The sequence below is a fragment of the Verrucomicrobium sp. BvORR034 genome, assembly GCF_000739635.1.
GTDB lineage: Bacteria > Verrucomicrobiota > Verrucomicrobiia > Verrucomicrobiales > Verrucomicrobiaceae > Verrucomicrobium.
Genome location: NZ_BATQ01000136.1, coordinates 57,672 through 115,342, shown reverse-complemented (window position 1 = coordinate 115,342; position 57,671 = coordinate 57,672). Strand labels below are relative to the sequence as shown.

Annotated in this window: 42 protein-coding genes (2 of these 42 cut by a window edge); 14 read left to right on the top strand and 28 right to left on the bottom strand. The window is 60.2% G+C overall.

Translation table 11 applies throughout. The features are described from left to right. The 3 genes from BV034_RS23345 to BV034_RS23335 all read right to left on the bottom strand — a co-directional run. Positions 1–1,499 carry the 5' portion of a type II CAAX endopeptidase family protein gene (locus BV034_RS23345; RefSeq protein WP_081888055.1) on the bottom strand. The gene continues 82 nt to the left of window position 1, outside the view, so the window shows 1,499 of its 1,581 coding nt (coding positions 1–1,499); its start codon is at positions 1,497–1,499; its stop codon lies off the left edge, out of view. Between the two features lie 135 nt (positions 1,500–1,634). Then, positions 1,635–2,102 (bottom strand): hypothetical protein, encoded by a 468-nt coding sequence (locus BV034_RS23340; protein WP_050029376.1) that lies wholly within the window; start codon positions 2,100–2,102, stop codon positions 1,635–1,637. Positions 2,103–2,511: 409 nt separating this feature from the next. Further along, positions 2,512–2,988, bottom strand: coding sequence for a DNA starvation/stationary phase protection protein (locus BV034_RS23335; RefSeq protein WP_050029375.1), 477 nt, complete (start codon positions 2,986–2,988; stop codon positions 2,512–2,514). 100 nt (positions 2,989–3,088) lie between these two features. Here BV034_RS23335 and BV034_RS23330 point away from each other — a divergent pair, with 100 nt between their 5' ends. The 8 genes from BV034_RS23330 to BV034_RS23295 all read left to right on the top strand — a co-directional run bounded on the left by BV034_RS23330 (position 3,089) and on the right by BV034_RS23295 (position 12,577). Beyond that, the gene (locus BV034_RS23330) at positions 3,089–3,295 is read left to right on the top strand and encodes a hypothetical protein (RefSeq protein ID WP_050029374.1); all 207 of its coding nucleotides are present in this window, start codon (positions 3,089–3,091) and stop codon (positions 3,293–3,295) included. A gap of 90 nt (positions 3,296–3,385) precedes the next feature. Continuing rightward, on the top strand, positions 3,386–4,486 hold the full coding sequence (locus BV034_RS23325; protein WP_050029373.1) for a tRNA-dihydrouridine synthase family protein: 1,101 nt from the start codon (positions 3,386–3,388) through the stop codon (positions 4,484–4,486). A 70-nt stretch (positions 4,487–4,556) separates the two neighbouring features. Next, the gene (locus tag BV034_RS23320) at positions 4,557–7,169 is read left to right on the top strand and encodes a right-handed parallel beta-helix repeat-containing protein (RefSeq protein WP_050029372.1); all 2,613 of its coding nucleotides are present in this window, start codon (positions 4,557–4,559) and stop codon (positions 7,167–7,169) included. A 464-nt stretch (positions 7,170–7,633) separates the two neighbouring features. After that, positions 7,634–8,176, top strand: coding sequence for a DUF2059 domain-containing protein (locus BV034_RS23315; RefSeq protein WP_050029371.1), 543 nt, complete (start codon positions 7,634–7,636; stop codon positions 8,174–8,176). A gap of 142 nt (positions 8,177–8,318) precedes the next feature. After that, positions 8,319–8,810, top strand: a complete 492-nt coding sequence (locus BV034_RS23310; protein WP_050029370.1) for a DUF2059 domain-containing protein — start codon at positions 8,319–8,321, stop codon at positions 8,808–8,810. A 91-nt stretch (positions 8,811–8,901) separates the two neighbouring features. Next, positions 8,902–10,107 carry an MFS transporter gene (locus BV034_RS23305; RefSeq protein WP_050029369.1) on the top strand — a complete coding sequence of 402 codons (1,206 nt, stop codon included), beginning with the start codon at positions 8,902–8,904 and terminating at the stop codon, positions 10,105–10,107. A gap of 225 nt (positions 10,108–10,332) precedes the next feature. Further along, complete coding sequence (locus BV034_RS36365) at positions 10,333–11,805, top strand: hypothetical protein (RefSeq protein WP_050029368.1); 1,473 nt, start codon at positions 10,333–10,335, stop codon at positions 11,803–11,805. Beyond that, positions 11,747–12,577 (top strand): sugar phosphate isomerase/epimerase family protein, encoded by an 831-nt coding sequence (locus BV034_RS23295; protein WP_050029367.1) that lies wholly within the window; start codon positions 11,747–11,749, stop codon positions 12,575–12,577. The genes BV034_RS36365 and BV034_RS23295 overlap by 59 nt, the downstream gene beginning before the upstream one ends. 67 nt (positions 12,578–12,644) lie before the next feature. On the opposite strand, the gene BV034_RS23290 is transcribed toward BV034_RS23295, so the two are convergent. Next, positions 12,645–13,580: a LysR substrate-binding domain-containing protein gene (locus BV034_RS23290; RefSeq protein ID WP_050029366.1), complete on the bottom strand. Its 936-nt coding sequence runs from the start codon at positions 13,578–13,580 to the stop codon at positions 12,645–12,647. Positions 13,581–13,682: 102 nt separating this feature from the next. Between BV034_RS23290 and BV034_RS23285 the strand changes: the two genes are divergently transcribed. Beyond that, complete coding sequence (locus BV034_RS23285; protein WP_265593373.1) at positions 13,683–14,894, top strand: MFS transporter; 1,212 nt, start codon at positions 13,683–13,685, stop codon at positions 14,892–14,894. A 120-nt stretch (positions 14,895–15,014) separates the two neighbouring features. Here the strand turns inward: BV034_RS23285 and BV034_RS23280 are convergent, their stop codons facing one another. The 8 genes from BV034_RS23280 to BV034_RS23245 all read right to left on the bottom strand — a co-directional run bounded on the left by BV034_RS23280 (position 15,015) and on the right by BV034_RS23245 (position 29,182). Next, complete coding sequence (locus tag BV034_RS23280; RefSeq protein WP_050029365.1) at positions 15,015–16,376, bottom strand: DUF1552 domain-containing protein; 1,362 nt, start codon at positions 16,374–16,376, stop codon at positions 15,015–15,017. A 91-nt stretch (positions 16,377–16,467) separates the two neighbouring features. Next, positions 16,468–19,572 (bottom strand): DUF1592 domain-containing protein, encoded by a 3,105-nt coding sequence (locus BV034_RS23275; protein ID WP_050029364.1) that lies wholly within the window; start codon positions 19,570–19,572, stop codon positions 16,468–16,470. Between the two features lie 727 nt (positions 19,573–20,299). After that, positions 20,300–22,240, bottom strand: a complete 1,941-nt coding sequence (locus BV034_RS23270; protein ID WP_050029363.1) for an acetylxylan esterase — start codon at positions 22,238–22,240, stop codon at positions 20,300–20,302. 723 nt (positions 22,241–22,963) lie between these two features. Beyond that, complete coding sequence (locus BV034_RS23265; RefSeq protein WP_063768878.1) at positions 22,964–23,929, bottom strand: DUF4886 domain-containing protein; 966 nt, start codon at positions 23,927–23,929, stop codon at positions 22,964–22,966. Positions 23,930–23,982: 53 nt separating this feature from the next. After that, on the bottom strand, positions 23,983–24,849 hold the full coding sequence (locus BV034_RS23260) for an alpha/beta hydrolase (RefSeq protein ID WP_050029362.1): 867 nt from the start codon (positions 24,847–24,849) through the stop codon (positions 23,983–23,985). Between the two features lie 113 nt (positions 24,850–24,962). After that, positions 24,963–26,189, bottom strand: coding sequence for a hypothetical protein (locus tag BV034_RS23255; RefSeq protein WP_265593372.1), 1,227 nt, complete (start codon positions 26,187–26,189; stop codon positions 24,963–24,965). Between the two features lie 71 nt (positions 26,190–26,260). After that, positions 26,261–27,979: an endonuclease/exonuclease/phosphatase family protein gene (locus BV034_RS23250; RefSeq protein WP_265593371.1), complete on the bottom strand. Its 1,719-nt coding sequence runs from the start codon at positions 27,977–27,979 to the stop codon at positions 26,261–26,263. Positions 27,980–28,213: 234 nt separating this feature from the next. Next, a complete protein-coding gene (locus BV034_RS23245) occupies positions 28,214–29,182 on the bottom strand; it encodes a ThuA domain-containing protein (protein WP_050029360.1) in 969 nt (322 codons plus the stop codon). Between the two features lie 88 nt (positions 29,183–29,270). On the opposite strand from BV034_RS23245, the gene BV034_RS23240 reads away from it, so the two are divergent. Further along, positions 29,271–30,701 carry a sulfatase-like hydrolase/transferase gene (locus tag BV034_RS23240; RefSeq protein WP_081888053.1) on the top strand — a complete coding sequence of 477 codons (1,431 nt, stop codon included), beginning with the start codon at positions 29,271–29,273 and terminating at the stop codon, positions 30,699–30,701. Positions 30,702–30,880: 179 nt separating this feature from the next. Here the strand turns inward: BV034_RS23240 and BV034_RS23235 are convergent, their stop codons facing one another. The 9 genes from BV034_RS23235 to BV034_RS23200 form a co-directional block, all read right to left on the bottom strand. Next, the gene (locus BV034_RS23235; RefSeq protein WP_050029358.1) at positions 30,881–31,333 is read right to left on the bottom strand and encodes a cupin domain-containing protein; all 453 of its coding nucleotides are present in this window, start codon (positions 31,331–31,333) and stop codon (positions 30,881–30,883) included. A gap of 384 nt (positions 31,334–31,717) precedes the next feature. Continuing rightward, positions 31,718–33,538, bottom strand: a complete 1,821-nt coding sequence (locus BV034_RS23230; protein WP_050029357.1) for a hypothetical protein — start codon at positions 33,536–33,538, stop codon at positions 31,718–31,720. 212 nt (positions 33,539–33,750) lie between these two features. After that, positions 33,751–34,956 (bottom strand): FAD-dependent oxidoreductase, encoded by a 1,206-nt coding sequence (locus BV034_RS23225; protein WP_050029356.1) that lies wholly within the window; start codon positions 34,954–34,956, stop codon positions 33,751–33,753. A 177-nt stretch (positions 34,957–35,133) separates the two neighbouring features. Next, positions 35,134–36,339: a cardiolipin synthase B gene (locus BV034_RS23220; protein WP_050029355.1), complete on the bottom strand. Its 1,206-nt coding sequence runs from the start codon at positions 36,337–36,339 to the stop codon at positions 35,134–35,136. A 149-nt stretch (positions 36,340–36,488) separates the two neighbouring features. Further along, complete coding sequence (locus BV034_RS23215; RefSeq protein WP_050029354.1) at positions 36,489–38,408, bottom strand: AI-2E family transporter; 1,920 nt, start codon at positions 38,406–38,408, stop codon at positions 36,489–36,491. A gap of 53 nt (positions 38,409–38,461) precedes the next feature. Next, entirely contained in the window at positions 38,462–40,264 is a 1,803-nt protein-coding gene (locus BV034_RS23210) for an SLC13 family permease (protein WP_050029353.1), read from the bottom strand. Between the two features lie 255 nt (positions 40,265–40,519). Then, on the bottom strand, positions 40,520–40,831 hold the full coding sequence (locus BV034_RS23205; protein ID WP_050029352.1) for a hypothetical protein: 312 nt from the start codon (positions 40,829–40,831) through the stop codon (positions 40,520–40,522). Between the two features lie 113 nt (positions 40,832–40,944). After that, positions 40,945–41,094 (bottom strand): lmo0937 family membrane protein, encoded by a 150-nt coding sequence (locus BV034_RS36360; protein ID WP_265593370.1) that lies wholly within the window; start codon positions 41,092–41,094, stop codon positions 40,945–40,947. A gap of 402 nt (positions 41,095–41,496) precedes the next feature. Next, the gene (locus tag BV034_RS23200; RefSeq protein ID WP_050029351.1) at positions 41,497–41,805 is read right to left on the bottom strand and encodes a Dabb family protein; all 309 of its coding nucleotides are present in this window, start codon (positions 41,803–41,805) and stop codon (positions 41,497–41,499) included. A gap of 144 nt (positions 41,806–41,949) precedes the next feature. Between BV034_RS23200 and BV034_RS23195 the strand changes: the two genes are divergently transcribed. Continuing rightward, positions 41,950–43,191 carry a sialidase family protein gene (locus tag BV034_RS23195; protein ID WP_050029384.1) on the top strand — a complete coding sequence of 414 codons (1,242 nt, stop codon included), beginning with the start codon at positions 41,950–41,952 and terminating at the stop codon, positions 43,189–43,191. On the opposite strand, the gene BV034_RS23190 is transcribed toward BV034_RS23195, so the two are convergent. Next, complete coding sequence (locus BV034_RS23190) at positions 43,163–43,738, bottom strand: tyrosine-protein phosphatase (protein WP_050029350.1); 576 nt, start codon at positions 43,736–43,738, stop codon at positions 43,163–43,165. The genes BV034_RS23195 and BV034_RS23190 overlap by 29 nt on opposite strands. A 241-nt stretch (positions 43,739–43,979) precedes the next feature. On the opposite strand from BV034_RS23190, the gene BV034_RS23185 reads away from it, so the two are divergent. Then, the gene (locus tag BV034_RS23185) at positions 43,980–46,061 is read left to right on the top strand and encodes an FAD-dependent oxidoreductase (protein WP_081888052.1); all 2,082 of its coding nucleotides are present in this window, start codon (positions 43,980–43,982) and stop codon (positions 46,059–46,061) included. Between the two features lie 106 nt (positions 46,062–46,167). Here the strand turns inward: BV034_RS23185 and hemW are convergent, their stop codons facing one another. Beyond that, positions 46,168–47,283, bottom strand: a complete 1,116-nt coding sequence (gene hemW, locus BV034_RS23180) for a radical SAM family heme chaperone HemW (protein WP_063768877.1) — start codon at positions 47,281–47,283, stop codon at positions 46,168–46,170. 54 nt (positions 47,284–47,337) lie between these two features. Between hemW and BV034_RS23175 the strand changes: the two genes are divergently transcribed. After that, complete coding sequence (locus BV034_RS23175; RefSeq protein WP_050029347.1) at positions 47,338–48,363, top strand: squalene/phytoene synthase family protein; 1,026 nt, start codon at positions 47,338–47,340, stop codon at positions 48,361–48,363. Positions 48,364–48,476: 113 nt separating this feature from the next. Here BV034_RS23175 and BV034_RS23170 read toward each other — a convergent pair whose 3' ends face one another. Continuing rightward, positions 48,477–49,382, bottom strand: a complete 906-nt coding sequence (locus tag BV034_RS23170; protein ID WP_050029346.1) for a PhzF family phenazine biosynthesis protein — start codon at positions 49,380–49,382, stop codon at positions 48,477–48,479. A gap of 57 nt (positions 49,383–49,439) precedes the next feature. On the opposite strand from BV034_RS23170, the gene BV034_RS23165 reads away from it, so the two are divergent. After that, positions 49,440–50,345: a DMT family transporter gene (locus BV034_RS23165; RefSeq protein WP_050029345.1), complete on the top strand. Its 906-nt coding sequence runs from the start codon at positions 49,440–49,442 to the stop codon at positions 50,343–50,345. 328 nt (positions 50,346–50,673) lie between these two features. On the opposite strand, the gene BV034_RS23160 is transcribed toward BV034_RS23165, so the two are convergent. From BV034_RS23160 to BV034_RS23145, 4 genes are all read right to left on the bottom strand, one after another. Further along, positions 50,674–52,245: an NAD(P)/FAD-dependent oxidoreductase gene (locus tag BV034_RS23160; protein WP_050029344.1), complete on the bottom strand. Its 1,572-nt coding sequence runs from the start codon at positions 52,243–52,245 to the stop codon at positions 50,674–50,676. A gap of 21 nt (positions 52,246–52,266) precedes the next feature. Next, positions 52,267–53,745 carry a cation:proton antiporter gene (locus tag BV034_RS23155; RefSeq protein ID WP_050029343.1) on the bottom strand — a complete coding sequence of 493 codons (1,479 nt, stop codon included), beginning with the start codon at positions 53,743–53,745 and terminating at the stop codon, positions 52,267–52,269. 106 nt (positions 53,746–53,851) lie between these two features. After that, the gene (locus BV034_RS23150) at positions 53,852–55,132 is read right to left on the bottom strand and encodes an NAD(P)/FAD-dependent oxidoreductase (protein ID WP_050029383.1); all 1,281 of its coding nucleotides are present in this window, start codon (positions 55,130–55,132) and stop codon (positions 53,852–53,854) included. Positions 55,133–55,299: 167 nt separating this feature from the next. Then, on the bottom strand, positions 55,300–57,671 hold the 3' portion of the coding sequence (locus BV034_RS23145) for an SbcC/MukB-like Walker B domain-containing protein (protein WP_050029342.1). The gene runs 1,087 nt beyond the window's last position; the window shows 2,372 of its 3,459 coding nt (coding positions 1,088–3,459); its start codon lies beyond the right edge, outside the window; its stop codon occupies positions 55,300–55,302.

Below are 57,671 nucleotides of genomic sequence, written 5' to 3'. Positions count from 1 at the left end.
GTCCGCTGGTACACCCAGCAGAAAAGCAGGCCGTAGAGGAAGACGTGAATGGTGCCGTTGACGCTGTAAAAATGAGACCCTGCGAAGACGAAACTGGAGATCAGCATGCCAACCAGAGTGCCCCACCGGGCCTGCACAGACCTGAAGATGAAGCCGCGGAAGATGATCTCCTCGACAAAAGGTGCCATGATCACACTCCAAAAGATGCCCAGGGGGAGGGCAAGTTCACCTTGATCGGAGAAGGATCGGCTAAGGCCATCCAGAACGCTGGAGGTGGAGCCCAGAGACGCGAGGCCCGCATCGACGAAGTGGAAAAGCCACGGGAGCAGTCCCATGCTGGTGACCCCCAAACCGAAGAAGCTGAGGGAGGCGAAATCGCGATTCCGAAATCCAAAGACTTCGGCCAGTCTCGAGAATCCGGGGGCGTAAGTGCGGCAGAGAGGGAGCAAGGGCAGCGCAGCCATCGCAGTGGCCCAGCCCAGCCAGATCCACGTGTTGGTCTGCCAGGCGGAGTATTCGTCCACCATGGCCCCAATCATGGCCGCCACCCAGGGGTACAGTAAGGCGAAGACTTGGTGATTCAGCCAAAGGGCAGCCAGTGCCGCCAGGGCGAAGGTGCTGACCACCCGTGGGCCGGGCCAGAGACGATAGAGACGTCGATGGGACGCCGGTTGTTTCAGGCGGGGCCGAGACAGGGCCATCCAGGCCGCCGGGATAGCCAGCAGCCCCAGCAAGGTGAGGTCCACCAAGATGACGGCGGCGAACACAATATCGCCCATTGCGCCTTGTTGGGCCCTCTGGAGAGCTTCTTGATCGACTAGGTCTGGTAGCTGGTGTTGGGCTGCGAGGAACCCTTTCCACCAATCCACGGGTTGCTCGCGCAGGTACTGCTCGAATTCGTTGCGTTCGCCTTCCGTCAGCGGGGTGCCGTCCACAGCGCCTTTCACATAGTGGTAGGTGGGCTCCTTCCGTCCTTTCTCGCTGACGGATTCCAATGCCTCCAGCGCAATTTCCTTCCATTCCCCAGTATCATCCTTCTTGTCCTGACTGAAGCGAAGACTGACCAGGGCCAGGTCCAATTGCAACGAGTCCGACGAATATCCTTCCTCTTCCACGGCCATGAAGGCGTCGTGGACATCGCCTGGGATGGCTTCCAACTCGAGCATCCACTTCATGAAGCCTGGCCCGTCGTACCCCTTCTGGGTGTACTCGTCATGAACCAGCATGGAGTTGGCGACATAATTGCGGAAAGCTTCCGAGGTGCTCGCTGCGGCACCGGATCCGCCGTTCCACGACCATTCAGTCGCCCACCAGACGGAAAGGATGACGGCGGTGAATGCCCAGACCTGCATTTCGTGCACCAGCCCCATTCCGCCGGGAAGACGGCGTTTGGAGGGGCGCTGCGTGACGTTCAGGTCGCCGTATGCAGCGGGATTTGGAGGAGGGGAAGACGTGAGCCTGGGTTCTGTGCCAGATTCGTCACCAGAGGGTGGGGGCATCCCGTCGTCCTACTGGAAGTTTCGCGACTGGACAAGTGAAAGCGACCTGACAGAGGACCGCAGGGTTGCGGCGCAGGTAAATCAAACTTTCGAGAGTCAAATTGAGGCAGAGCCCCAGTTTGTCAGCTATCTGACTTAGATCGAAGCAGGCTCGGCGTAGGGCGAAAGCCGCCACACAATGCGCACGCTCACTTCTTCAGGGCTGTTGAGCCGGAGGTCGGATTCAAACGCCTCCTGCTGGGCACGCCGAGTCAGGTGACGCAGGTCACGGCAGTGGAAATTCACCGACTCCTGGCGGGCCGGGAAATCTTGGGCGGTGGTTTCGAGACCAAAGGAGGGCTCCAGCACACGACGAAGGCGGAAGAAAAGCAGATAGTGCTCGCTTTCAAGGCGATTGCGCGCGGCAAAGAAGACGGAAAGTACCGACTGGGCGGAGGCCTGGCTGTCGAGCAGCATCATGCGGAGATCGAGGACTTCATCCGCAGCCGAGGGGGAAACTTCACAAAGCAGCTGAGCGGCCAGACGGGCAGCATCAGCACGCCATCTTGCCAAATGCCGCCGGGAATCGGTGGCCGGGGAAGAAACGCCAGTGTGAACTTGCATGCGAAAAGAAGGATCAGAATCGTGACAATGCAAATGAAATCGTGAGAATGGGTCTCAGTAGCCTGTGCTCAGTGACGAAACGGTCAAATATTGTCCCATCTTGCGAAGAAAGTGAACGGGAGGAGTGATGGAGTATAGGAGCGTGCTTGGATGGAGGATGCATCGCCGCTTCTGGGACGGGTTGTTGAACTCCCGTGGAGTACCCGGGGTGGCGACTTCGCGGTCTGACTCTGCGAATGTGGGACTGCTATGTATCTATCACGCCGTTGGTGCGGGCTTCTAAACTCACAAGCAACTCCGCTCTGGCTTCGGGCTTCGCCATGAACAACCAGCCAACAAAAAAGACCAGCTCCGGAGAGCTGGTCTTTGATAAGGGATTGGTCAAAACCTGAACCGCTGTGAGAAGCGCTTACAGATTCTTGAGGTAGCTCTTCAGCATCCAGAGAGTCTTGTCGTGGTACTGGATGCGCTTGATGGCGAGGTCTTGCGTTTCGAGGTCGTGGGCCTGCTCAGCGGTGTCGCGAAGTTTCTTCGCGGACTCGTTGGCGGTTTCGTTGCCTTCGATGATCGCGGCGACGAAATCTTTGGCCGGAGCGGCACCCACAGGAACGCCGGGGATGGAGCTGGCTTTCGCAAAGACAGCAAGGCCGCCGGGGGAGTAGTCACCCAAGGCGCGAATGCGCTCGGCAACTTCGTCTACAGCTTCGAAAAGCTCCTCATACTGTTTCTGAAACGCGCCGTGAAGTTCGAAGAAAGCAGGGCCTTCCACATTCCAGTGAGCGAGGTGGGTTTCCGCCATGAGGCTGTAGGAATCAGCAAGCAGGCTGGAGAGGGCCGCTGTCACAGCGCTCTGGGTTTTACCGGGAGAAGTTTTCGTGGTGCTCATATAGCTAAATACGTTATTGAGAAAGTAGGCGGTTGTTGAGAATGCTGCAACCAATCATTTCGCTGTAACTTGCTGAAATGTGAATTAGGATTGAGAATCTATGTCAAGAACACTGTGCGACTGGAGCAAGAAGGACATTCAACGGCATGCCGATGAGCTGCTGGAGATTGTCTCGCCCCAGCTTTACATCTGTGAGAAGTGCGCCCGCACGGCGTGCGATGACCGGTACTTGTGCCGGGGGGTGGAGATTGCCAAGCTGCGTCGCCGCCATGAGCGTGAACTGGCCCACCATGGGCATGATGATTGATGGAATGATGGTGTTGAGGTGAGATGGATCAACAGATTGATTGATTGACGACCTGGAAGAGTGATTTCCCAACGCAGCAGTGATCCGGTAATGTTGTTTCCTGAAGATGAACTGGTTGTGGCGCAGCCTGCTGCAACGCAGCTCCCGGTGAGGGAGTTCGAGGATCTTATGGCCCGCCCAGGCCCCGTGCTTGCGCTGGCCCCCATGCAGGACGTGACGGATCTGCCCTTCTGGCGGCTCATGGCGGATTATGATGGAGCGGATCTCTACTATACCGAGTACTTCCGAGTCCATGCGGACTCCAACCTCGAGAAGCCCATTCTGCGCTCGGTGACGGAGAATCCCACAGGACGCCCTGTGGCGGCGCAGATGATCGGGAACGACATTGCCTCACTCGTGCGCACCGCGCGGGAGCTGCAGGAGCATCCGATTGCCGCCGTGGACCTGAATCTGGGCTGCCCGGCCCCGGTGGTGTACAAGAAGTGTGCTGGGGGCGGCCTGCTACGGGATCCCCGCCATGTGGATGCCATTCTAGGGGCGCTCAGGGACACGGTGGTGAAATGCAAGTTCACGGTGAAGACGCGCATTGGCTTCGATGACGCCGGCGTGTTCGAGCAATTCCTGCCCATCTTTGCGAAGCACAACATTGATCTTCTCACCGTGCACGGTCGCACGGTGGCAGAGATGTACCGGAGCGAGGTGCACTACGACTTCATCGCCCGCGCTGTGGAGGCGATGAAGTGTCCTGTGCTGGCCAACGGCAACGTTTCGTCAGCTGCGAAGGCGGAGGAGATTCTCCAGCTGACGGGAGCCCGTGGCCTGATGATCGGACGTGGGGCGATCCGCAATCCGTGGATGTTCCGGCAGATCCGCCAGCATTTGGCGGGGAAGCCGGTCATCGTGCCGAGGGGGCGGGAGGTGCTGGACTACATCCACCGTCTTTATGAGGCGGTGACCAGCCCGGAGGTACCGGAGACGTTGCAGGTGCAGAAGATGAAAAAGTACCTGAACTTCCTCGGTCTGGGGGTCGAACCAACTGGGGCGTTTCTGCACGCCATGCGGCGTACCAAGACCAAGGCAGAGCTCTTCGCCGTGTGTGCGAGCCACCTGGAGCACGACGAACCGATGGCGCTGGAACCCTTCAGTCTGGAACTCAAGGCCACGGACGTGATGGCCGGGGCGCATTTATAGGAGATCTCAGTAGCGCTTGGCGGGGAGGAGGCTCTTTGACAAGGCGGCCTTGCTTCACAGAGTGGGAGGCATGCATCGTCTGTTTCGCTTCCTGGTTCTCCCGGTTCTCCTGGGCACCTCGCCGATTGTGGCCGGGGCCGAGTTTCACGTTTCATTCTCGGGCCTGGACTCGGCAGCGGGCACGGCGGACGCCCCCTTTGCGACCCTGACCCGGGCGCGCGATGCTATTCGGGAGCTGCGCAAAAAGGCCGCGCTCAAAGAGCCGGGCCGGGTGGTGGTGCATGATGGGATCTACGAAATGCAGCAGCCGCTGGAGCTGGATGTGGTGGACGGCCGGTCTGACGGCCAACCGGTGACCTGGGAGGCTGCGCCGGGGGCGACGCCCAAGTTCATCGGCGCGCGCAAGGTGTCGGGCTGGACCGCGCATGAGGGCAACATCCTCAAGGCGGACGTTGCCAGTCTGAACTTGAGCAAGCTCCAGATCCGGCAACTCCTGCTGGATGGCGAGCGGCAGCCGCTGGCGCGCTACCCCAACTTTGACCCTGCCAATCCGCTCTACGGTGGATGGGCGTTTCTCACTGAACTGCCGGAGGGGGCCAATGAGGGGCACGTGTGGAAGCGGGAAGGCTATGTGAAGGAGGCGGACGTGCGCAAGTGGTCCCGGCCGGAGGAGGTGGAGCTGTTCATCTTCGCCCAGTACGGATGGTGGAATTTCATTGAACCGGTGAAGTCGCTGGATCAGGTGACCCGCAAGCTGACGCTCGCCAAGGACTGCGGGTACGATCTGCATCCGCACAACCGCTACTTCTTCCAGAACGCGCTGGAGGAGCTGGATGCCCCCGGCGAGTGGTATCTGGACCAAAAGAGCGCCACGCTGTACTTCTGGCCGCCCAAGGCGCTGGACAAGGCGGAAGTGCGGATTCCGGTGGTGGAGAGCTTCATACGCATGCGTGCTGGCGTGAAGGGCATCACGGTGCGGGGTCTGTCCTTCCTGGGCTGCAATGGCACGGCAGTCACCATGGAAGGTACGGAAGACTGCCTGGTGACAAAGTGCGTCATTGAGCACTGCGGCACCATGCGCGGCTCCGGCGTGAGCCTGCAGGGCGGTAAGAACAACCGGGTGGAGCGCAATGAGATCTCCTACATTGGCAACACCGGTGTGGGAGTGGGCGGTGGCGATCGCAAGACGCTGGTGCCAGCCAACAACGTGGTGACCAACAACCACATCCACCACGTAGGCGTCATCAACAAGAATGCTGCAGGAGTGGGCCTGGGCGGGGTGGGGAACGTGGTGACGCACAATCTGATCCATGACGGTCCGCGCATGGGCGTGCAGTTCAGCGGAAACAACTTGGTCATCGAGTACAACCACATTCACCACGTGATGCTGGAGACCCAGGATGGCGGCGGCGTTTACACCGGTGGCCGGGACTGGATCAGCTCCCGTGGCACGAGCCTGAAGTACAACTTCATCCATGACATCGTGGGGGTGGGGCAGGAGTCTGCCGGCCTCAAGGTGCCGTTCTTCGCCTGGGGCATCTATATGGACGACAACGCTGGCGGGCTGGACATTGTGGGCAACATCGTGGCCCGCTGCTCCCGTGCGGCCATTCACCTGCACAACGGGCGGGATCACCACATCCTGAACAACATCTTTGTGGACGGGGGCGAGCGGCAGATCGAGTTCAACGGCTGGCGGCCTGAGCACAGTTATGTCAAAAACCACATGACCACGATGGTCGAGGGCTGGGCCAGTGTGAAAGACCTGCCCGCGTGGAAGGGCATGCGTGGCATGGACATCGATCCGCGGAACGCCTTCTTCCCTGACCAGACGATGATGAGCGGCAATGTGACGGAGCGGAATATCGTGCTCTGGAGCAAGCCGGAACTGCGCTACGTGGATGCCCGCAACTGCATGCCGGAGCACAATACCTGCGACTACAATCTGGCATGGAATGGTGGCCAACCGATCCGCACGGCGGTATCCAAGGTGGGACCCGATGAGGGTGATGACCTACTGGCTGGAGCTGGCAGCTTCCAAGGCGTGACTGACGGTACCGCACCCAAGGGCTGGGGATGGAACCACAAGCCGCTCAAAGAGTTGAAGTCCGTGGTGCAGGGTGGGGTGCTGGTGACGGATGGTGCTGTCAGCAAGGATCCCAAGAACCCTCACAGTGTGATTCACAGTCCCTTCGTCCCCTTTAAGGCGGGGGCATCCTTCCGTGCCCGGTTGAAGGTGCGCTCCAACAAGCCGGAGGCCAAGGTTTCCGCAGCGTTCATGATGTTCGTGGGCGGCAAGGGGTATTGGGAAGGGCCTCGCAAAGAGATCCATCTCACCCCCGAGTGGCAGGAGGTGGAAGTGACCGGCTCCATGCCCCGTGAGACCGATGCGAAGTGGAAAGACTGGATGCGCCAGTTCTGCGTGAGGTTCGACTTCCCCGTGGACCAGGCTGTACTGGAGCTCAAAGACCTCAGCATTCGTGAGGCGGGTCCCATGGACGAATGGAGTGCCTGGCAGAGCGAAGGTTGGGACAAGCACTCGGTGGTGGCAGATCCGCTTTTTGAGGATGCCTCCAAAGATGACTACCGCCTCAAGCCGAAGTCTCCGGCCTTCAAACTCGGCTTCAAGGCGCTGCCGATCGAGAAGATCGGGGTGGTGGCGGAGGGAGAGGGGAAAAACTAGGGGATTGGGAATGGCAGATGGAAGGCGGTCGGCTTCGGACATACGTGCCCGTGGCGACTGAGCCGGCAGAGACTGTCGGACTACCCCTGTGGCGATGCTTCAGCGTACTCCGACGGTCCCCGTCGGGTGTGTGAACGGAGGAGTGCTGCCGAGGAACCACAGCAGACGAAGCGTCTACACAACGCTTTCAGCGTTGGGAATACCTCGGACTCTCCCCAACGTTGACTCGCTTGAGGCTCGGCCAACATTGGGCTGTGCTACACATCCCATTCTGGGATGAGAATTTCGGACCGAGGCTGGCACGCACGCGCCGGACCTCTGACCTACCTAACCCTTTGGTGGTATGCCCTTTTTCTCGAAACGCTAAACATTGCTTGCTGGATAGCTGCGATATGCAAATTATGGATAGTCCAATTTCTTATGCGAGCCCTGCCCGCACTCGTCTCTAGCTCTTTGTCCAGATCATGAGAAAGCTTCTGTTCGTCATCGCTGCGTTGGTAGGATTTGCAGGAGTAGGCATGGCGCAGGTGCCTGCCGCGCAAGAGGTCAATCCTCCAGCGGGAAGCCTCAAGGCGGCCGACCGGCTGGCGGAGGTGATGAATCTGAAGGGGCAGATGGGAGGCGGCTTTGAGGCTCTCATGCCCATGATCAAAGGTATGGCGGACAGCATGATGCTTGCTCCGGACGAGCGCACCGCTCTGGAGAGCACCTTCCGCCAGTGGTATCTGGAGGACTTCGACCACGCCAAGATTCTGGCAGAGACCGTGAAGCTCTACGCGAGCACCTTCACGGAGGAAGAACTGATCGTTTTGGCCGAGTTCTACACCACACCGGCGGGGCGTAAGGCCCTCACCGTCATGCCGGAGCTCATGAAACGAAGTGTGGTCATGGCAGCAGCAGAGAGCCGGGCCAAACAGGAGCAGCTGAAAGTGCGGCTGGATCGCCTCTTCACCGAGAAAGTGAGTCTGGCCTTGGAGCCCAAGGCTGGCCAGCGTGGGAAGAACTGAGAAGGGACAGGCTGATTCTCGGCAAACAATGCTTGTCAGGCTAGGGCTGGCAACCGCAAGATGAGCGCGGAATTTTTTCCGCCCATTCGCGTTTCACCCTCATCCTTCCCGCCCCGGTGCCAACTGGGGCGCTCTCATGCTTATGAAAATGCTGCTTCCGCTCGTTGCCGTTGTGCTCGCATTCACCTCTGTAAAGGGACAAGAGCCCACGCCGGGTGCTCTGAAGGCTGCGGAGAAGCTGGCGGACGTCATTGATCTGAAGGCTCAGATGTCGAGCGGCTTCGAGGCGATGATGCCGATGATCAACAACATGTCGGAAAAGATGAAGCTCAATCCGACGGACTCCAAGGAACTGGAAGGCATCTTCCGCGCATGGTTCATGGAGGACTTCGACCACGCCAAGATCTTCACCGAGACCATCAAGCTCTATGCGGAGAACTTTACTGAGGAGGAGCTCACTGGACTGACCGCCTTCTACGAAAGCCCCTTGGGCCGCAAGTCCCTCACGGCGCTCCCCCAGTTGATGAAGAAAGGTGCCCAAATGGGTATGGCTGAGGGCCAGGCCAAGCAGGACAAGCTGCGGGCCCGCCTGGAGCCCTTCTTTAAAAAACACACTCCGTCGGGAAATCCCTGAGCGTGAGGCCACCGGGTAACAAAAAAGCCCGGTACCCAGAAGCGGGGGGAGGCGTACATCCTACACGCATTCCTCTCGCAAACTTCTCAGTATGCCCAAACCCCCGCTTCCGGAGCGCCCCCTGCTGCTCCTCCTCGCTGCCGTCCAGTTCACCCACATCCTGGACTTCATGGTCATGATGCCGCTGGGGCCGCAGTTGATGAGACTGTTCCAGATCCAGCCTCACCAGTTCAGCAACTTGGTGGCTTCCTACACTTTCAGTGCGGCGGTGGCCGGTCTGCTGGGGGCATTTCTAGTGGATCGTTTTGACCGGAAGGCAGCCCTGCTGTTTTGCTATGCCGGTTTCCTGCTGGGGACGTTGGCTTGTGCCTTATCGCCCACCTACGAGACACTCCTCATGGCCCGCATCGTGAGCGGAGCCTTCGGCGGCGTGTCCGGGGCGATGGTCTTGACGGTCGTGGGCGACATCGTGCCACTGGAACGTCGGGCTTCGGCCATGGGCATCATCATGTCCTCCTTTGCGCTCGCCTCCATCCTGGGGGTGCCGGTCGGGCTCTGGTTGGCGGCGACCTGGAGCTGGCATGCTCCGTTCCTTATTGTGGTGGCCTTGGGATCGGTGGTGTGGCTGGTGACGCTGTTGCGTTTTCCCAGTCTACGGGGGCACTTGGCTGCCGCAGGCCAGCACACGAAGCAGGCCATTGCGGGCCTGTTTGAGCTTCTGACGAATCGCAACACCCTCACGGCGCTGGGTTTCATGATGGTGATGATTTTCGGGCACTTCATCATCATTCCCTTCCTGAGTCCCAGCATGGTGGCCAATGCGGGTCTGGCAGAGAAGGACCTGTCTTACTTCTACCTGGCGGGCGGTATCGCAAGTTTCGTGACCTCCCCGGTGGTTGGGCGTATGGCGGATCGGCATGGCCGGCTGAAAATGTTTGCCATCATGATCTTGGGAGCTCTTGTGCCGGTGTATCTCATCGCCAATCAGGGGCCGTCTCATCTGGCGGTCATCATGTTGGTGGCGGCGCTCTTTTTCGTGTTTGGTGGCGGGCGTTTCATCCCTGGCCAGGCCATCGTGACCTCGGCGGTGCCGGCGCGTCTGCGGGGCAGCTTTATGAGCTTGAACAGCAGCGTACGGGACCTCTCGGCCGGGGCAGCTTCCATGCTAGGCGGCCACATCGTGGTAAAGGACGCCCTGACTGGCAAGCTTCTCCACTTTCCCACGCTGGGATGGATCGCGATCGCGGCCAGTCTGGCGAGTGTGGTGCTCGCCTCCCGGGTGAAGGCGGTGGCGTAGCGGGGGCCTCGGGGAAGACAAAGCACTTCTGTTCGCAGCGTCTGAGAATGACGCGGGAGTGACCGCATCCTCTGGGGGCCCGGTCGCAAAGGGTGCGCGCAAGTTCGCAAGGCCGAATCCAGCTGGATGAACGATCTTTGTGGCAGAGGGTGAGCCCGTTGTGGTGCCTCACCCTGTGGAGAAGATTGCATTCGTTCAGTGGATTGATCGCCCTTTGTCCTGGCCATGGAACTCAACGTTCAACAGCGTCGCGGCTTTTACGCAGGGGACGCCATTCAACGCCGGATCGGGGAGTTTCTCGGCGGGCGGTTCCCTGATGGGGGCACAGCCGTGTACTTTGCCCCGGGTACGGAGTCGGAGTCGATGTACCGTCGACGCTATCCGCTCAAGGAATTGCCGCGCTGGCTGGACGACGGATCAGAGATCAATCGTTCACTCTGGGATCACGAATACCTCATTGCCCATCTGGATATTGAGTACGTGAACTTCGACCGGCCCGGGGAGATTTACCTCGATCCCGACCGCGGCTTCTCCCTGCAACAGCCCGTGCAGCGTGCGGTGAAGGACATCCTCTTCTCCTACGGCATCCGTCCGCTGCATTTGCTGACCGGGCGGGGTCACCATTTCGTGTGGCAGGTGCACCGGGACAGCGAGGTGTTTCAGAAGCTGGTCGGCTTTGGCCGGCTCTCCAACACGCTCGAACGGCTCTATGAAACATCTCCGGCACCCACTGGTGAACTCGTGGAACCGGAACTAGGGCGGGCCTTTGCCGGTCTGGGGCTGGTGATTGAGTATCTGGCCCACCAGGTGAAGACCGTGGCGGCGGGGGAGAGCGAGATCCCGGTGGAGATGGCCGCGATAGAAGTGGGCGCGGATGATCACGGTCGTGAGATGGTGTCGGTGGACATCACGGAGTATGCGGATCCGCTCATTGCAAGGGCAGTCCGGGTGCCGTTCAGTGTTTACCTAAAACCACGTCAGCAGACGTGGAAGCTGGGCACGGAGGCGGTGGACCGCATGCCACCCATCTTCAGCATTCCCATGCCGGCCGGGGTGCGGCTGGGGCGGGCTCTGCAGATGATGCGGGAGGTGGACAAGGTGAACCGGCTGGCGGAGCGCTCTTCCACCCGTATTCCGGATGCCTCGGAAGCGATGGATCGTCTGGTGACGGACTATGCGGCCTCGCGGTTGAGGAAATTTCACGACTGGTTCTATGAGGGCGAGCATGATCCGGCAGACAGATGGCCGGAGACGTATGACCGCACAGATCTCTCTGAGGTGCCGCCATGTGTGCGCCTCATCCTGGAGAAGCCCAACGACCTGTTGCTGCGGCCGGCTTGTGCAGAAAGGGTGGTGAGGGTGATGCTGGCCCTGGGCTGGCATCCAAGGCATATCGGAGGACTCATCCGCTCCAAGTATGAGCGTGAACACCATGAGTGGGGAGAGCAGTGGTACCTGTGCGACCCCGCCACACGCGCCGACTTTTATGCCCGGCTCTTCAGCGGGCTCTTTGCCACCGGGGTGGATGACCTGGTGGACTTCAACTGCCGCTCTGCCCAGGAGGAGAATCTCTGCCTGGTGGCAGATTGCGGCCATGATATCCGGCGGTTCCGAGAATCACTTTTACATAGGAGGCAACATGAGAGACTGGGCCATCGGCCTTTCCACGGGCTGTTTCTACCAGAGGAGCATCTTTGACTGTCTGGAAACGATCGGATCCGGAGGGTTCAACCTCGTGGAGATCTGCTCGTTTCCTGCGCACTTGAACTATCACGACACCGGCGCAGTGCACCGGGCTGCGGAGAGGATGGCGAGTATCGGGATTGAGGCGTATTCGTTCCACGCCCCCTTCGCCGATCACATCGACATCACCTCCCTCGACGCACAACGACGTGAGCAAGGGGTGAAGGAAGTGCTGGTGGCCGCGGAAGCCGCCGCCGTGCTACGCGCACGGCATTTTGTGATCCATCCCGGACCTGAGCACGCGCTGTATCCCACGGGGGATGAGCGGTGGTGGCGGCTTGAGCACGTGGCCCGCTCCCTCAGTACCATCGCCACCCGTTGCCAGGAGTTGGGCGTGCTGTGTGTGCTGGAGAACAAACTATCCCATCTCCTCTTCGGCAACATTCCAGACATGATGTGGATCCTGGGGGCCATGACGACCACGCATGTGGGGGTGTGTCTGGACACCGGTCACGCTTATCTGGCACGCAACCTGGACAGCGCCATGCACAAGCTGGCAGGCTATCTGAAGATGATGCACGCCAGTGACAATGCCGGGCATCATGATGACCACCTGCCGCCTGGAGAGGGTCATATCGACTGGGTGAACGTCCTGAGGAAACTTGACGACAGCGGCTTTCAGGGCTCCATCATGCTGGAGATTGCGGGCAGGGGAGAGCCGCATGAGGTGATGGCCGCGGCGCGAAAGGCCCGGAGGTATTTGCGGGACCAGGAGAGGAAGCTGTAGACAGGATTAACAAGATTTCTGACAGATTTACAAGATCGGGGATCGAGGTTGATACCTCCATTTCCATTTACCGACTGCCACTCACCAACCCTCCCCGTACTTCTTCGGCGAAGGCTCGGGCGGCGGCGGTGCGGTGCCCGCCGCTGACCCAGATGAGGCCGACGCGGCGGTAGGAGAGGGCTTCGGGTTTGTCGGCGAGGCGACGGACCCGGAGATCGGGGTGTTTGTCCCACTGTACGGCAGATTCTGGGAGCAGGGTGACCATGTCTGTCTGACGGATCGTGGAAAGAACTCCTTCGATGGAGTTCATCTCCACTGCTGGGTGGAGACGGTGGTCAAGCTGCTGGAGTGCCACACTTTCCACCACGAGCTCACGGGTGCAAAAACCATGGCTGAGCAGCACGAGGGGCTGGGCCAGCATCTCGGAGAGAAGAATCTTGCGCTGCCGGTCCAGCGGATGATTGCCGGGCAGTACGGCGACGAGTTGTTCGACGAAGAGTGGTTCGGTATCGAGATGGGGGTGGTTCTTGGCGGAGATGAAGCTGATGCCCAGGTCAAGCTTCCCTGCGAGGACTTCTGCTTCCAGACTCTCCATGGGCATTTCGCGAACGGAAACGGTCACCTTGGGGTGACGATTGCGGAATGCGCTTACGGCTTCAGGTACGACCGCGACGTTGACGGTGGAGACGATGCCTACCCGGAGTTGCCCGCTTTCCATCGTCTGTAGCTCGGCGATTTCCCGTCGCGCATCGTCCAGCTCGCGCATGATGGTGATGGCACGGGTTTGCAGGATTTCCCCTGCGGCCGTGAGTCGCACCGTCCGGCTGAGACGATCGAAGAGCGGGGTGCCCATCTGTCCCTCCAGCTGCTTGATCTGGTGGGACAAGGTGGGTTGGGAGACGTGGAGTCGTTCCGCTGCCCGGTGATAGTTCCCGGCTGCCGCCACGGCCAGAAAGTAGCGCAGGTGCCGGAGTTCGGTGGGGCTGTCTTTGATCGATGTCATCTATCGAAACGATTGGATCAAGAGAATGGATGAATCAATCAAGCAGCCGAGGATGGAACTATGCAAGTCCCAACTTCGACCTCATTGAACCCTTCCGACCCAGTGACTACGCGTGCCAGAGCAGGCCTGCCGCCCGCACTTTATGCACTCACGGTGGGGGCCTTTGGCATTGGCACCACCGAGTTTGTCATCATGGGATTGCTCCTGCAGGTGGCGACGGATCTTCAGGTCTCGATTGCGGCTGCCGGTCTGCTCATCAGCGGGTACGCCCTAGGGGTGTTTGTCGGGGCTCCGGTCCTGACCATTCTGACCAGCCGGCTGCCGCGCAAGGCGGTGCTCATGGGGCTGATGTTGCTATTCATTGTGGGCAACGTGGTCTGCGCTCTGGCGCCAAACTACACGGTGCTGATGGTGGCGCGGGTGATCACGGCGCTCATGCACGGCACCTTCTTTGGCGTGGGCGCGGTGGTCGCCACCGGATTGGTGTCGGAGGATCGCAAGGCGTCCGCCATCTCGGTCATGTTCACAGGACTGACCGTGGCCACCCTGTTGGGTGTGCCCGCTGGAGCCTGGCTGGGGCATGAATTTGGCTGGCGATCCACCTTCTGGGCGGTGAGCGTGATTGGTGTGGTGGGCTTTGCCGTGATCGCGCTCCTGGTGCCCCGGCAGCAGCAGACGGGTGAGCGGGCGGGAATGATGAAAGAGGAGCTGGCCGCCGTGCTGCGCCCGCAAGTGCTGCTGGGCCTCCTCATCACCGTGCTGGGCTGGGCGGGGGTGTTTGCGGTGTTTACTTACATCGAACCCATCCTCACCAGGGTGACGGGGTTCGCTCAAGAGCTGGTGTCACCCATTCTTTTCGCCTTTGGCGGAGGGATGGTCTTGGGAAACTACGTGGGTGGCAAGCTGGCGGACCGCAAGCTCATGGCCACCATGGTGGGCACGCTCGTCTTTCTGGCCCTGGTCCTGGCAGGGATGACCGTGGCGATGCACAGCAAGGTGGGGGTGGTGATCTTCGTGGGGCTGCTGGGGGTGGGGGCGTTTGCCACGGTGGCTCCGTTGCAACTACGGGTATTGCAGAAAGCGGGTGGCGGTCAGACCCTGGCCTCCAGCCTGAACATTGGCGCTTTCAATCTCGGTAATGCCATCGGCGCCTGGATGGGCGGCGTGATCATTGAACGCGGGGCTGGCGTGGCGCTGAGCGGGTATCAGGCGGTGCCGGTGGCGGCGGCCATTGTGGCTGCCGGGGGCGTGGGGTTGGCGCTATGGAGCTGGAAGATGGATGGGCGGCAGCGGACGCCTTTGAGACAGGATTAACAAGATTTCTGAAGGACTAACAGGATTGGGAATAGAGGAGGGGGCAGATGGGCGGGGCGCCTGGGGGACTCACAGCCGGGACGGCTGTGTCACATGCCTGCCGCCTCCTGCCCACTGGCTCTACGCCAGCTCTGGCAAAGCAGAGTCGGCGTCGCCAAACTTGTGCATCTTCATGCCCATGCGTTCCATGACGGAGAGGTGCAGACGGCAGAGCTTGCGGTTCTCGTTCTGGCTGTAGTCGAGCATGCGACCGCCGCGGATGGTGCCGCCACCGCCGCCGGCGAGGAGCACGGGGAGCTGGCGGGAGTCGTGGGCGTTGCCGTCCCAGAGGCTGGAGCAGAAGAGGATCATGCTGTTGTCCAGCAGGGAGCGTTCGCCTTCGTTGGTGGCATCCATCTTCTGGAGGGTCTCGCACATGAGCTGCATGTGGTACTCGTTCACCTTCTGGTACATGGCCAGGCGTTCCGGATCGTTGGCGTGGTGGGAGAGTTCATGCTGGCCTCCCTTGATGCCGCCCAGGAAACCGAAGTTCATCTGGGAAAGGTCGTTGTTGAGCATCATGGTGGCGATGCGGGTGCGGTCCATCTGCAGGGCCAGCACCATGATATCCAGCTGGAGCCGCAGGTGATCGCGCACGTCAGAAGGGATGCCTGCGGCGGGGCGGGCAAAGGTGGGGGCCTTGATGGCAGGGGACCAGCCGTTGCCGTCGGTTTCCTTCTTGCTGAAGGCGTCGGCCTTCTCGATCCGCTGTTCCAATTCGCGAACGGAGGTGAAGTATTCGTCAAGCTTCAGGGCATCGCGACGGCTTACTTTGTTGCGCAGGCTGTTGGCGTCGCCCAGCACGAGGTCGAGGACGCTCTTGTCGCGCTTGCGCTTGGAGCCGTCGTCAAAGAGCTGGTCGAAGGCCTGTTGGGGATAGATTTCCTTGGGCGCGGGTGCCGTGGGACTGCTCCAGGAGATGTAGGCGGAGTAGATGGAGGTGTAGCCGCTGTCCGTGCTGTACTTGGGGCCTTCTGTGCCCAGAACGATGCTGGAGACGGGGGTGTTTCTGCCCAACTCTTGGGCCATGAGCTGGTCCATGGTCGTGCCGACCTGCACATCCGTGGTGGTTTGTTTCACGGTCAGACCGGAAAGTACGTTCATCTTCGGGTAGTGGCCGCCGGGGCCAGCTACCGTAGTGGGGTTCCAAAGGCCTTTGAAGACAAGGAGCTTGTCCTTCACCGGCTCCAGCGGGCTGAGAGTCTTCATCAACTCCATGCCGCCGGGGCCATTTGTAGCGCCCCAGTGGTGAGGGTTCACGCCGTTGCCCATGAACATGGCGGCAAACCGGCGCGGGGCTCCCTTGGCTGAAGGGGTGGCGCTGCCCCAGGCGTTCATGGATTCCAGCCAGGGAAGGCCAAGGGCGACGCCTGCTCCACGCAGGAAGTGGCGGCGGGACAATCCGGAGGAACGGCTGACGGGGCGGGTGTTGAAGGAGCTCATGGAGACAGGTTCGTGTGCAGGGATGGGCTTTTTTAGCGGGGGAAAAGGACGGCGATGCGGTTATAGACTATTACGCAACACAAGAGGGCGGTTATTCATTCCGGCGGTGCTGGAACTGGCGACTCTGCACCAGGGTGAGGACCGCAGCAGAGAACCGGCCACCGGACTTCTTCATTTCCTCCTGCATGGATGCGAGGAGAGGCTTGTCTGAGGGCAGGACATTGCGCCCCAGGGCATAGCCCACGAGCTTGCGGCAGAACACAGCGTTGAATTCGTCTTCGCGGGAGCTGAGATATTCCCTCAAACCCGTCAGGCCCTTGAATGCGGCACCGCCCTTGACCTGGGCGGAGTCATCAATGGGCTGGCCTCCATCGTCCTGAGTGCGCAGACGGCCGATGGCGTCATAGCCCTCCAGCGCGAAGCCCAGGGGGTCGATCTTGTCATGGCAGGAAGCACAGGCCTTGTCAGCGCGGTGCGCCTCCAATCTCTGGCGGAGCGTGGTGGCCTTGGCAGCACTGTCGTCAAGCTGCGGTACATCCGGCGGAGGAGGCGGAGTGGGGGCGCCCAGCACCGCGTGCAGCAGCCAGTCTCCGCGCAGCACCGGGCTGGTGCGCTGGGGATAGGAGGTCTTCGTGAGAATGCTGCCCATGCCGAGGATGCCGCCCCGCTGGTAGGGGCCGACGGCCACCTTTTTGAACTCACTCCCGGTGACATTCGGGACGCCGTAGTGCTTGGCGAGGCGTTCGTTAAGGAAGGTGTAGTCCGCGAGGATAATTTCCTTTACCGGACGATCTTCACGAATGAGGTAGGCGAAGAACTCCGACGTCTCGCGGTAGAGGTCGGCCCGCAGTTCAGGGGTGAACTCGGGAAACTTCCCGCCGTCCACGGTGCTGTGCTTGGAGAAGCCGTTGAAGGACAGCCACTGGCCGGCGAACTCGTCTGCCAGGGCGCGGGCTCGCGGATCACGCAGCAGGCGCTGTACTTCCGCGGCAAGGGTTTCCTTCTTGAGCAGGCTGCCATCCGCGGAGGTCTGAGTGAGTCGCGCGTCTGGGACGGAAGACCACAGAAAATAACTCAACCGGGTGGCCAGCTCCCACGGCTTCACCGGGTGCTCGCCCGGCTCATTGGCCTCCTCCAGCTTGAACACGAAATCCGGGGAGATGAAGATGCGCACCAGGACCTCGCGAGCAGCAGACTCGCGATCCAGGTCGCGGGCCCGGGCATCACCATAGAGCTGCGTGATCTGTTGCTTGTCACCATCCGTGAGCGGGCGACGCCAGGCTTTCTTGGCAAAGTGCAGCAGGTGGCCCTTGAGATTCTCGTCCCATTCATTCAGGTCTTTGGGATTGGGCTTGAGAGAGCGCACCAACCTCCAGTCGGTGAGCATGCGGGTCATGCGGTCCTTCTCCTGGGGAGAGATGAGGGAGGCGAGCTGCACATCACTCAGGTAGTACACGCCCGGGCCTTTGCCGCCGCGTTGGAAGTTGCGCGAGACTTCTTCCATCCGGCGCAGGTATTCGTCGGGGAAGGCGGTCTTCATCCGGCTGAAGTCCACCATGGTGTTGCGGGCGGCTTCCGTCTGGCGTTTCCAGAGGGTGAGCACGCCTGGGAGAATCTCCTGCGGGTCGGGGGCATTGCCGACTACGGCCGTCCATTGCATGGTGGCGAAGTCGCTGTCTGGGCCCTCAAGCACCAGTCTGCCCTTGCCGCGGAAAAGGGTGGCATCCTCCGGCAGGGGGAGGGGAATCACCTGGGGGGCCTGCACGACGAGCGTGTCGGCATTGACGGCAGGACCCAAAGGGTTCTTGCCAAACTGGGCCAGCACCTTCTCACCCGTGGCGATACGTTGGTTCAGTGCGGCGGCATCGGCTCCCGGATTCTGGAGGGCCTTACGGTCCACATCCATCTGGCGGCGCAGCCACACGAGGTAGGGTTCTGTCTTCTTGCCACGGGTCACCATCAGCTCCGTGAAATGGACCCAGTCCCCGCGATTGCCGTCGCCGAGATCTCCGGCGACGAGCTTCACTTCCCTGTGCCCGGTTACATCACGAACGAAGCCATAGGGGCGCAATCCGTCGGCATCCTGCTGCATGCGTTGCACGCCCGTGCCGGGGCGCTTGGGGTCCCACCACGAGCGACGCTCTGCCTGAATGGCGAGGATCTTCTCGCGGACCCCTGAGGGCACTTCCTGGGGCTTGGCCGCATCTGGGCCAGGCAAGTCCTTCCAGGCATTGCGCGTGATGTCCAGGAACCGAGAGTTGCTCTTGTCGTTGTTGAGCATCGTCCACCAGTTCTCCAGAAAGGCGGGGAAGAGACCGGCCTCTTTGGCCAGTGCCTCCAGGGTGGTAGCTCCGGTCTGCTCGCGATGTTTGAACCTCCAGCAGGCAAGCATGTAGTCGCCTTCGCGCATGTCGTCCCCATCCTTGGGCAGGTAGGGGGCCGCCATCTTCTGGTACCAGACGTAGAGCGACTGCTCCGCCTGATCCCGGATCTGCTCCGGTCCGCGCAGGCCGACGCGTTGACTCTGGAAGCTGATGCCCCGCCCGGGCAGGATGCTGGCATGATCTGCCAGATGTCGGGCTGCCGCGAGGTACTTGTCGAGCTGCTGCGGGCTGACAAAGAGCACGTCGCCCACATTTGAGAAGCCTTCGCCGCCCCCGCCGTCGGGCAGGAATTCCTTGGCAAGCTTGTAGTCCTGGCCAGTGAGGTCGCGAATCGTATTGTCGTATTCGGCATTGGTGAGCCGACGGATCGTCACCACGCCGGGATCGCCTGCATTGGCCAGCGCCGCAGCCTCAAGCGAGTGGTTCAGCCACGCCATGAGACGGGCCTTTTCCTCGGGTTTCGGTTGGGGATCATCCTCCGGCGGCATCTCTGCGCCATGCATGGAGTCCTTAACCTTCTTCCAGAGTTCGAACTCGGTGCCCACCTTGGGATCTGCGTCCAAGGTCTTGAGATTCACGCCGCCCTTCGTCTTCTTGCCGCCGTGGCAGTCATAGCAATACTGGGTGAAGAGGGGGCGAATGTCCTTTTCCCAATTGGCTGTGGCGGACGGTTCAGCGGCTCCTGCCAGACCGATGGGACTGGCGCTGGCACCCAGCACTGCCAGCGCCATCGAGAGGCGGGGGCGGAGCAGGGAGGAGAATTTGGAGCGGGGTGCGGTGGGGCGGAGCGGATTCCAGGACGGAGCAATCATTGGGGGCGAGTCATCTGAACGTCCTGCCGCATTTGGGGGAACACGGGAAGACGAGGAAGGCAGTCAGGCCAGGGCGGGTTCAGTGAGGAAGCGCTGGTGAATGCGGTGGAAGAATACGTCTTGAGGTAGGGGGTGTTTCAGAGGTGATGTTTCGATTTGCAAGCAATTAAGCGGCGAGTGGAGCGGTCCCATAGAAAAGGACAAATCCGGCCGATTTTGGACGGGAATTGTGGAGGGACGAGGCGTTGGCGCTCAGTGCGACCTCCTGCCTGAGAACATCTGGACCGGCAGTATGGGCGTGCATCCGTGCGGCGCTTGACCCGGTTGGGACAACCGGACTACTCCCGACGCTGGCTCAGTCCGACGGTCCCCGTCGGTATGGGAGCGAAGTGGGCGGTGGTCGCCTGTCACATTCTCGTGACATCGAAGGCAGGCTTCTGGTGCCCTTTACCTCCTGAGCAACTCCACCTGGATGCGAAGCATCTTTGGGACTGCGGCGAGAATCGCCGCTTTCGGGAGTCCTGTGTGAACCAAAGTGACAATGGGGGCGATCGAAGGCGTTGGGTTCCGGTGAGGGCAGCTACGGCGGTGGGCCGTCGCAAGTCGTAGCCAAAGCGGTGATTCTCACCGCAGTCCCAAAGCGGCTGCGCCGCCAGACGGAGAAGATGATGAGTGACTTGGCGATGGAATCTGCCTCCTCCATCGGAGGCAGATCGCTGAGGCGGTCCTAAGCTCCCATCCCGTCCATGGCACCCCAAGGCTCGAGGTTCTCCAGTTTCTTACCTTGAAGGGCTGCGTAGACGTCGGGCAGGTCGAATTGCTTCAACACTCCGGGAAGCAGCGCCGCGTAGGGCCACTTGTAGTCCTCTGTGGTGGCGACGCCTTCGAATGATTCCAAAGCATTTTTCAAGGTGACCTGAGTCACCGCAGGGGAGAGAAGAGCGGCGAAAGCAGCTGCAAGTGCCCCCCAGCCGCGTCCGGCGAGGTGGATGTCTTGATGCCCCTGGGCCTTGAGCCAGGCAATGACCCGGAGGAGGTCGCCGACCTTCTGGCCGAGGTAGGGGCGGTCCAGCATGATCGAGTGGGCGGCGAGGAAATAATCGCTGCCGTAGGGTTTCAGGAACTGATCTGCGCCGCAGGTGTCAGGCAGAGATTCGCCAACGCCGCGCACGTCGCAGGCATAGACCGCAATGTCTGCGGCGCTGGTCACAAGTTCTGCCACGAGAGGTTCTGAGCGGAGCTCGGCGTCGGCGGAGCGGTGGGCGACGTAGAGGACGGCCTTGCTGCCGCCTTGTGGAGGGCGGGAGACAAGCGAGGCGTCATAAAGCCGGGTGACGAGCGCCTGGATGCCGGGCACGGTTTCCACCGCATAGGTGCTGCTGCCCTTGGCGGGATATTTGCGTCCGCTGGATGGGCGGAGAATGCGGTAGTCAGGCACGGTGGTGCCGAGTGCCTCTGCAGTGAGTTTGAGCGTGCTCTTGACGGCCTCCACGAGTTTGGCTCCAGTCAGGCGGGGGCGGGTGGTGGCGAGTTGTTTTGCGGTTTCGGCAGTGAGCGAAGCGACGGTTCGAGGCTTTAACTCGCTGATCTGCCCGCTTGTGGTGCACCAGAGCGTCTCGTCCTTTTCGATGACGAGGTCGGGCTCGCTCGTGACGGCAGACGCGCCCGTCACCTTGTTGAAGAAGCGGTACATGGCTTCGCGGTTCTCCCGGGAATAGCCGTGGTAGTCTGATCCGATGTGGAGCTGAATGTTTTCCGGCTTGCCCAGCAGAGCGTAGAGGTGCTTGAGGCGTTCATAGGCCTCCATGCTGCCTCGTACGTCGAAAAAGTCCTTCTCCTGCGCCACGATGACGACGGGCTTGGGGGCCATGGCAGCGAGGAAATCACTGTGGTCCAGGCCGAGAGCCAGGGCGGCTGGCGGGCATTGCTCCGTGTCGGCGGGCAGCTCGTTCTCCGCGTTGCGGCGGAAGGTGGTGACGAAGCAGGCTGGTGCGGCCATGGTGAAGCGTGGGTCCAGTCCGCAGATCCACGTCGTCTGGGTGCCGCCACCGGAATTGCCCGTGAGGCCGATTTGCTTGGGATCGACTTCAGGGCGGGTGAGCAGGTAGTCCAGAGCGCGAATGCCATCCCAGGCAAACCATGCACCGAGGAACTCGCCCACCAGTGCCTGTTGATTGCCGGATTGGATGTGTTCGCTCACGCCAGGGCTGAACCGGGACTTCAACGTGCCCTCGGCCAGATACTGGAAGCGCTCACCCTGGCCAATGGGATCAATGATGAAGCAAACATAGCCAAGGCGGGCGAGTCCTTGGGCAAAGCTCTGGTAGGCGTCGGCTGCTTTGCCGTTGAGAGAGTGTCCGCAGACCCCGATAACGCCGGGCATTTTTCCCGTGCGACCGAGGGGCACGTAGAGGTTTCCTGTGACGAAGAGGCCGGGGCGGCTTTCGAAGATGACGTTCTCAATGCGGTAGGTGTCACGTTCTACAGTTCGGGTGACCTTGGCGTTGAGTGGACTCTTTTCCGGCTCAGGCCCGAAGCAGGTGCGAATGCGCTCACGCACAGACGCGACATAGGCTTCAGCATCGGCTTGAGTTTTGAGGGCGGCCCGTTTCTCGTTCTGTTGGGATTCGATCGTGCGCACCTGGTTCACCAGCCATTCCTGCATCATGCGTGGAAAGCGATTGAGCGGAGCCAGTGCTGGGGAAGCCGCGGCTGTGGTGGTGACGGGGGCGGGAGTAGCTGCAGGCGCTGCGGCGAGAATTCTGGCACCCGGGGCCGTACTCAAAAAAGCTGGGGCAAAAGGCAAGCCAACAAGGCCGAGGCTTGCCCGCCGCAAAAACTCACGTCGCGGAGAATCCGGGGTGGCTTCGGGGGATGAGTGGGAGGGGGAAGGGGAATCGGCCATGGGGCGGGGAATTGGAGGGTGATGAAGCAGAAATCTGTAAGCGAACGGCGCAGGAGTGCGCGTGCGAGGCGGATGCATCACTACCAGACAGGTTAAGGAGATCTATCCTGTTGAGACCGAGCCGGTCAGAGATGGGTGGGAATTGGGTATAAAAGTACTGGGAGAGGGATAAGGAAAAAGGAAGAGGGAGAAGGGTTTAGTGATGGTTGTGGAATGGTCGGGGTGTGTGACGGGGGATGTGGTGCGTGGGAGATGGGCTCTGCTGGGCAGCAAAGGGTAAGAGGAAATCACAAAGGGCACCAAAGCGGTGATGCTCACCACAGTCCCGAAGTCCCGATGCATCGGGACGCCGCCAGGTGGAGGAGGTGGGGAGTGAGAAGTTCGCTAGGCTGGATCGGCTTGCGACACCAGAGCGACAAGCCTGATGAACACAAAAAGGGCGTGGGGGGCATCGACCGCCCACGCCCGAATGAGTGAATCTCCTGATTACTTCACCGCGGCGGCTTTGACGGCTGTCGTCTCGATGCCTCTTGCGGCCACGGCTTTGTGCGCTGTCTCCTGAAGATAGCGCGCGTCTTCGGCAGTCAGGCCTTTTGGCACATAGGTGTTGCCCACACAGCTTTGCTTGAAGAGGACTTCAAAAAAGCAGCAGCCACCGAGATACTCACCGGCGATGTTCGCATGATGGCCGTCCATGGCCAGGGTGGTCTTGCCATCCTTGCCCTTTTTCCACTGCCAGCCCATGTGCAGGGAGTGCTTCTGATTGGGCAGTTCGCCCTGCTTGGCAGCTTTGGGATTGAAGACGGTGTCTGGCTGGAACTGCCATTGGGGATCATTGTCGGCAATGTGAAAGGCATCGCCGGTGGGGATGATGCGAAGTCCGCCGAGTTCCTGAGCGATGGTGTTGTAGGCGCTGGTGAGCCCTTGGTACATGGCTTCCTGGGTGGCAGGTTCGCCGGGTTGGCCGGTGGGCTTGGTGAAACGGGGATCATCCACCCGGTAGGCCCATGTTTGGTGCACCACGATCTCGGACTTGGGGGCGAACTTCTTGATGTAGTCGCGCAACTCGCTGGCGGAGGGCCGGTAGTTGGCAATGTCATGGCTCTTGACGCTGGCCATCTGAATGGTGACGACATCCCATTGTTCGGCGGCGAGCCATTCCTTCAGGCCGCGCTTGTTCGTGTAGAGTCCTTTTGGATCAGCGGGATTAGCTTCGTGCAGCTTGGCCTTGTCCAGATGCACTTGCATGCTGGCACCGCCGATAACCAGCGGCGTGTGGATCAAGTTCTTGCCCGCGGCTTTGGCCAGGCCGGGCAGATGCTTGGTGGCATTCGCGGAAAAACTATTGCCGACCGTGAGCAGCTTGACGGTGGACGGTGCCGCCTCTTCTGCGAGAAGCAGTGGGGCAAAGAGGGCGAGGAAAGGGAGGAGGAGAATGGCGCGACGGAGCATGGGAGCGGTGACTGGTAAGTGGTGAGCGGTAAGAGGTAGGTAGTGAAAAGAGATTACAGGTGCTCCTTGATGAACTTGACCATCATGGCGCGGCCGGAGTCGTTGGGGTCTGCCATGCGGTTGCCCACGCCGCCGTGGTCGTGGCCGTCCACCTGCTGGATCTGGAAGTTCTTGCAGCCTGCGGCGGTGAGAGCCTCGGCAAAGAAGCGATTTTCTTCGGCCCGCAGGAGCATGTCCTTCTCCGCATAGAGGATGAGCATGGGAGGAATGTCTTTGCGGACATGATAGAGCGGCGCGGCCTCGTCCACGATCATCGTGGTCTTGGCGATGCCACGTTCAGCACGGACCGCGGCGTGGGTGATCATCTGGCCTGCGACCGGAATGTATCCGCGGATGTCCTCTGGCTTGAGGTTGTGCTTGCCCAGATAGCGTTCATCCAGCGCGAGCATGGTGGTAAGGTAACCGCCGGCGGAGTGTCCCGCGACGAAGATTTTCTTAGGATCACCCCCATGAGCGGCGGCGTTCTTCAGCACCCAGGCCACGGCGGCGGCAGCGTCTTCCAGATAGGCGGGGTAGGTGGCCTTGGGGCTCAGGCGGTAATTTACGGAGGCCACCAAAAAGCCATCCTGTGCCATGCGGGTGACCACGGCCGCGGTGTCCTTGCTTCCCTTGTCGCCACCAGTGATGCCACCGCCATGGAACCAGACGATCACCGGGAGAGGCTCCTTGGCGCCGGCGGGGGCGTAGAGGTCCAGCTTGCAGCGGGTAGTTTCATAGTCCGTGAGGGCGGGGCTGCTCTCCTTGTAGCGGAGGTTGAGCTGGGGGGGCACGGGGGGCTCCTCTGCAGAAAGGCAGGTGGCACCAGTGAGCAGCAGGCCGAGAAGGGCGGCTGCGAAGGGAAGAGGGGATGGGTGAATCATGGCTGGAGACGCGCACCGTGCTGCGCATCGCAGGAGCAGGGCGGGCTAAGGAGACGCGCAGGAGCAGGGCGAAATTTCGCCAAATCATCCAGTTGCCCCTGCCGCCGTCGGCATCAGGGCTGCGCTGATGTGATCTCCGCCACGTAAAGACGGGTCCAAGGGCCCTCACTGATGTTGAAGTAGATGCGCTTGCCGTCTGGGCTGAAAATCGGATGGGGGTGGGAGCGCCTCCAGGAACGGGCACCTTCGTCGTTCTTAAACTGATGGAGCATGAGGTGCTGGCCACCGCGTGCGTCGGCCAGGATGATGCCCCAGTGGTTGGAGTCGCTTCCAAACCGGTCCATCGTCGTATCGGTGACGAGAAGGCGCCCATCCGGGCTGGCGGACGGGTGATCTCCCCGGGCCGCGGGCAGCCCCGGAGTACGCGTTGCTTTGCCATTGTCACTGTCGAAGATGGTGAAAGCCGTCTCCACGATGTGGCGATCGTCGGGATGCCAGGAGGGGTGGCCCCAGCGTTCGTTTTGGTAGAGGAAGCGCTGGTTCTTCAAGTCGTAGCAAATGAGGCCCTGGCGCACGCTGGCAGCGCCGCTGCGCGGGTCTGGGCCACTGGCGGCAGCCATCTTGAAAAACACCCGGTCAAGCTTCGGACTCAGTACCGGAAAAAAGATGGACACTTCCTTGCCAGCATAGGCTTTGGAGAACCATTCCGGATATTGCCGGGTCACGTCTTCCACCTTCAGCGCGGTGGTGATTTCCCCGGTGACCACGTTCACCAGTTCGAGGTTGCGGTGTGGGCCGGGATTCCAGTGTTGGCCATAGAGGGGGACCACCTGGCCCTGCGGCTGGCCCCAGCCACTGAGACGATCTTGGGCCAGGATGCGTTCCACGGGAGGGGAGTCGTCCACATTCACGGCAGCGACGAACCACCGGCCATCACGCTCTCCATGGTAGGTGACGGTGCGCCCGCCGTTCACCCACTGCTGGCAGGCGACGCGGTGGGCGTCCTCAGCTTTCAGTGGATTGCCGAGTCTGCGTTCCTCGCCGGTCTTGCGGTCGCGGATCCACACCTCCCCGGAGTGACCATCCGGAGCGGTCGAGACAAAGAAGAGCACTTTGCTACCATCAGGACTCTCCGGGCAGGTGTTGAAATAGGAATGGACGGTGTGGCGCTCCTTGTCGGGAGAAACGGGGCGGATGCGCACGCCTGTTCGCCAGGGGGCGAGCGGATCGTCCGCCGGGTTGGATTGGGCGGGCAGGAGAGCGCTGCCACAGAGGAGCAGCGCGGCAACCAGGGGGCGTGCGGAGAGCAGGGCGGACATGGCGTGAGGAAAGGCAACCATGCACAAGACGGCAGCTCATGCCGAAGCCTTGCGGGAAACCAAGGGCTCCCTGTGATATCCGAAGGGCTGGTCTATCCCTCGTGATCCAGTGCGGGCTCGTTGAGCGGAAGATCCACTACCAGCGGGCGATGATCGGAAAATTGCTTGCTCAGATGCTCATTGAACTCCGCCAGCGTCTCGCCGTAGTGCGGGGCAAACTGGTATGGGCCTTTCTTGTCACGCGGATCCTGAAGCAGGCTGGACTTCACGAAGAACCAATCCAGCCGGTAGCGTCCCAGCGGGCCGATGGGACGACGGACGCTGAAGCTGGTGACCTGGCCCTTCAGGCGACGGTCGTTGCTGTTGGCCAGCAGGCCTTTGCGGCGATTGATCGAGCGCTCCCTGTCGCCGCGAAAATCAAAGGTGCTCCCATCATCAAAGCGGAACTCCTTCACACGGTTGAAGAGGCCCACCACGCGATTGGGGAAGAGGATGGGAACATTCGGAGCCAGGGGGCTCTGGAAGTTCTTCATCGCATTCACCACTCCACGCTCCCGGTACAGTGGTATGACCGTGCCCCAGACCAGGCCGGAAACGTTGGATGCGGTGGAGACAAAGCTGGCTGGGGTGTCGATCTGACGCCAGATCACCCGCTCCACAGAGGTGGGACTCACGTCATTGGGCGCGGAGTTGTGGTCTCCAGCCATGATCACGGGATGCGGAATGCTCTTGATGTAGCCCAGGATCTCCACCATCTGGGCCTCACGATGCTTCGGCAGCGTTTTGATCTCCAGGTGGTTGTTGATCAAGGAAACAACTCCTCCAGGAGCGCCGGGCACCGCCACATCCACGCGGAAGAAGTTGCGACCGCCCACCTTGAGCTCGCGAGTGATGTCGTTGTCGAAGACCAGCGCCGAGCCAACGCGGCGGCCATGCTCGGCAATGTCGGCGCGTTTTTGTTCGTCCTTGTACCAGTCGTAGGGCTGGGTCTTGAGCTGAAAGGCCTCGACCTTCACAATCGGGTAGCGTGAGAGGATCGCGGAGCCAAACACTCCCTTGTATCGGGCCGGGTCCACGCTGTGATACTTTGGCTTGCCTGCCGGGCTGTCAGGCCGGGGCTCTTGACCGAGAAGCACGGGATCAATCTCCAGCGCCTGCGGGGCGTAGGCGTAGTTCATACCCATCGCCTGGGCAAGGGTGCGGGCGGCGTCCACATAGCCGGAGCGGTTCACCCCAATGTCCATCTCCTGAAGGAACACAATGTCCGCGCTGGCCAGACGCTGGCGCTGGTGCAGCATCTCCTCCCGCAAGCGAGAACCGGCCGGGGCACGCTTCTCGTTGATCATCGCGGTGTAGGCGGCTGGGGATGTCAGAGCCGTCGCCACCTGGGTGATGTTGAGCGATTTCTCGATGTTCCACGTCGCCACTCTCAGTACCGGACCGAGAGCAGGGGTGCTCTGCACATGGGGACGTCGGCCGGAAAGATAGGCCTCGTTGCTGACAATTGGGGTGCGCCAAAAGCGTTCCAATTTTTGGGAAGTGGCTCCCTTTGGAACCGGGTCCTTGCTCAACGCCACGAGCTCACCGTGAGTGAGAAAGTCTGGCGTCTGGCGGGGGACCAGTCGGCGCTGGATGTCCGACGGAAAAGTTACAGCACCCTGGCGTGTGACCGGCGTGGTCCGGGCAGCATTTTTCTGCGGGACGGTGGAGCAGCCGGTGCCAGCCCAGGCGAGCAACAGCAGTCCCCCTGCGGCGAGCATGGGAGTGCTGACATGGGGCCGGGGGAGGGCTGTTCCAGGGGCGGGGGGCATGGGGACGAACCCGCATCCATAGGAGGCGGAAAGCTGTGGGCAAGCAGAAATACGACCATGACATGGGAATGGAGGCATTTCAGCGAACTTTTTTTGTGCGAAAGGGGTGGTGGGTGGGGGGTCAGGTTTGATGCAATAACCCGAACCTTCCGGCAACAAAAAACCCAACGTCATCTGCCAGGGGCAGACCGACGTTGGGCTCCAGTAAATGGGCCGGACTGGCTTGACCAGCCTTTACGGTTTCTTCTCAGCGGCCGGCGCAGGGGCGGCGGGCTTGGCTGGCTTGGGTGCCGGGGGCTTGGGCTCTACGTAGGGAGGGTTTACGTGAGCTTCGGGTGCCGTTTCTTTGAGATTCGGCGGCACATCGGCCTTCACATCACCCAGTGCCCACTTGATTCCGCCGATCAGGATGTCCTGAAAGATGGGGTTGGTCCAGACGTCTTCGCGGTGGCCCATGGCGGTGTACCAGACGCGGCCTTCACCTTCCTTGCGGGCCCAGGTGATCGGAAAGGCGGGACGCTTGTATTCATCGCCCTTCATGGAGGGGGAGTCGATTGTGCTCAGCACGTGGATGTCTGGCGTGAAATCTTTCAGCGAATACCATTCCTCGGGGAAGCTGTACTCCTTGCCCACGTTCTCAAAGCCAGGGAACTTGGGATTGGTCACAGTGATCTTGGCCGGTTGCTGGGCACCGTGCTTGATGAACTCGGCACCGAGGAAACGCACATACGGGTCCGCCTTGTCGCCGTGGTTGAGGAAGCGCTCCGGACCCTTTTTGGATTCGTTGTCGGTGTGGAAGGTGTCGCTGGCCGAGTGGGAGCCGATGAAACCTTTGCCGCTGCGCACGTAGTCGAAGAGCGCCTGCTTGCCCTCGGGCGTCATGGCGGGCTGGCCGTCGGTGCCGGGCGTGGTGAGGTCGCCGGTGGTGTAGAAAAAGACGGCGTCGAACTGGGCCAGATAGTCCTTGCTGAAGAGGGAGCCGTCTTTGGAGTAGGTGAACTCCCAGTTGTTCTTTTTGCCGAGTTCGGTGAGCACGCCTTCCGCGTAGCTGGGCTGGCCTTTTTTCCAGGAGATGACGGAGTGCTCGAATCCGCTGGATTTGGTGAAGAAGAGGATCTTGCGCTTCGGCGGCGTGGTGGCGGAGAACGCCATGGCCGCCACGACGGCTAGCAGCGTGAGTGGTGCGATGAGTTTCTTGAACATTCTCCGGGAATACACGGTTGGGGCGCGTTTGGCGAAGGAAAAAATTTACATGACAGCTGGCCGGGTGGCGCGCGTTTAGGAGGGTCTGATGAAGTGTTTTTTCTGGTTCGCTGCCGTGTGGATGGCAATGGTATTGACCGCGGCCCTGACGGCAGCCGAACGGCCCAATGTGCTGTTCCTGTTCAGCGACGATCAACGGGCGGACACGATTGCCGCCTTGGGCAACACTCACTTGCAGACGCCCAATCTGGACCGTCTGGTCATGGAGGGCACCACCTTTACCCGCGCCTACTGCATGGGTTCCAATCAAGGGGCGGTCTGTGTGCCCTCCCGGGCGATGTTGATGAGTGGGCGCACGCTCTATCGCGTGCAGGAGCAACTCAAAGGTGTGCCCACCTGGCCGGAGAGCTTTGCCTCCGCTGGCTACCGGACGTTCATGACAGGAAAGTGGCACAATGGAGCTCCCTCTGCGCTGCGGATGTTCCAGGACGGGAAGGCGGTTTTCCTTGGAGGAATGGGCAATCCAGATGCGATCCCCGTGCAGGACATGGCTTCTCCGGAGCAGGGCGGGCCGAGGCAGTTTGTGAACCGGCGCACAGTGGAGAAGCACTGCGTGGAGCTCTTTGCCGACAAGGCGGTGGACTTTGTCCAGGCACAAAAGCAGGCTGCTCAACCCTGGCTCTGCTACGTGGCTTTTAATGCGCCTCATGATCCCCGGAAGGCCCCGGTAGAGTGGCATGAACGGACCAACGCCAGCAAGCCGCCGGTGCCGGAAAATTTCCTGCCCGTGCACCCTTTCAACAATGGTGAAATGACGGTGCGGGATGAGAAGCTTGCCCCCTGGCCGCGCACTGAGGCGGTGATCCGGCAGGAGCTGGCGGACTACTATGCGGCGATCATGTTTATGGACTCGCAGATTGGCAGAATTTTGGAGGCCCTTCGAGCAACCGGCCAGGATGAAAAAACGATCATCGTCTTCAGCAGCGACCACGGACTGGCAATCGGCAGTCACGGGCTGATGGGGAAACAGAGCCTTTACGACCACTCCATGCACTCGCCCCTGATCCTGGCAGGACCGGGTGTGCCAAAAGGGGAGAAGCGGGCGTCTCTCTGCTACCTGCTGGATGTCTATCCCACTCTGGGGGAACTGGCGGGAGTGAATGCTCCCGAAGGAAGCGAAGGACTCAGTCTGGTACCGGTGCTCAAAGGCGAGGAAACCACTCGCCGGCAGGCGATCATGACGGGCTATCGGAAAGTGCAGCGGGCCGTGCGGGATGATCAGTGGAAGTTGATCGTGTATCCACAGGTGAACAAGATGCAGCTCTATGATCTGAAGTCAGATCCGGCGGAGACCAGGGACCTGGCGCAGGAGCCGGGGCATGCGGAAGAAATCGACCGAATGCGGACTCTGCTGGAGAAATTACAGAAGGAGAACGGGGACACCCAGGTGTTGAGGACGGAGCACCCGAAGCCGCTTGAATTCGATTTTGAGAGCCAGGGGGCGGCGACAAAGAAGTGACAGGATTGACAAGATTTTTAACAGATTAACAGGATGACTGAGGGGAGCTTTGATTTGGACAGAAGTAACAGAATTTACAAAATTGGAATTCAGGCTGGCGCGGGTTCGAGGAGATTGAATTGAATCTCCGGGGATCCCAATTCTGTTAATTCCATTAGTTCTGTCTAAAAAGCTTCTCCCTATGCCGTCTCCGGACGGAGGGATTTCCAGGGTTCTTCGTTGCTCACATCCACGATGCCGGGTTCGTCGGCCTTGGCCGGGGAGAGAATGGCCAGGAAGACAAGGCGCTCGTTGAAAGGGTTGTAGGTGCCATGAACTTCTCCCTTGGGGATGAAGGCGATTTCACCGGGGCCGAGGATGCGCTTTTCCTTGCCCACCCATTGCTCGGCCCGGCCGGAGACGATGTAGATGATCTCTTCCCGTGTTGGGTGCGTGTGAAAGGGGTGGGAGTGAAACGGCTCCATGTTAGCCCGCACCATGAGCAGTTCCTGGTTGTTCACGATGTCGTTCCGGCACAGCCACTCCTCCAGAGTCCAAGGGGAGACGAAGTCAACCTTCTCTGTGGCGGTCACGAAACGGCGGGAGGCGATGTCTTGTGGAGCAGGGGCGGGGGCGGAGTCAGCGTTGGACATGGTCGTGGGAAAGAGGGGATGGAATTCGCCAGTGCAAAATGGTAGTTGAGAGCCAAAACTACGTCCTGCAAACACATCCACCTTTCTAAAATCCACATTCAGGCGACAGGAGGGCACATCAATCCGATCAAAATGAGCGGGGTGATGGCAGTAGGCGACGGTGCGAGTGGGGCGCTTTGCCAGCAAAGTCGGTCGCGCTCGACGGTAAAGCAAACCGCCTCTTCCGTGGTCTTGGGCGGTAACACGCTGGTCCAACCGCTGCCCTGTAGAGCGTATGCTTTCGTAGCCGCGTTGCGAGAGGGCCGTCTGGTAGTTGGAGGGGGCGATGTACTGGTCCCCGATGATGTCAGACCATCTTGAAGCCTTTGTGTAGAGACCGCTGATCTATCCCGCCTCTGGGGGAGTGATCTCGTCTGGTAGCAAGTCCTCCCATTTCCCGAAGTGCCGTACTTTTTTCACACCGGGGCTCCAGACTCCTACGTTCCGTTGATCATCCATGCCGAGGTATACGGCACGCCCATCAGGAAGCGGGATCAGAGAGGTGATGGTCCCAAGTTCAGGAGGCAGGGTGATCCATTCACGAGTCTTCGCATTCTTTGAAGCTGGGGCGGAGGTGGCCTGCCAGGTTCCTTTCTCATCGAGAAGAACGACATGCCAGCCTTCGCTGGAGGGGTGGGCGAAGAGATGCTTTGGCTGGGCCTTGGTCACGGGGCCGAGTGCCTCACTGGATCCATCAGGATGGATGCGCAAGGGTGTGCCCTTGTCAGACAGCGCAAAAATTCCCCATGATGATGGGGCGGAACCCGCAGGAGAGGGGAGAGTCTTCCCCCGGTTCTTTTTGACTGCTCGTGTTTGCGGGGGAAGTCCCTGCACGAAGCACCTGCCTTTCACTGCCACTGTTTGCTTGCGCCAGACCAGCCGTGGTGAATCGCTGCCAGTGTGCATTTCGGCCAGCCTCAGGCCCTGCTTGAGATCCAGGGCGAGCAGAAAGGAGGGCTTGTCTGGACTGGCAGGAGGAATTACTTGGACCGAATCGAACTGTCCTGAAATCTGTTCTGCCCCCAGAGTTACGGAATCAGCACTGTTTGCCAACACCAGCCCACCTGCGGCAGTGCGGGAGATGTGCGTGGTGATGAGCTTTTTGAAATTGTCAGTGGCAGCACGACGAGCTGCTGGGGTCGAGGAATCACCAACCTCAATCGACCACCGGTCTGGTTCATTCCAGGCTCCAGACATGGACCAGCGTAAAGGTTGTGCGCTGGCAAAGACTTCACTGATGATCGTGTAGTAGGCTGTAAACCTGAACTTTCCACGAACCAGTTCGATCGGCGTGGTGATGGGAAACGTGCCCACGGCGTCCGGCAGGTCGATGAAAACGAACTTCCTGGCGGAGTCATCCGTGTCGGTGCTTTTGGACTCCTCGTAGGGCTCGTAAGGCATGTCGGCCGGAGGATGGACGACCAGGGTAATGCCTGCTGAGGGGAAGATGTTGAAGAAGTCCTTGGAATCATCATCCCAGCCTCCGATAAAGACGCCGTACCGGTTGTGGGCTCCTTCTATGCGAGTGCGTTCTTTCACCCGGAGCCAGGGGAAGTTGGGGGCGAACGGAACCGTGAAGGCGGGGTCAATCGTTGCGCCGTCACTCACATCGAACTGGCCGGTCGAGTTGTCCTGCACCCGCTGCCGGGTTATGGCATCCCATACCCGTACCTGGAAGAACAACTCGCCGCTGCCTCGGGGATCGGCGTCGGCATGGACGCGGATGTGATCCACGAACATCTCAACATTCCGTTTCCACGTGCGCATCTGGCGCACGACGGCGATGTAACCCGGAAGCAACTCGTTGCCCTGTTGATCCCGACAACTTACCTCCACCCAGTATGATGTATCGGCTTCGATCCGGTTTAGACCTCCAGTGGTGATGTAAAGATCAAATTGACGGGTGTCCGGCGGGCCGAGTCGAAGGGCGGCGAAATGCTGCTTGTCCGCGTTGAAATCCCCGCTGACCACGCGGTAGAGGGCCACGGAGGCGGCATGGGCCTTGTACAACGTGCGAAACCTCACTCGGATGCTGCTGGGTCCCGGGAAAATCTGCAGTTCTTTGATCTGCTGCCTGAAGCCCGTGACAGGCGGAATGTGGTCTGGGAGGTAGATGCCAGGAGCCAGCTCGCCGGTGTACACAAGAAAGTCGCTAAGGTCAGCCATGGGGAGGAAGGATGGGAGTGGGGACGCTGCAGGGTTCGATGTAAGAATGGAGATTCATGTCCTATGGCGCCGATTCTATGAGGACAGAACAGAATGAACCTATGGGGATAGGGCCAAACAATAAATATGCCGAATGGCATATGGCGCCGGTTTGGACATTGATTGCGGATGAAAATTGTTTGGTTCTGAAATGTGGGGATGGGCGATTGCCCCTATCTTCCAAAACAGAACAGATCGGCTTGTTCGTTCTTCCGCCCCAGGATCTCATCCCGCACGATTTCCGCAGCAATGAGGCTGTAAATGATGCCATTGCCGCCAAACCCGAGGGTAAAGCTGGCGCGGGGAAACTCGGGGGTCTGGCCAATGTAGGGGAGGCCATCCTTCGTTTCGCCGAATGTGCCAGCCCACGCAAACGCCACCTCGAAAGGGATGTCTGGGAAGAGGTGCCGAAATTTGCGGAGCAAGGTAGCCGATTTGGATTCGATGAGGGCATCGCGACGGTCGGCGTCACGGAAGTCCTCATCCTCACCTCCGATGATGATGCGTCGATCTTCCGTGGTGCGAAGGTAGAGGTAAGGATCGGCGTGCTCCCAGATGAGGCAGTCTTCATGCCAGATGGGGCCGCGGCCCGCGACGGGCTCACTGACGAGGGCGAAGCTGCTGTGCAATGAGACAATCTTTTGATCCAGATCACCCTGGGCCTCATAGCCGGTGGCGAAGATGATGTGACGGGCCAGGATGGTGGTGCCGCGATCAGTGGTGGCGATGACTTTGTTGCCTTGAACCTCGTATCCTGCCAGTCCAGTTCGGTCGTGCACCCTTGCAGCCTTCTGACACGCCGCTCGGAGCAGCGTGTGGGCGAGCCGGTAGGCATCCACCTGGGCGGCGTCTTCTGAGTAGATGGCGCAGGACTTTTTGAAGGTTATCTGCTCCATGACCTGACGGGACGACCACCATTCAACCGCGATGCCGGCCCGACGCCGGGCGGCAAACTCCTTCTTCATGCCCGGCAAGTCCCGTTTGAGTCCGCTATAGTAGAGGCTGGGTTTGGTTTTGAAGCCGCAGTCGTCTTCTAAATGGCTCACCAACGCCTGGATCTTGTAGATGGCGTCGCGACAGGCCTGGTAGCTGCGCACCGCATGGTCCCGGCCAAGTTTTGCTTCCAGCTCATGCAGAGGGGTGTCGATTTCGTACTGCAGCAATGCGGTGCTGGCAGCCGTGCTTCCCCAACCGATGTCCCTGCGGTCCAAAACCATGGTGGACACTCCTGCTTCAGCCAGATGGTAGGCGACCAGCGCTCCGGTGATGCCTCCGCCCACCACCAGGACTTCACACCGGGCATCGCGCTCCAGGGCAGGGTAGCTACCCTGGAGTCCATTCTTTAGCAACCAATACGGGTGAGCTGAGCGGAGATCCATGGGAGAGAGGGAGGTTGACAACCCTGAATCGCTCGTGGGTCACTGTTCTGAGGTAAGCTCCAAACTTCAAACTTCAAACTTCAAACTTCAAACTTCAAACCAAGAATCAAGAACCAAGAACCAAGAACCAAGAACCAAGAACCAAGAACCAAGAACCAAGAACCAAGAACCAAGAACCTACGTCCGCCCGCCACGTTGCTCGGCATCCTGCAGCATGCTTTGGGCGATGGAAAGGTCGAGGCGGACGAAGAGCCACCAGGCAATTTTTTGCTTGAGACGTTTCCACCAGGTGGTGGGGCGTCGCCAGCGGACTTTTTCCACCAGGCTGCTGTGATCGAGGTCCCGCTCAAAGGTGGCGCGGGCCTGACGGGCCAGCTCCGGAGACGCGATGCGAATCATGAGTTCAAAGTTGATGGAGAGACTGCGGGGGTCGAGGTTCGATGAACCCACGTACACGGCGTCGTCCACCACCAGGGTCTTCGCATGGAGCACTTGAGGCTGGTACTCGTAGATTTGCGCCCCTTTGCCCTGGAACTTCCGGTATTGGGCGCGGGAGGCGGACTGGAACATCGGCACATCGCATTTGCCGGCGAGCAACAGGCGGAAGCGCTTGGCCCGGTGAGCGGCCTTTTGCAGGGAGCGCCGGGTCCGGCCGGGCGGGAGGAAATAGGCACAGGTGATGGCGACGTCGCGGGCGTTGTGGAGGTCGCGTCGCAGGGCTTCATCAAAGGCGTTCTGGTGAAAACCAGGTCGCGTGAGCAGAAGGGTGACCTCTGGGCTCACTTCGATGCGGCCCCAAGAGGACTGCCGCCGTACCTTCCAGATCTGTTTGGGGGCTTGGTCCACCTGTTTCTCAAAGGCGCAGGCAAGGTGCTGCACCACGGGACCTCGAATGCCGATTCCGCCATCCCGCCAGCCTTCGGTGATGCCGTCGCCTTCATACTCTGGGGCGATGTTGCAACCGCCGATGAAGGCAGTATCATCATCCACCACCAGCAACTTACGGTGGTCGCGGAAAGACCAGAACCTGCGGCGGACAGGGTTGAACCAGACGAGCTTCCCTCCGAGGGACTCCAGTTCCGAGAAATAATCTCCGGGCAAGGAGATTGAGCCTGCGTGGTCGATGAGGACGGTGACTGACACCCCGCGGCGGGCCGCGGCGGTCATCGCCTCGCGGTAGCGCTCGGCCACGTCGGAGGCTCGATAGATGTATTGCTCCAGGCGGATGCTGCTTTGCGCGCCCTCGATGGCCTGAAGCTGGGCGGCCAGCAGTTCTCGTCCGCTGTCCAGCCAGAGCACCGTATGGCCGTCGGTGGTCTTCAGCCAGATTGGGAGAGGGGCTGTGGCGAGGGTTTCGGTTGGCGTGGGGGCGAGGGACGGCACGGGAGAGGTCGTATTTTCGTTTTCGGGAGTCGCTACATGTACAGTACGGCGGGGACCGGGGACACGTTTTCAAGTGTTCCTTCGGTTTGAGATTCACTCCCGTCACGCGGAACACTGGACATTGAACCGAAAGGCATCGCCTCGGGCAGCTATGTGTCTGTCGCCTCGACGATGACATCCCGAGCTTCCGCAAGGCTGGTGGCCACCCAGGTGGCTCCGGCGTCCTTCAGGGACTTGGCCGTGGCCTGTTGGCCGGGCAGGCCCCAGCGGCACACGAGCATTTTCAAACCTGGAATTTTGTGATGCAGACGGCGGCAGAGAGTTTCCGCTGCCATGATGGACCCAGGACGCATGGCGCTGATGATCATGAGGGCAGGGCGTGAGTCGTTGAGTTTCTCCACCAGTTCTCCAACAAGGCGGTCGTCGGCCGAGACCTGAAGTTCGATTTGGGGAGGCAGGAGAATTTCGAGCATCTCCAGCGCAAGGGCATCCACCTGGCCATGAAGAGCACGGGCAAAGATTGGGATGGGTGAAGGGGCTGGGGTGTCTGCCGTTGCGTCTTCCAAGGCAGATGCATCCGCGTCGCTGGTTTCAGTATTCTCCTCTTCCTTCTTCTTGTCTTTTTCTTCTTCTCTGGTGGCGGCCGCTTCTTTTTCGCGAGCTTCTTCCAAGGCTTCTGCCTGGCATTCGCGGAGATACTGGCTGGTGGTCTGGATGGTTTCGATCACTTCCCTCTGTTCCTCTTCATCCAGCTTGCCCAGCATAGCTTCGCGTCGGGTCAGCACCAGGGCGGGCAGGATGACCTGATCAAGCGTGGCTTCCACGCCATTTTGTTCGATTGAATCCTCAACGGTGCTTTGGAAGGCGTCCTCATCTCCCGCGACGAGGCTACGGAACGCCATGAGATGGGCCTGGGGAGGTTGTTTTTCACCCATGAGCACATCTACCCAGCCAAGGTTGGGGATGTATTTGCAAATCACGACGATGCAGACGGTGAGTGGTGTGGCCAGGACGAGTCCCAGACCGCCCCACAGCCAGGTCCAGAAGGTGATCGCGACCAGGAGCGCAAAGTCTGACACTCCAACGCTATGGCCATAAAGGAGGGGTTCCAGGATCATGTTCGTGATCAACTCCAGGGCGATGATCAATCCGGCGACCATGAGGGGTTGAGTCCATCCGTCAAACACGGCCAGACTCAGGCTGATGGGCAGCACGGCCACAATCCAAGGGCCGATGTAGGGGATGAAGCGGAACAATGCGGCGAGCACCCCCCACAGCAATACATAGGGCAGGCCTATGAAAGCCAGGCCGATGGCGAGCATGATGCCATAAAGCGTATTCACCGTGGCCAGCATGAGCAGGTAGCGACTGATGCGTCCTCCAATCTCGTCCATCGCCCGACTGGTGGTCGTGAGGCGGCTGAACCCTGCCAACCCCACGATGCGCTGGCTGATGTCCTCCTGTCGCAGCAGCATGAAGATGACAAACACAATCACCACGGCCGCTACTCCCAGTCCGTTGGCCAGAAACGCAAGTGAGCTGTTGAGGATCTTGGAGGCCATGCCTCCTTCCACGGGTGGGGGGGCGGGTTGTTGTTCTGGAGGTTGGACTTTGTCGGTTGTGGTGGGCGGTGGGGAGGATGGATGGGTGGAGGCGACTGTCTGTCGGCCCGCACCCACATCCAGGGCGGAGGTGCTGATGTCTGCCACCATGGTGCGCAGCCGGGCGATGGTACCACCCTCACTGGCATGCCGGACTGCGGAGACGCGCTCCTGGATGTTGTGGCGGTAGTTGGGCAGGGCATTGGCCAGATGGTGCAGTTCCTTGCCGACCATCCAGAACACACACCCCATGAGGGTGAATACCAGCATCGTCACGATCACCACGCTCACAGCGCGGGGTAGCCGGCAGCGGCAGAGCAGCTTCACCAGCGGATTCAGCATGAAGGCCAGCAGGGCAGAGAGTGCCAGGGGCACGAGCACCTCCTGGGCAAAGAAGAGGGCAGCCACCAGCAGCAATGCGGTGAAGAACCGCAGGAAGGCGAGATAAGAACGTTGCTGGGCATCCATGTGAGGGCGGGGGAGGGTTGGAGGAAAGAATGAGTGTGAAAAACTGGAGATTCTCAGCGGGGATGCAGCGGCCAGATGACCGGCACCATGACCAGGGTCACCACCATGACGATGAGCGTGAGTGGCAGGCCCGCGATGAGGAAATCCTTGAACCGGTAGCCGCCAGGTCCGTAAACCATCAGGCAGGACGGTTCCAGGGGAGTGAGGAAAGAACAACCTGCCGCGAAAGCGACGGTCATGGCGAAGGGCCTGGCATCGAGACCAAGCTGGGTGGCTGTCTGGAGCGCAATGGGGAGCACCAGTGCCGCAGCGGCCTGGTTGGACATGGGCTGGGAAAGCGCCACGGTGAAGACGAAGATGCCGGCCAGGATCCACACAGGCGTCACACTGCCTGCCCATCCGGCCAGCAGGCCGCCCACATAGGCATCCGCACCCGAGGTGTGCAGTGCTGCGCCGACGCTGAGCATGCAGGCAATGAGGATAATGGCCTTCCATTCCATCTCCCGGTAGGTTTCTTCCGGAGACGCGCAGCGGGTGGCGAAGATGAGGAACGCGCCGGTAAGCGCCGCCACCGGAAGAGAAAGCACTTTGAACACACCCAGGGCGAGCACCCCTACAAAAATGGCGCACGCGGCCAAAGTGCGCGCCTTGGAGAAACGGGAGGTATCCGCCTCCCCGATGAGGCGGAATGCGCCCGCGTCTTCCAGCGCACGGAGATCGCTGGTGGAGCCCTGGAGCAGCAGGAGATCGCCCACCTTGAGCGGCACCTGACTGATCTTGCTCAACAGATTTTCTCCATGACGGCGGATGCCAAGGGCGATGACGCCGTACCGCTCACGGAAACGGGCTTGCTTTAGCGTCTGATGCAACAGCGTGGAGCGGGGGAGGACCAGCGCCTCGACCACCCTGTCGTCGTCTTTCGTGAGCGGGGATTCGTTTTCCGGTGCCACCGCGCCGAGCTTAGCCTCAGCTTTGATCTCCAGGCCGGATTGATCTTTGACCTTGAGGATGGCGTCATGAGGGCCCTCCACCAGCAAGACGTCTCCCGCGCGCAGTTTGGTATTGGCCCGACCGGTGGTCTGCTCTCCACTCTCACGAATGACGCTAAGCACGTTGAGATCATGCTGTTCGCCAAAACGGGCTTCCCGCAGCGTCTTGCCCACAAGCAGAGACTCCTTCTGCACCCGCACTTCCGTGAGGTAGTGTCCGGCTCGGATGACTTCCTCCATGGTGGTCTCCCGGGAGCGGGAGGGGAGAAGGCGTGGTGCGAGGAAAATCAGGTAGGGCACACTCAGTAGCACCAGCACCAGACCCACAGGGGTCATCTCGAACATATCGAGAGGAGCCAGGCCACCTGTCTGCATGAGACCAGACACGACCAAGTTCGTGGAAGTGCCGATGAGGGTCATGGATCCTGCGAGGATGGAGGCAAACGCCACTGGCAGGAGAATGCTGTGCACGGGCAGCCCCATGCGTCGGCTGACGGCGATGACCACGGGTACAAAGAGCGCTGTCACCGCGGTGTTGCTCATAAAACTGCTCAACGCCGTTACAGAACCCAGCAGAAGGCTGGTGAAGAGCAATTTGCGACCCTTGGTGGCGATTTGCAACCAGCGGGCGACGCCTCCCATGACCCCGGTTCGGGCAATAGCACTGGTCATGATGAGCAGTCCCAGAATCATCATCACCGTGTCACTGGCGAAGCCCGCAAAGGCCTGCTCCGGTGTGAGGATGCCCGTCATCACAAACGCCAGCAGCAAACCCAGGGCGACCATCTCCGCTGGGATCACCTCCACCGTGAACAGCACCAGGGCCACGGCGATCAGAACGAACACAATGACAATGGCAGGGGTCATGGAGGAGTGGACGGAATCAGATCTGAGGGGGCGCTGGGGAGTTTTTTTGGATGGTGAAACGCAAGCGGCAGTTCAGGCGCGGTCGAGCCGCCTGAACTGCCGCCGCCCTCCGCATGGGCCGGGGTGAGGACCCCATTCCAGGTTCGCGGAGATCACGTTTTTCAACTGCCTGCGGTGGCAGGGCTGCTGTTCTGACCGGAACCGTTCGTTGGGGCGGTGAACGGTGTCATACGGCAGGGCGCAGCGGCATCGCGGTTAGCGGGGCCGCTTGAGCGCCACCAGCAGCATGCCCAGGCCGAAGGCGAGCGCCACGGATTCCACAGGACGGCGCTTCACGAAGTCCGTGATGGACTCGTAGCCGTGCGCGGCCTGATCTTCCAACTGGCGGCCAGTAGCCTGCGCTTGAGTGGCGAATGAGCTCATGCAATCCTTCACTTCGGAAGAGTAGCCGCTCGCTTCGCTGCCCAGCGTGTTCAGCAGGTTGTTGATGTCGTGACCCACGTCGCGAAGGCTGGAACCGATGCGTTCGAGGGAGGTTTTGGGGTGGGGCTTGGAAAAAGGGAACATGGTGATGAGTCAGGTTGGAGGTTGTTTTTAGAAGGGTGGATGCTGGAGGATGTTTCAGGAGGGCTGCGCCAGGGTTTTTTGTTTGGAGTGGCGCAGCGAACGGGTCGGCTCCGTCATATCGGGCGGCGGCCCTGAATGACGCGAAGCAGAACAATGACGATGGCGACTACGAGCAGGATATGAATAAACCCGCTCATGGTGTAGGAAGTCACCAGGCCGAGCAGCCAGGCGATAATGAGGATAACAGCGATGGTGTAGAGCATGGCGTGCAGGGGTGGAATGTTGTGGGGGAAATTAGCGGGGCTTTTTACGGGACTCTGCATTGCAGGGGCTGTGCCATGGCACAGGTGATGTGCGTAAGTGGCTGAGCGTGAGGGGTATTTTTGTTTTGCCTGCGCCGCTCAGACCTTCTTTTGAGGCGGTATCGTTGCAGTTCGCCCAGCCCCGGGTTGCATTGTGCATGAAGGTTGGCTTGCTGACGTCGAATGAATGGCTGCGGGCTCTGCTTGTAGTTCAAACTTCAATTTGAACAAACAGCCTCCCGCTTCGGTGAGGGAGCCTGGGATGTTGGAAACTACTATTGGGGTGTTGCCAGGGAGCAGTGATCACAAAAAAAGCCGCGGTCGCAAGACCGCGGCTTTTTGAAGAGTGGACTGGGAATGTAATCAGTGGACAGGCGAGCTGTCATACACCACCACGCGGTCCCAGAAGGACTTGCAGGTGTTGATGAACCGCAGGTGATGTTCGCAGTTCGTTTGATAGTGGTCGTGGTCCTCCATGTTCTTGAAGTGGAGGGTCAGGGAGTAGTTGAAGGAGTGGTCTGTCACCGGGCGCTCCTCGGTCTTGGCGGGCTTGCCGATGAAGCCGTGCACGAGGTAGGGAATCTCCTTGAGCTTGATGAGCTCACCTTCGAATGTGTTGCGTTGGTCCGGATTGAGATCGGATTTGAGCCAGAAGTAAACGTTGTGGAGCATGGCGGCAGGAAGTTGGAAGGTTGATCGAACGAGGTTCGATGGGGGAATTTTGGAACAGGAGGTGGGTGGTGCAAAGCTTTTTTGCCCGGATTTGTGCCTTGGAGGAGGGAAATGAGGCGGTGGTCGCGTTTGGTGGAAATGCAGATGGGTCTCAAATTCCATTTTCGGGCAGGGATGGTGGTGGCGATGGGGGGGCTGTCGCTGCGGGCGGCGGAGCTTGGTAAATCAGTGCCGGAGGCACCGGAGTATGATATCCGGCTGGAGACGCTCTCGACCGGTTTTGACAAGAAGACTTGCTGGGTGCATGCCCGGGCCTGTGCTCTGCCGGGGAATCCTCCCAAGGTGGTGCTCACCCTGCAGAAGTTGCTGCTGAAGAGCAGCGACGTATTTTATGAACTGAACGACATGCGCACCGACGACCTCGGGTTCACTTGGAGTGGGCCGACCTCGCACCCGGATACTCTGGGGAGGCGGACGGAGGCCAATGGCGTGGAGGTGGTGGCGTGTGACTTCTGGCCTGCCTGGCACGCTCGCAGTGGCAAGTTGTTGGGGATCGGCCATACCGCCCGGTACAAGGACAACAAGGTGATGCATGAGCGTCGCCGGGAGACTTGCTACGCTGTCTATGACGAAGCCACCCGCCAATGGACGAGATGGGAAGCCATGGCCATGCCGGCCGAGCCCCGTTTTCAGAGCGCGGGGGCGGGCTGCGTGCAGCGCGTGGACTTGCCGGACGGGGACATCCTTCTGCCGATCTATTTCAAAAACCCGGAGGCCAAGCAGACCTCTGTGACGGTGGTGCGGTGCCGGTTTGACGGCACGCGCCTCACCTATGTCGCCCACGGGTCGGAGTTGACCGTCCCGTCTGATCGCGGTCTGGGCGAGCCTTCTCTGACCCAGTACAATGGCCGCTACTACCTGACAATGCGCCATGACAAGGCTGGCTATGTCTCCACCAGTGAAGACGGCTTGAACTTCTCCCCACCCAAGATGTGGACCTGGGATGACGGCTCGGAACTAGGCAACTACAACACCCAGCAGCATTGGGTGACGCATGAACAGGGGCTGTTTCTGGTGTACACCCGGAAGGGCGCGAACAATGATCATGTCTTCCGGCATCGCGCGCCTCTTTTCATCGGACAGGTGGATCCGGAAAATCTCTGCGTCATCCGAAGCACGGAGCGAATTCTGGTGCCCAATCGTGGTGCGCGCCTGGGGAATTTCGGCGTCACGAAAGTGAACGATCGCGAGACATGGGTCACGGTGACGGAGTGGATGCAGACGAATCCACCCAACCCGTACGACTACACGATCCCCATGAAGTATGGATCTGACAACGCGGTGTTCGCCGCACGGATCATCTGGAGGAGCCCGGCCGCGAAGTAAGCGGGGTGGTGGCCGTGCGCAGGATGCGGCTGTTGGCAAAGTCTTCTACAAACCGGCGCTGCTCGGCGGTCTCAGGACCGCTGCCAGCGCTGCGTACCAGGCTGAGGGCCTCGTGCAAGGGGATGCCCAGCGTCAGCAAGACGCAGACTGCGGCAGTACCCGTACGACCGACTCCTGCCGCACAGTGGATGAGAACGGTGCCGCCCTGACGGATGCGTTTGCCCATCTCCAGCACCATCAGGTGATAGAGCTCAGCATCGCCAGGGATGTCAAAGTCTGGTACGGGATGGCTGATGCGGCGTCCTCCCCAGCGGCCCTGGGTCAGCGAGCGGGCGTAGCGGGGTGATTTGGACTGGATCTCAGCCTCGCTTGTCAGGCAGACGAGCGTCACCTTGTCGTCACCCGCCTTCTCACGCAGAGCGTTCCAGGCGGCGAGAGGACGCTCTACATCACCATCCTGGTATCCAGGCATGGAAGTGAGGAGCAACTGACCAGCGAACGTAACTGGCAGGGAAACGGGGCGGAAGATCATGGAAACAGGAGGCATTTCGATGTCTCAGTAAATCTCATTACGTGGCGGCAGGAGAAATGGTTCCCTTGGAATGCAGGAAAGGGCGCACTTGCCACTCCAGGACACCTCTTCCGCGTGGTTGGGGATTGATTCCTTCTGTCCAAAAGGACTAACATGGACCTTCAGAGATGGCGACATAAAGTCGGCTGATCTGTTATTTGAAGATTCGAAATTAAATGCGCGTTCCCTCATGATGCATCAATCGCTTCGCACTTGGATGGTTTCGACCCTCATCGTGGGCCTGCCTCTGGCAGCTCGCGCAGAGGAGTATGACGTGGTGGTCTATGGTGGTACAGCTGCGGGGGTGATCGCCGCCGTGCAGGCCAAGAAAATGGGCAAGACGGCCGTGGTGGTGGGTCCAGACAAGCACCTGGGTGGCCTGTCCAGCGGCGGTCTCGGCTTCACCGACACCGGCAACAAGGCGGTCATCGGCGGATTGTCGCGTGACTTCTATCATCGTGTCTGGATGCACTACGACAAGCCAGAAGCCTGGAAGCAGCAGAAGAAGACGGAGTACGGCAACAAAGGCCAGGGCACACCGGCCATGGATGGCGAAAATCGCACGATGTGGATCTTCGAGCCTCATGTAGCAGAGCAGGTGTTCGAGGACTATGTAAAGGAGTTCAACATTCCTGTGCTGCGTGATGAATGGCTGGATCGCTCCAAGGGGGTGAAAAAGGAAGGCAGTCGCATCACGGGCATCACCATGCTCAGCGGCAAGACCCTCACGGGAAAGATGTTCATTGATGCCACCTACGAGGGGGATCTCATGGCTGCGGCGGCGGTGGACTACCACGTGGGGCGTGAGGCCAACAGCAAGTATGGTGAGACGGCCAATGGCGTGCAGACAGGGGTGCTGCATCACCGGCATCACTTCGGTGTGCTGAAGGACAAGATCAGTCCCTACGTGGTGCCGGGCGATCCCAAGAGCGGGGTGCTGCCTCGCGTGAGCGCTGCATCTCCTGGCAAGTTTGGCGAGGAAGACAAGCGGGTGCAGGCCTACTGCTTTCGTATGTGCCTGACGGATCATCCCGACAATCGTATCCCGTTTGAGAAGCCGGATGGGTATGATGCCAAGCAGTATGAGATGCTGGTGCGGGTGTTTGATGCTGGCTGGCGGGAGACGTTTGAGAAATTCGATCCCATCCCGAACCACAAGACGGATACGAACAACCACGGCCCCTTCAGTACGGACAACATCGGGTACAACTACGACTACCCGGATGCCTCGTATGAACGGCGCAAGGAAATTATCAAGGAGCATGAGACCTATCAGAAAGGCTGGCTCTACTTCATCGCCAATGATCCACGTGTGCCATCTGAGGTGCGCAACGAGATGAAGCGCTGGGGCTTGCCCAAGGATGAATTCCAGGACAATGGGAACTGGTCTCCGCAACTCTACATCCGCGAAGCCCGCCGCATGGTGGGTGCCTTCGTGATGACGGAGAACGAACTGCGCAAGAAGAAACCCACCCCAGAGTCCGTGGGCATGGGTTCCTACACGATCGACTCGCACAATGTGCAGCGCTACATCACGCCTGAAGGTTATGTGCAGAATGAAGGGGATATTGGCGTCTCCACCAATGGTCCGTACGAGATCGCCTATGGCTCCCTGGTGCCGAAGAAGGGTCAGGCAGACAACCTGCTGGTGCCAGTCTGCGTTTCCAGCACACACATCGCCTTTGGTTCCATCCGCATGGAACCGGTGTTTATGATCCTGGCCCAGTCCTCCGCCACTGCGGCGGTTATGGCCATTGATTCGGGCTCCGCGGTACAGGACGTGCCCTATAAAGATCTGCGTGAACGTCTGCTCAAAGACGGCCAGATCCTTGAAGCTCCGCATCTGATCAAAGCGGAGGACAAGGGTGGCATCGATGCCTCCAAGCTCAAGGGCGTGGTGGTGGATGATGCCAAGGCGGAGTTCAAGGGCAACTGGGGCGAAAGCAAGGTTGCCAAGCGTTTCATCGGCGAAGGCTACCACCATGATGGCAATGTGAACGACGGCAATTGCAGTGCCCGATTCGAGACCGTCCTTCCCAAGGCTGGTGCCTACGAAGTGCGTCTGGCAGTGCCCCACAACACGAACCGCGCCTCAAATGCCAAGGTCAAAGTGCTCAGCGCGGACGGGGAAAAGGTGGTTTCCGTGAATCAGAAAGTCATGCCCCCAATTGACGGGCTCTTCGTCTCCCTGGGCACCTTTCAGTTCACCAAAGAAGTAGCCGCCGTGGTGACCATCACCAACGAAGGCGCCGATGGCTACGTGGTGGCCGATGCGGTGCAGTGGCTTTCGAAAAATTAGGAATGATGAATTAGGAATTAGGAATGAACATCGAACGGCGGGCGGTGGTGTGCCTTTGGTTTCAATTCATTCCTAATTCCGAATTCAAAATTCCTAATTATTTGTACTACTCGTCTGGCAGCAGTTGTTCTGCGATTCTGTCGGAGAGGGCCTTGCCGGCGCGGGTGAGGATCACTCGGTCGGCAGTGGTGGTCACGAGCCCTTCGGTGACCAGCATGGTCAGGGCTTCGGCTTGGGAAGGGGCGACACGCTCGCGGCTCATGCCTTCGGCGGTGCGTAGTTCCAGGGCGACACGTTCAATGAGCCACTGGCGGTCGGTGAGCTCTTCGGATTCGGTGATGGGCAGACGCCCTTCTTCCAGCAGACGGATATAGCCGGCAGTGTCGGGGATGTTCTTCCATCGTACCCGCTTGACCGTGGAGCTGGCGGAAGGGCCCAGGCCCAGATAGTCGGCCCCGCGCCAGTAGGCCTGGTTGTGCACGGAGCGATGGCCGGGACGGGCGTAGTTGGAGATCTCGTAGTGCTCGAAGCCGGCGGCCTCAAGGATGTCCATCGTGGACTGAAAGTGATCGGCGTCACGGTCTTCATCCGTATCCAGAACTCCGGCCTGAAGCTGGGAGAGGAACTCGGTATCCTCCTCATACGTGAGGTTGTAGCACGACACGTGGTCGGAGCCCAGCGAGAGCGTTTTTTCCAGGCCCGCATTCCAGACCTTCAACGTCTGGCCGGGGATGGAAAACATGAGATCGACGTTGAGACTGGGAATGCCCGCCTCCCGCAGGATGTGAAAGGTCTCCACCGCTTCATCCGGCGCATGATCCCGGCCCAGAAGTTTCAAGGTGGGCTCGTCCCAGGCTTGCACCCCCAGGCTGACGCGGGTGACGCCCAGTTCCTTTAACAAGCGGGCCTTGCTGGCGCTCACAGTTTTGGGATTGGCCTCAAGGCCAAACTCGTCGAGCACGGTGCCGGAAGCCGCGGCTGCTTCCTTTAGTCCCGTCAGCAGGGTGGCCAGATGCTTCTCGCTCAACGCGGTCGGTGTGCCGCCACCCAGATAAATGGTGCGAGCGGTCACTGGCATCGTCCGCTGGTGCAACTCCAGTTCCCGCAGCACGGCCTTTACAAAGGCTCCCATATCTGTGCCGCCCAGGGTGTGTTTATAGAAACTACAGTACGGGCAGATCCGATGACAGAAGGGGATGTGAAGGTAAAGATGAGACGGCAAGAGACAGAATCAGATTTCGGATTTAAGATGGAACAAGGAGAAAATGTTCAACCAATGACTGGAGCAGAAGAACTGGGCGGGAAACTGCTGGAGGGCGTGTCCCGATCCTTTTATCTCACGCTCAAGGCACTGCCGCAAGGATTGCGAGAGCCGCTTTCCCTGGCGTACCTGCTGGCGCGGGCGGCGGACACCATGGCGGATACGATCCAGGTGCCCGATGCGGTACGTTTGACCTGCCTGGCCGAGTTCGAAAGGCGGGTGAGACTGCCACTGCGTGATCCTATCGCCGAGGGCGTGCTGGTGGCCCGGTTGCTGGTGGATTTTGTTCCGCATCAGGAGGATGCGCATGAGGCGCGTCTCCTGGAGCGCCTGCAAGAGGCTCTGAATGCTTTCCACGCGTCCCCCGAGGGCCAAAAGTCTGCCATGATGGGTGTACTGGGGCCCATCATCCAAGGGCAGATGCTGGACATACAACGTTTTCCCGGAGACGGACAGCTGCGTGCGCTGGCAACGACTCGGGACTTGGATGACTACACCTACCTAGTGGCAGGCTGTGTCGGGGAGTTTTGGACCCGATTGTGTGCGACAGAAGCGGAAGGCTCCTTCAACGAGGGGGTGAGCCTGGATGAGATGGTGACACGGGGCATCCGCTATGGCAAGGGGCTGCAACTGGTGAACATTCTGCGGGATCCTGGCAAGGATCTGAAGCTAGGGCGGTGCTACATTCCTGAAGAAGCGCTCCAGGCCGCGGGGCTGAGTGTGGGGGATGTGCAGGCGGATCCTGCAAAGCTCATGCCCTTGTTGACGCCGTGGAAGAAGCTGTGTCATGAGCACCTGCACGAAGGCGTACGGTATCTGGATGAAGTAAAGAACAAGCGGCTGCTCTATGCCACAGCCTTGCCTTTACTGTTGGGGATCAAGACGCTGGCGTTGATCGAGGCCGCTGACTGGCCCACCCTACAGGATGGTGTGAAAGTGTCCCGTGGGGAGGTGAGCAAGGTGCTGCTAGATGCGGGGATGGCGGTGCTGCGTAAGGGAGGCATGAGAAAGCTCGCAGAGCGCTACTTCGGCAACCGGTGAATCAGTAATCCAGTGATTCGGTAGTTAAGCAATTCAGCGGTCCGGTTGCTGAAGAGCCGGGTCGAGCAGCAGTTGTTTCCTTGATGCCCGGGCATTGTGTCATTTGATCCGCCTTAGATGCGGATGACGCCCTCGACGCAGGTGACGGACTGTCCACCGATATGGATGGAGCCATTCGGCGGGTATTGGACCGTGATATGCCCGGCGCGACCGACCTTGATGCCTTGGGTGGCGGTATAGCCGCTGGTGTGCGATCTGGTACGGCCATGGTGGAGCAGGGCGGCGGCCACACTGCCATTGCCACTGCCGCAGACGGGATCTTCGTTCACTCCATGAGAAGGTGCGAAGGATCGTACTTCGTAGGTTGCAGAATGGCCAGGCTGATGGGGGCCGAAGAGGGTGACGCCAGAAGCACCCAGCGCGAGGTCAAACTTGGCCATGCTGGCGAAGTCGGGTTGAACGGCGAGAACCGCTTCAGCGTTTTTCAGTTGAGCGATGGTCCATCGTGGGCCCACATCGGTAAGGGTCACAGGGAAGGATCGCTCGATGGCGGCACCGAGAATGGCCTCCAGTTCATCGATCTGGGAGGCATCCAGCAGGGTGAACTTCGCCGTGGGCAACTGGAATGCGATCTCGGGCGAACCTCCGTGGGATGGGCTTACGGTCAGCTCGATCAAGCCGGCGGCACATTCCTGTACGAGTCGGCCTGAGAAAGCCTGGATGAGGCCGGACTCCAGCAGGGCATGGGCGGTGCCGAGCGTGGGGTGACCTGCAAAGGGAAGCTCGTCCTGAGGTGTGAAGATGCGCACGCGATAGTTTGCCGCAGGATCTTGGGGTGGCAGGACGAAGGTGGTCTCAGAGAGATTCGTCCAGTTGGCGATCTGCTGCATCTGGAGGCTGTCCATGCCAGTGGCGTCCAGGATGACCGCCACAGGGTTGCCCTGGTAGGGGCGGGCGGTGAAGACGTCCACCTGCTTGAAGGGGACCTCTCTCGTGGCGTGCGGGGCGTGGCTTGACATGTTGATATCCCTTACGTTCGCGAGGAACGTAAGGAACTTCCGCTAGAAGCGTCAAGAATGAATCCCTCCAGTGCCCTCCCGCTCCGCAAGCCCCTCGATGGCTTCAGTTATGCTGTGATGTTGGGGCTGTGTTTGATCTGGGGATTGCAACAGGTCGGGATCAAAGCCTCGGCTACCGAGATGACGCCCATGCTTCAAGTGGGATTGCGGTCGTTCTTTGCGGCGTTGCTGCTGGCAGGGTTGATGGTGGTGCAGCGGGAAAGTCTGTCGGTACGAGATGGCACGCTGCGGGCTGGGCTGGCTGTGGGTGGGCTCTTTGGTGCCGAGTTCCTGCTGGTGGCACTGGGGCTGAACTTTACCACCGCTGGACACATGGCGGTGTTCTTGTACACAGCACCTGTCTTCGCCGCGTTGGGGTTGCATTTTTCTGTGAAGGAGGAGCGACTCAATGGTCGCCAATGGGGCGGGGTGGCACTGGCTTTTGCAGGGATCATTGCGGCTTTCTCCGGCAGCCTCTTCGCCCCGGGCGGGAAGAACCTCCTCATTGGGGATGCCTTGGGCATCTTGGCTGGCATGGCGTGGGCGGCCACCACCATTGTGATCCGGGGCAGTCGCCTTTCAGAAGCTCCGGCCAGCAAGACCTTGCTGTATCAATTGGTCGGTGCCGCCGTGCTGACGGTGTCATTTGGGTGGTGGCATGGAGATTTTGAGAAAGTGATCCTGACGCCGTTTCTCTGGTCCAATCTTGTGTTTCAGACAGTGATTGTCGCCTTTGGCAGCTATCTGTTCTGGTTCTGGCTGCTGAGGAAATATCTGGCCTCCCGGCTTTCCGTGTTTTCATTCCTGACTCCCTTGTTTGGGATCACGTTTGGAGTCCTGTTGTTGAAGGAGCCGCTGCATCTGCAGTTTGTCGTCGGGGCGTTGTTGGTGCTGGCGGGAATTGCGGTGGTGAATCGACGGTAGGGCAGTGGTCCGGTGATTCAGTGATTCAGTGAACCGGTAACTCAGTGGATGTGAGGTGGGATGCCAATGGAGTGGTCAATGGCGCGCCAGCGTCTTGGAGTACGGTGGCTTGACACCGTTCTCTAGCCGTGGGCGATGTTGCCGAGTTTGCTGTTTCAGCGAAGGGTCATCGTTCGAGCCGTTTTCACCCGACCGCTGCATCTATATCGTTTGTTCGCTTTCTCAGCTGGCGAAAGCTAGGTCGAGCCACCGGCACTCCAAGACGCTTCGCGTGTTTGGATCCCGGTGACCAAGGAGTGCGAGGGAAGGGCCTATGCTCCTCGACGGACTATGCCGCGGGCGCGGCTTTCTCCATGAGCGGAGGGCCTTCGTCGGGTTCCAGCCAGCTGCGCCAACCTTCTTTGATCTCCAGCCAGGCCCATTCTGCCAGGAGGGGGAAGAGACGCAGGGTATCGCTGCGCTTGAGCATGAAGCCGGGGATGAGGCAGCGATTGGCTTTGTTGGTTCGGCCGAGGGTGCCAACGCGGCGGCGACGGCGGGCGATCTTCGCAAAGCGGCGGTTGTACGTGCTCATCAGCTTGGAGAAGATCACGCCACTGGGAGGAGAAAATGGCGGGGCATAGAGGGCGGTCTCACCGTGATTGTAAGGAGCCTCAACGACGCCCCAGTAGTAGAGGCCCAGATCCAGGCGGAAGGCGAGGCTCATGAGGTCGAACTCGCCCATGTACTCGTACTTGTCCTTGTAGAGCGAGTTGAACCAGCGGCGATGGCAGACGCTGAAATCGCGGTTGTACTTCACCACCAGCTCGGTCATGGGCTTGCCATTGCGTTGCTGCGTGATGAGGTTGGCGGCGCTGCTGGTGCTGAAGGAAATCCAGTCCATGCCTGGGCTGTAGAATGGATCCATGAACGCGGCCGCATCACCCACCAGCACAAAGCCATCGCCAGCGAAGGTGGTGCTGTAGTAGGCCAGATTGCGCCGCCAGTGGACGTCTTCCTCGTCATACTCCGCGTCGGCCAGCATTTCCGCGGCCACCGGGTGTTTCATGAGGAAGGTCTTCAGACGGTCGGCGACCTTGCCGCCTTCCTGGGGGAAATCGACGATGCGCTGGTCAAACACCACACCAACGCTGACGGAGCCGCCTTTGAGGGGAATCCACCAACTCCACCAGCCATCGCCAATGATGTGGTTGGTGGCGGTATTGCGGATACCGTAAACGGCGCGGGACCATTCGGGATATTTGACCGCCAGTTCGCGTGAGTCCCAGTCTTTGACATTGGTCCATCGTGACCAGGCTGCTGCCGTGGGGTGCTCCGTGTTGCTGCGCCACCAGCCGTTCTTGCGGGCCAGTACAGCAGCCAAACCGGAGGCATCCACGATCCAGCGGGTGCTGATGGTGCGCTTTTGCCCTTGGTGACTCACGTCAAGGGACTGCATGCCGCCGTCGTTCAGCACCACATTGGACACGGTGGCAGGGCGGATGATCTCGGCGCCGGCCAGACCGGCGCGGCGTAGGACCTCCTCATCGAAAGTGGAGCGGTCGAGCTGGTAGGATGCGATGCGGGAGAGGTATTTGGCCCCCAGCTCGCTGGCTTCGGAGAGGTTCTTGACCTCGTCGTTCTTGAACCAGAATCGCAGGCCCTGTTTTACGAGTTGGTTCTCGTTGAGGTACTGGGTAAGGCCGAGCACCCGCCCCATGAAGTAGGCGCTGATTTCCACGGTGGCCTCGCCCACGCGGCGTCCCAGTTTCTCTGATTTTTCTACAATGAGGAGCCGTACGCCGGGGTTGTGCCGGAGGATCAGCGTGGCGGTGGCGGCACCCGATAGGGCGCCGCCGATAACAACGACATCGTAGGTGGAGTCAGAAGAGGGGGGCTCGACTTGCATGGTCTTTTTCATGCCACAATCAAGCCGTTTTGTCTACGACTGGGCGGGATGAGGCTGGCCTTCCGGCTCAGGCGACTTCTGGGCACCAAACCAGGTGAGAAGCGGGCCTGTGAGAGCGGTGGTGGCCAGGGCCATGATCACCAGCATGGTGAAAATGCGGGGTGAGAGGATGCCCAGATCGTAGCCAATATTCAGCGCAATGAGCTCCATGAGACCACGGGTGTTCATAAGGGCTCCCAGTTGCAGGGAGTCGCGCCAGCCCATGCCGGTGAGGCGGGCAGTGAGGGCGGTGCCACCCAGCTTGCCGAGGGATGCCACAGCGATGATGATCAGGCACATGCCCCAACCGGAGAGATCGTGCAGCAGGGCGATCTGGGTACGCAGACCGGTGAAGACAAAGAAGAGGGGGAGGAGGAGAACGGAACTGAAGTTCTCGATGCGCACATGGAGCTTGTGGCGGAATCCGTGCAGATCTGGCATGATGGCTCCGGCAAGGAAGGCGCCGAAGAGGGCGTGAATGCCGATCACTTCTGTGCAGAGCGCAGAGGCCACCACGACGCAGATCACGGTGGCCATAACCCCCTTGGACGGGTTCTCCGCCTTCAGCCGCTTCTCACCCAGCCACTTGGGCAGACCAGGCCGCACTATGGCCACCATGACGAGCATGAAAGCTCCGATGAGTAGCAGGTTCAAAGCAGAACCACCCAAACTGGTGGAGCGGGCGATGGCAACCACGAAGGCCAGGATGCTCCAGGCGGTCACATCATCCACCGCAGCGCAGGTGATGGCGGTGCTTCCGAGGAAGGACTTCGTCATGCCGCGCTCCTGAAGAATGCGGGCCAGCACGGGGAAGGCGGTGATGCTCATGGAGATGCCCATAAACAGCGCGAAAGCGATGAATGAAGCCCCAGGGGCCGCCATGCTGGTGTAGAGGAAATAGGCCAGCACCACCCCCAGCAGGTAGGGAAATACGATGCTCGCGTGGCTCACGACGACGGCGGTGTGCGCCTTGTTGCGCACATGGGAGATGTTCAGATCCATGCCCACCGAGAACATGAAGAGACACACACCGACCTGGCTGAGAAGCTTGATCGTGTTGAGAGAGTTGGCGGGGAAGACAAACTGGAAAAGGTCTGGAGTAAGCAAACCGAATAGAGACGGCCCAAGCAGAATGCCCGCCGCCATTTCCCCCACCACCGAGGGCTGCCCCATGAAGGTGAACAGTTTCCCGACAGTGCGGGAGATGGCGATGATGACCACCAACTGGAGGAAGAGCTGGCTGAGGGGGTGTTTGAAGTTCTCCTTCAGATTCGCAACCATGGCCTCTCCGGCGGACTGAGAGATGGCGACGGCGGCGGCCGGGTGTGCGGCGGCCGCGGCTGGGGTGACCACTCCCGCAGGGCCATTGATTGGAGCTGGAGCGGGCAGATCTGCACCTGCGTGAATCACCGCAAAGATGGCGGCTGTGACGATCGTCAGGATCAGAACATAAATCACGGTGATGCGATTCATGGGAAGGGAGAGTAGGGGAGGGTGAGCTGAGAGATTGAATGAAGAAGCGCGAAAAAAAGCCCGCCTCCTCCTTTGGAAAAGGCGAGCCTTGAATCCGTCAAAATGATCAGGACGCAGCGGCCAGTTCTTGAGTCCGCACCTCGGGCTCACCGAGGGGAAGATCGTCCGGAAGGGGCACCAGCTCGCGGATCTGATCCCAAAGGACGCTGTAGTCCTTGTTCACATCGCCGCTCAGGCAGTCGGTCACGGAACCCTGGGCATCAGGGTGGTTGCGGATGAGCTTGCCGAAGCTGAAGTTGGGATCGTAGAAGGCGTAAACGAGCTTGCGCATGTTCTCCACTCCCTGGCGCAACTCCTGGGAATATTTGACGAAGCGGGATGGGCTGAGGTCGTTTTCCTTAAGGCCCTTGCTGACCTCCTCACCAGCCAGCACGCCGCTCTTCATCGCGAACATGAGGCCGCTGCTGAACACGGGATCGAGGAAAGCAAAAGCATCGCCCACCAGGAGGAGGCCATCGCTGCCACAATGCTTCGCGTGGTGGGTGTACTCACTGGTGATGTAGTATTGTCCGACCTGCTGGCCGTGGGAGAGAGATTCCTTGATCCACAGATTCTCCTCCACTTCACGCTTGAAGATGCCTTCCGCATCTTTGATGCCGTCGCGGGAGAGGTATTTGCCCTCTGCCACCACGCCCACACTGACCATGTCGTCGTGCTGGGGGATGTGCCAGAACCAGCCCTTGTCCTTCACAAAGGCGACCGTGGTCTGGCCTTCATCGATGCCCGGTTCGCGGCGGGATCCCTTGTAGTAGGTCCATACGGCCACCTTGTTCAGGTAGGGGTCACGCACCTTCCAGCCGTTGCGCACGGTGGTGAAGGCCTCCTTGCCCGTACAGTCCAGCGTGATGCGTGCGTAGTAGTCAGTGATGGTGCCGTCGTGGCTCTGGGCACGCACGCCGATGACTTTCAAATCTCCGTCACGCAGCAGTTCGAGAACCTTGGTCTGCTCCTTCACCTCCACGCCTTTCTCACGGGAGTTGTCGAGGAGGATCTGGTCAAACTCTGAGCGCAGCACCTGCCAGGTGGAGGCGACGGTGTCCTTGTCGTAGCGGTTGAAGAAGTAGAACGGCTGGCTGGTGCGACCGTGGGGCGGCACGAAGCAGACGCTGTACTTGTTCACGAAGTGGGACTTCTTCATGCGCTCCACCAGGCCAAGACGCTCCAGCGGAAAGTAGGTAAAAGGGATGAGCGACTCGCCAATATGGTAGCGGGGGAACTTCTCCCGCTCCAGAAGGAGCACCTTGTGACCCTCCTCCGCAAGGATAGCCGATGAACTGGAACCTGCCGGACCGCCGCCAATGACAATGACATCGTATGAGGTGCTCATGCGGGACATTGTGGGGCAGGAGCTTTAATGCCGGAAATGATATTTTGGCATGGGTGTTATGCCGGTCTGATATGAAGGGTCAAGGGATAAGGGAAGAGGGATAAGCAGAGCTCCGAGCGCGTCTAGGGGCCTGAACCAAGCACAAGGAACTAAGAACCAAGAACTTTTTACGCCTTATGCTTCTCCATCCACTCCTTGCCTTCCGTGGTGTCACTGAAGAGGACGCTGGGGACGTTGCGGATGCCGCTGCGGTTGCCTGAGCGTTCTTCGCGTTTGGTGATGACGATGAGCTCGTCGCAGAGGCTGAAGGCGTAGGGGATGTTGCCGCTGGACATGGAGAATACGCCCTGGAGGTCGAGTTCGCCGATCGCTCCAATACAGTCCTGGATGCGCTCGCCGGAGAGCTTGGAGAAGGCTTCGTCAATGGGGACGAGGGCCAGGGAGGGCTCCTTCCAGCGGGTCTCGTGCCGGTTGTAGGCGTGGAGGTAGCTGGCGAGGATGGCGACGAAGTAGGGGCTCTGGTTCTCTCCGCCACTCATCTTGCGGCCCTGCTTGTCCACATCAATGGGAGCGGCGTCGGGGTTGTGGATGTCGGTGACCTGGAGCTTGTAGTCGTAATACTGGCGGTAGTCCAGCAGCCGGGCGGCCTCGGGAGTGTTGGCGTTGTGGACGAGGGTGTTGAGGAATGAGTCAAGGGCCTGGCGGAGTTCGCCGCCGATGCTGTTGTAAAACAGGCCGTCTTCCTGGTGAAGCGCGTTGAGGTCGATGAGTTCGCGGTAAAACTTGAAGTCCGGGTTGGGCTCGCGGCGGATCTTGTAGAGGTCGCGACCAATGGGGCGCTTGAGCTGCTTGTTGAGGAGGAAGATGATGTCCTCCACCCGCTTGAGCGCGCGTTGCATGCGGCTGAGCACCTGGGTGCGGAAGAGCGTTTCCCAGCGGGCTTTCTCAGACTGGGCCTTCTTTTCGTACTCGATGATGCTGGCCCCTTCGATGCGGGCGAGCACCCTCTCATACGGAGCGGCCGTCCGACCGTCCTCAGGCAGGTCATCGAATTTGGGCTGGAAGGTCTTCTTGAAGTCCGTCATCGCCTGCTTGAGGTCGCCCTCGGAGCGGATGGCCTCCTCACTGGCGGAGGCGCGGGCTTTCTCGAACTCCCGGGCCATCACATCCGGCACCAGGTACTTCATGCGCATGTCGTCGCGCCAGGATTTCAGTCGCTCTAGGTACAAGGAAATATCCACCTGCATCTTGGTGCGGGTGAAGGCCTCCAGGCTTTCGCTGAGTTCCTGGCGGCGCCTGTCCAGCATCTTCTCGGTCTGCTCAATCTCGCGGTGGCTGCCTTTGCCGACGATGTCGAGCTTCTCGCTGTTCCACGCACGGATGCGGGGCTGCCATTCTTCCGCCTGCTCGGCGATGGAGGCGTAGGCGGAGGTGTCCAGATCGGCGAGGGTGCGACGGGCTTTGTCGAGGTTGGACTCCATCTCGGGCAGCGTTTCCAGCTTGCTGAGATCCTGCACCATGCTGTTGTGATCCGGGATCATCTGGGGCAGGAGGTTGATGGACTCCTGCACGGCCCGCTCAATGGGCTCAAGCCGACGGATCTGCGCCTCGACTTCCTTCAACTGGCTGGCCTTGATGTCGCGCTGGCGTTGCAGACCGCGTTGACCGATGAAGGGGAGCCCGTCGTAGTGACGGGCGCGGCGGGCCTGGGCATCGCGCAGGGTCAAGCCGTCTGGCAAGATGGCGGCAGAGTGCTTTTCCAGTTCAGCCAGAGTCTCCACGCAGATCATGCCGCCAAAGAGGTGGTCCAGCATGGCGCGAGCTACGGCGTCGTTGGTCTCAATCTTCTCAGCCAGGGATCCGGGGAGGACTTCCCGTGACAGGGCGAGCGCGCGACGGGGATGGATGAGGGACTCCGCCGCTGCGAGCACGCTCTGTGAGGCGGGCTTGAGTTCGTGGTAAATTTTCAGTGCATCCTCGTAGTGCTGCTCGGGCACGACGATGGAGAACTTGTCTGTGAAGGCCACCTCCAGAGCCTCCCGCCAGCGTTCGTCATTCACTTCACAGAGATCGCGCAGAGCCCGGGCGGTGGGCTCGCCGGGGAGACGGGGGAGTCGCTCATTAAGCGTGTGCAGCAGCGGTTGTGGGATGGGCGGCAGGCCGGAACGCAAGGCGGTTAGCTGCTGGCTGAGTTCCTCCTCCTGGCGACGCAGGGTTTGGAGCTTCTGCGTCTCGTTGCTCACGGAGCGGCGCAGGTCCTGGCAGAGTTGCTCTGCGGCCGCGCGCACGGCGGACAGGGCATTGAAGGTGGCGTGGGCTTCGCAATCATCCAGGGTGCGGATGGCTTTTTCCATGGCACGGCCGTCCAAGGGTGCCACGATGGAGGCGGCCCGCATCTTCTCCAGCCATTCGCGGGCATTGTCCACGCGGCGGCGCAGGCGGTCTTCCACGCGTGCTTGCAGGCTGCTAAGGCTTTCCACGCGGCCTTCCAGCTCTTTCACTTGGGCGCTGAGCTGGCCATAGAGGCGACCTTCTGAGG

Excerpts from the sequence above, each read along its gene's own strand:
- BV034_RS23340 (WP_050029376.1), bottom strand. The coding sequence starts at position 2,102 with ATGCAAGTTCACACTGGCGTTTCTTCCCCGGCCACCGATTCCCGGCGG.
- BV034_RS23335 (WP_050029375.1), bottom strand. The coding sequence starts at position 2,988 with ATGAGCACCACGAAAACTTCTCCCGGTAAAACCCAGAGCGCTGTGACA.
- BV034_RS23330 (WP_050029374.1), top strand. The coding sequence starts at position 3,089 with ATGTCAAGAACACTGTGCGACTGGAGCAAGAAGGACATTCAACGGCAT.
- BV034_RS23325 (WP_050029373.1), top strand. The coding sequence starts at position 3,386 with ATGTTGTTTCCTGAAGATGAACTGGTTGTGGCGCAGCCTGCTGCAACG.
- BV034_RS23320 (WP_050029372.1), top strand. The coding sequence starts at position 4,557 with ATGCATCGTCTGTTTCGCTTCCTGGTTCTCCCGGTTCTCCTGGGCACC.
- BV034_RS23315 (WP_050029371.1), top strand. The coding sequence starts at position 7,634 with ATGAGAAAGCTTCTGTTCGTCATCGCTGCGTTGGTAGGATTTGCAGGA.
- BV034_RS23310 (WP_050029370.1), top strand. The coding sequence starts at position 8,319 with ATGAAAATGCTGCTTCCGCTCGTTGCCGTTGTGCTCGCATTCACCTCT.
- BV034_RS23305 (WP_050029369.1), top strand. The coding sequence starts at position 8,902 with ATGCCCAAACCCCCGCTTCCGGAGCGCCCCCTGCTGCTCCTCCTCGCT.
- BV034_RS36365 (WP_050029368.1), top strand. The coding sequence starts at position 10,333 with ATGGAACTCAACGTTCAACAGCGTCGCGGCTTTTACGCAGGGGACGCC.
- BV034_RS23295 (WP_050029367.1), top strand. The coding sequence starts at position 11,747 with ATGAGAGACTGGGCCATCGGCCTTTCCACGGGCTGTTTCTACCAGAGG.
- BV034_RS23290 (WP_050029366.1), bottom strand. The coding sequence starts at position 13,580 with ATGACATCGATCAAAGACAGCCCCACCGAACTCCGGCACCTGCGCTAC.
- BV034_RS23280 (WP_050029365.1), bottom strand. The coding sequence starts at position 16,376 with ATGAGCTCCTTCAACACCCGCCCCGTCAGCCGTTCCTCCGGATTGTCC.
- BV034_RS23275 (WP_050029364.1), bottom strand. The coding sequence starts at position 19,572 with ATGATTGCTCCGTCCTGGAATCCGCTCCGCCCCACCGCACCCCGCTCC.
- BV034_RS23270 (WP_050029363.1), bottom strand. The coding sequence starts at position 22,240 with ATGATGCAGGAATGGCTGGTGAACCAGGTGCGCACGATCGAATCCCAA.
- BV034_RS23265 (WP_063768878.1), bottom strand. The coding sequence starts at position 23,929 with ATGCTCCGTCGCGCCATTCTCCTCCTCCCTTTCCTCGCCCTCTTTGCC.
- BV034_RS23260 (WP_050029362.1), bottom strand. The coding sequence starts at position 24,849 with ATGATTCACCCATCCCCTCTTCCCTTCGCAGCCGCCCTTCTCGGCCTG.
- BV034_RS23255 (WP_265593372.1), bottom strand. The coding sequence starts at position 26,189 with ATGGTTGCCTTTCCTCACGCCATGTCCGCCCTGCTCTCCGCACGCCCC.
- BV034_RS23250 (WP_265593371.1), bottom strand. The coding sequence starts at position 27,979 with ATGCCCCCCGCCCCTGGAACAGCCCTCCCCCGGCCCCATGTCAGCACT.
- BV034_RS23245 (WP_050029360.1), bottom strand. The coding sequence starts at position 29,182 with ATGTTCAAGAAACTCATCGCACCACTCACGCTGCTAGCCGTCGTGGCG.
- BV034_RS23240 (WP_081888053.1), top strand. The coding sequence starts at position 29,271 with ATGAAGTGTTTTTTCTGGTTCGCTGCCGTGTGGATGGCAATGGTATTG.
- BV034_RS23235 (WP_050029358.1), bottom strand. The coding sequence starts at position 31,333 with ATGTCCAACGCTGACTCCGCCCCCGCCCCTGCTCCACAAGACATCGCC.
- BV034_RS23230 (WP_050029357.1), bottom strand. The coding sequence starts at position 33,538 with ATGGCTGACCTTAGCGACTTTCTTGTGTACACCGGCGAGCTGGCTCCT.
- BV034_RS23225 (WP_050029356.1), bottom strand. The coding sequence starts at position 34,956 with ATGGATCTCCGCTCAGCTCACCCGTATTGGTTGCTAAAGAATGGACTC.
- BV034_RS23215 (WP_050029354.1), bottom strand. The coding sequence starts at position 38,408 with ATGGATGCCCAGCAACGTTCTTATCTCGCCTTCCTGCGGTTCTTCACC.
- BV034_RS23210 (WP_050029353.1), bottom strand. The coding sequence starts at position 40,264 with ATGACCCCTGCCATTGTCATTGTGTTCGTTCTGATCGCCGTGGCCCTG.
- BV034_RS23205 (WP_050029352.1), bottom strand. The coding sequence starts at position 40,831 with ATGTTCCCTTTTTCCAAGCCCCACCCCAAAACCTCCCTCGAACGCATC.
- BV034_RS36360 (WP_265593370.1), bottom strand. The coding sequence starts at position 41,094 with ATGCTCTACACCATCGCTGTTATCCTCATTATCGCCTGGCTGCTCGGC.
- BV034_RS23200 (WP_050029351.1), bottom strand. The coding sequence starts at position 41,805 with ATGCTCCACAACGTTTACTTCTGGCTCAAATCCGATCTCAATCCGGAC.
- BV034_RS23195 (WP_050029384.1), top strand. The coding sequence starts at position 41,950 with ATGGGTCTCAAATTCCATTTTCGGGCAGGGATGGTGGTGGCGATGGGG.
- BV034_RS23190 (WP_050029350.1), bottom strand. The coding sequence starts at position 43,738 with ATGCCTCCTGTTTCCATGATCTTCCGCCCCGTTTCCCTGCCAGTTACG.
- BV034_RS23185 (WP_081888052.1), top strand. The coding sequence starts at position 43,980 with ATGGTTTCGACCCTCATCGTGGGCCTGCCTCTGGCAGCTCGCGCAGAG.
- BV034_RS23175 (WP_050029347.1), top strand. The coding sequence starts at position 47,338 with ATGACTGGAGCAGAAGAACTGGGCGGGAAACTGCTGGAGGGCGTGTCC.
- BV034_RS23170 (WP_050029346.1), bottom strand. The coding sequence starts at position 49,382 with ATGTCAAGCCACGCCCCGCACGCCACGAGAGAGGTCCCCTTCAAGCAG.
- BV034_RS23165 (WP_050029345.1), top strand. The coding sequence starts at position 49,440 with ATGAATCCCTCCAGTGCCCTCCCGCTCCGCAAGCCCCTCGATGGCTTC.
- BV034_RS23160 (WP_050029344.1), bottom strand. The coding sequence starts at position 52,245 with ATGAAAAAGACCATGCAAGTCGAGCCCCCCTCTTCTGACTCCACCTAC.
- BV034_RS23155 (WP_050029343.1), bottom strand. The coding sequence starts at position 53,745 with ATGAATCGCATCACCGTGATTTATGTTCTGATCCTGACGATCGTCACA.
- BV034_RS23150 (WP_050029383.1), bottom strand. The coding sequence starts at position 55,132 with ATGAGCACCTCATACGATGTCATTGTCATTGGCGGCGGTCCGGCAGGT.